Here is a 56,606-nt window from a genome sequence, read left to right as displayed (position 1 = left end):
CGAGGAACGCCGGCAGCACCTTCGCCAGCGGCGGGGCGTCGTACGCCATCGCCTGGGTGATGCCGGTGAGCGCGACCACCTGCGGCGGGATCGGCCCACCGGGGTCGACCAGGGTGGCGAACTCCCCCAGCACCTCGCCGCCGCGCACCTTGACCGCGCCGATCTCGGTGATGCCGTCGCTGCCCGGCGCGGTGCCGGTGGTCTCCAGGTCGAACACCACGAAGGTGGTGTCCCGCAACGGCGTGCCCAGCTCGTCGAACGTCAGCTGCGCGGCCCCCTGCCGGCGTCCTCCGATCATGATCGGCACCCTAGGGAGGCCCTCCGACATTCCGCTGCGAGCGACCCGCGGGCCCCGGGGACTACTCTGGACAGATGCCACCGTCCGCGCACCCGGAACGGCCCGAGGAACCCTTCGGGCCGCGGCCGGCCGCCGCCCCGGAGCCGGCGGCGGGGGAGCGCGGGTCCCCGCCGGAGCCGGTCGACTGGCTGGCGCTGCCCGAGCCGGTCCGGGACCGGATCGCCGAACTCGCGGCCGACGCGCTCGGCCGGTTGCCCACCGTCGACGTACCGCGCCAGCTGCGGCCGGTGGCTCGGTTCGCGCCGGCCAAACGTGCCAAGCTCGGTGCCGTGCCGCTGCTGTCCGCGCTGCGCGAGTCGTCGCGGTTCCGCACCGCGGTGCTGGAGTGGTTGCGTGAGCACCGGCAGCACACGCTCGACCCGAACGCCGCCGACTCGGTGGCCGCCGCGGCCGCGGCGGTGCTGCTCGGTGAGGCCGACGCCTCGTCCAGGGTGCGGCTGGTCGCCAGGAACGCCGAGGAGAACGCGCTGCGCGCCGAGCGGGACGCGGCCGTGGCCAGGGCCCAGCGCCTGGAGGCCGAGCTCGACCGGGTCCGGCGGGAGCTGGCGGAGGCGCGCAGGTCCGCCGAGGAGGCACGCGGGGAGCGGGAGGCCGAGCTCGACCGGCTGCGCGGCCGGCTGCGCGAGCAGGGCATGCGGCTGCGCGAGGCGAAGGACGCCGCCGAGCAGGCCCGCGTCGAGGCCGAGTGGGCGGGTGCCGAGCGGGAGGCCGAGCTGGCCGAGCTGACCGCCCGGTTGGACCGGGAGCGGCAGCGGGTGGCCACCGAGCGCGCACGCGCCGACCGGGCGGCGACCGAGGCCGACGCGGCCAGGGAGTCCGCCCGCGAGGCCCGGCAGGCCGACGAGGTGCGGCTGGCCCTGCTCATCGACACCCTCGACGGCGCGGTCGCCGGGCTGCGCAGGGAGCTGTCGCTCGGCGGCGCCGCGAGCCGGCGGCCGGCCGACGTGGTGCGCGGCGCGAGCACGGCGCCGGGGGCGCCGCGCGGGGTGCGTGACCCGGCCGAGCTGGACCGGCTGCTCGCGCTGCCGAGCGTGCACCTCATGGTCGACGGCTACAACGTCACCAAGACCGGCTATCCCGAGCTGCCGCTGGCCGACCAGCGGGAGCGGTTGGTCCACCAGCTCGCCGCGCTCGCCGCCCGCACCGGCGCCGAGGTCACCGTGGTCTTCGACGGGGCCGGCGTGCTGTCGGTGCCCGCCGCCGCGCCGCGCGGGGTGCGGGTGCTCTTCTCCGACCCTGGCGTGCCCGCCGACGACGTCATCCGCTCGCTGGTCGCCGCCGAGCCCGCGGGGCGACCGATCGTGGTGGCCACGGCCGATCGCGCGGTGGTCGACTCCGTGCGCTCTCGCGGGGCCTACCCGGTGCCGTCCACCGTCCTGCTCAGCCGGCTGCGCCGGGTCTGACCAGCGCTTCATCCCTTCCCGCACGACCTCGGGGTGACCAGTATTCTGCGTGTGTATACACTGCGCGTATACACGAGGGAGAATCCCTCGGGGGAAGGAGTGGCGGATGTCGGTGTCCCACGTCCTGCTGGGGTTGCTGGAGCCGGAGCCACGGCACGGCTACGACCTCAAGCGGGCCTACGACGAGCAGTTCGGGCACGGCCGGCCCCTGGCGTACGGGCAGGTGTACTCGACGCTGTCCCGGCTGCTGCGCAACGGGATGGTCGAGGTGGCCGGGGTCGAGCACGGGGAGGGTCCCGAGCGCAAGCGGTACACCATCACCGAGGCCGGGGTCACCGACATGGAGACCTGGCTGCGCACCCCGGAGAGCCCGGAGCCCTACCTGCAGAACACGCTGTACACGAAGGTCGTGCTCGCGCTGCTCTCCGGCCGCGGTGCCGCCGAGATCCTGGACAGCCAGCGCGCCGAGCACCTGAAGCTGATGCGCACGCTGACCCGGCGCAAGACCGAGGGCGACCTCGCCGACCGCCTCATCTGCGACCACGCCCTGTTCCACCTGGAGGCCGACCTGCGGTGGCTGGAGCTCACCGCGGCCCGGCTCGACGACCTGGCGAAGGAGGTCCGGCGATGACCACCGAGCAGCCCACGGCGCCCGTGCTGGAGGGCCGGGAACTGCACAAGAGTTTCGGCAGGACGACGGCGTTGCGGGGGGCGAGCGTCACCGTCGGGGCGGGTGAGGTGCTCGCCGTGATGGGCCCGTCCGGGTCGGGCAAGTCGACGCTGCTGCACTGCCTCGCCGGCGTCGTGCGGCCGGACGAGGGGGAGATCCGGTACCGGGGCCGGGACATGGTCGCGATGGCCGACCGCGAGCGCAGCGAGCTGCGCCGTACCGAGTTCGGCTTCGTCTTCCAGTTCGGGCAGCTGGTGCCGGAGCTGACCTGCCTGGAGAACGTGGCGCTCCCGCTGCGGCTCTCCGGGGTGCGGCGGCGCCCCGCCGAGGCGCGGGCCCGGGAGTGGCTGGCCCGGCTCGAGGTCGAGGACGTGGCCCGGTCCCGGCCGGGAGACGTCTCCGGCGGGCAGGGGCAGCGGGTCGCGGTGGCCAGGGCACTGGTCGGCGGGCCGAGGGTGGTGTTCGCCGACGAGCCCACCGGCGCACTGGACTCGCTCAACGGCGAGCGGGTGATGCAGCTGCTCACCGACGCCGCGCGGCAGAGCGGCGCGGCGGTCGTGCTGGTCACCCACGAGCCCAGGGTGGCCGCCTACTCGGACCGGGAGATCGTGGTGCGCGACGGCCGCGCCGGTGAGCGGGAGCTGGTGGCATGAGGGTGGTCGAGGACTTCGCGCTGGGGATCCGGCTGGCCGTCGGGGGCGGCCGGATCTCCGGCGCGGCCCTGCTCCGGCTGGCGATGACCACGGTCGGCATCGCGCTGGCGGTCGCGGTGCTGCTGGCCGCCGCGTCGATCGGCAACCTGACCGGCGAGCGCGAGGCCAGGGAGCTCGGCATGGCGCCGATCACCGAGCCGCGGGCCGGGGTCGCGCCGCTGCACACCTACGAGGACTACTGGGACGTGCGCGGCGACGTCGTCACCGTGGAGTGGGTGGCGCCGGCTGGGCCATCGGCGCCGGTGCCGCCCGGGGTGGACCGGCTGCCGGGGTCGGGCGAGCTGGTCGTCTCCCCCGACGTGGCCGACCGGTTGGCCACGGGCGACGAGAGCCTGCGGGCCCGGCTGCCGGGCACGGTCGTCGGGGTGATCGGCAAGCCCGGCCTCGTCGATCCCGACGACCTGCGCGTGCTCGTCGGTGCCGCGCCGGAGGAGCTCGCGGCCGAGCCCGCCGCCCACCAGGTGTACGGGTTCGGCCGGTCCGGCGGTGGCGCGGCGACCGAGATCACCACGTTGTTGATCCTGGCGCCGGTGGCGGTGGCCCTGCTGCTGCCGTTGCTGATCTTCGTGACCACCGCGTCCAGGATGGGTGCCGCGCAGCGCGAGCGGCGGCTGGCCGGGCTGCGGCTGGTCGGCATGTCAGCCGCCCAGGTCCGGCGGGTCGCCGCGGCGGAGACCCTGCCGGGAGCGCTGCTCGGGCTGGTGCTGGGAACGGCGCTGTTCCTGGGGTTGCGCCCGCTGGTCGGCGGGCTGGAGCTGTTCGGTCGCCGCTACTTCCCGGAGGACCTGGTCCCCGCGTGGCCGCTGGCGGTGCTCGTCGTGCTGGCGGTGCCCGCGCTGGCGGTCGGTGCCGCGCTGTTCGGGCTGCGCCGCACGGTGGTCGAGCCACTGGGTGTGGTGCGCACCGGCAAGCCGCCGCGGCGCCGGATGTGGTGGCGCTGGCTGCTCACCGGCGCTGGGGGAGCCATGCTGCTGGGCACTCTGGCGGTGTCCGTGGACGACCGGGACCAGGTGGCGGCGTTCGTGCTCGCGGTCGGGAGCGTGTTGCTGCTGGTCGGGATCGCCGCGGTGCTGCCGTGGGCGGTGGAGCGGATCGTCCACGCGGTCCACGGCGGCCCGCCGTCCTGGCAGCTGGCGATCCGCCGGCTGCAGCTGGATAGCGGGACGGCCAGCCGGGTCGTCTCCGGGCTGGTGGTCGTGCTGGCCGGCACCATCCTCATCCAGGTGCTGCTGGCCTCGATCGGCAGCACCGCTCCGCCGCCGGGACGGCCGGTGGCGCTGAACCCCGCGCCGGTGGCGGTGGCGACCGACGCCGAGCACCTGGCCGAGGTGCGGCGGCGGGTCGAGCGTCTCGACGGGGTCACCGCGACACACGTGGTGCGTACCGGGCTGGTCGAGAGCGCGGACCAGCCGCCCGGGTACGCGGAGCGGGTGGAGGTCGGGGACTGCGCGGCGCTCACCGCGCGGGCGACCCTGCCGTCGTGCGCCGACGGTGACGCGTTCTACGTCCTCTATCCGACGAGGCCCGCCGCGTCGCCGGCCGCGCCGGCGGGGCCGATGCGGTTCGTCAGCTACGACGACGAGGGCGAGCTCCGCCGATCGGACGCGACGTGGCGGCTTCCGGCCGAGGTGACGGAGATCCCGTCCACCGCGGCATCCTCCTACCTGGGTGGCACCCTACTGGTCACCCCTGGTGCGCTGGGCGACGTCGGACCGGTGGACATGACCCCACGCGTCTTCGTGGCCGGCGTGGGCAGCCCGGACCAGCTGGCCGACCGGGTGGCGGCGGCGCTGAGCGGGCTCGCCTGGCACGCGTCGACGTCGGTCGGCGGCGATGACGAGACGGGCCGGATCGAGGAGCGGCTGGCCACCTTCCGCGCGATGCTGCTGACGGCCGCGCTGTTCGTGCTGTCGGTGGCCGCGCTGAGCCTGCTCATGCTCTCCGTCGAGCAGATCACCGAGCGCCGGCGGGCGTTGGCCGCGCTGTCCGCCGCCGGCGTGCCGGTGCGGGTGCTCGCCGGCGCCTCGCTGTGGCAGGCCGGGGTGCCGGTGCTGGTCGGGGTGGCGCTGTCGGTGGCGGCCGGCATCGGGATTACCCTTCCGACGCTGCGGCTGGCCGACGTCCCGTTGGTGGTCGACGCCCCCGCGGTCGGCGGTCTGGTGCTGGCGGCCGTGCTGGCGGTGCTGCTGGTCACCGCGTTGACCCTGCCGTTGCTGCGCCAGGCCACCCGGCTGGACGCCCTGCGTGCCGAATAGCTCGATCGGGGCGTGACGGACCGACGCCGGGGCCGTTGTTATCCATAGGACAACGATGGCCCCGGCGGAGGTGCGGATGCGGAGCGGACTCGCCGTGGTGACGACGCTGGTACTGGTCGGCGCGTTGCTGCTTTCTCCGGGGGCCGGTGCGCAGGACCGGCCCCCGGAGCCCGGAGTGGAGGCCGGGGTCGCGCCCGGCGCCGGCGTGCCCGACCCGCGGCCCGGCACCGCCTTCGCCGACCCCGAGGTGGCGAAGCTGCAGCGCACGGCCGACGAGGTCCAGCGCGAGTTGGGCGAGCTCGCCGGGCGGATCCGGGAGACGCGGGACGAGGTGAACGCCGCGGCCGACCGGCTGCGGCGGGCGCGGGCGGAGCGCGCGGCCGCCGACGCGGCGGTCGCCGAGCAACAGCGCGCGGTGGACGAATTCTCCCGCGCCGTGTTCACCGCCCGCGGCCGGCCCGGTGAGCTGCGGGTGCTGCTGACCGCCGGGAACCCGCGCGACCTGCTGGACGGCACGTCGATGCTCCACCACCTGCGTGCCGAGCAGGACCAGCGGCTCGGCGCGGCGCTGCGCCGGCAACGCGACGCCGTCGCCGCCGAGGAGGCCGCGGCCGGCGCCGAGCGGTCGGCCACCGAGCGGAAGGCCGAGCTGGAGCGGCGCACCGGCGACGCGACCAACCGTGCCGACGCCGTCGCCGCCGAGCTGCGCGGACCGATCGGCGCCGCCGACGCCGCCGTGGTCGCCCAGCAGCGGGCCCAGCAGGAGCGCAACCGCGCCACGGCGGACAACTGGCGCGCCTACCTCGACCGGCTCGCCGACGCCGGGATCACTCCGCCGCCCGCGGCCGCGCTGCGCGACCCGGCCCGGCTGCCGGCCGGGCTGTCGGCGGTGCCCGGCCCGGACGGCGCCCCGCAACCAGGTGTCGCGCAGCGGAGCGTGACCGGGCAGCGGCTGCTGGTGCTGCCGAAGGAGACGATCGCCGCGGTCTCCGCGGCGGTGGAGGCCCTCGGCCGGCCGTTCGTGCCGGACCGCGGTGGCGAGGGGCCGGTGGCCTACTCCTGCGACGGGCTGGTGCGGTCGGTGTTCGGCGGTGCCGGGCTGCCGCTGCCGGCGCCCGCCGGCGAGCAGTTCGCGGTGAGCCGGCCGGTGCCGGCGGGGGCGGCGCGGCCCGGGGACCTGGTGTTCGTGGGGCCGGAACGGTACGGCGTGCAGTCGGTGGGGATCGTGCTCGACGAGCGGACGATGCTGGCCGCCGACGCCCGGCTGGCCGGCGTGGTCGTCACCGACCTGCCGGCGGGCGACACCGTGCTCGGCTTCGCCAGGCCCGCGCTGGGCACCCGACCCGCCGAACCGGTGCCGGAGCGGGCCGAGGGCGAACCGCACTGGCGGTGCGGCGGCGTGCAGCTGCCGCCCCGGCCGGACGCGCCCGAGCGGGCCGTCGGCGCGTGGGGCGGCTACCCGAACGGGCTGATCCCGGCCGCCGCGCTGTGCCCGATCGGGGTGGGGGCGCACCGGCTGCGGTGCGACGCCGCGCAGACGTTCCAGGAGATGTCGCGGGCGTTCGCGGCCACGTTCGGCCGGCCGCTGTGCGTCACCGACTCCTACCGCACCTTCCCGGCGCAGGTGGACCTGTACCGGCGCAAGCCGTCGCTGGCCGCCGTGCCCGGCACCAGCAACCACGGATGGGGGCTCGCGGTGGACCTGTGCGGCGGCGCGGAGTCGTTCGGCACGCCCGAGCACGGCTGGCTGGTCGCCAACGCCGGGGCGTTCGGCTGGACGCACCCCGGGTGGGCGCGCCAGGGCGGCGGCAGGGAGGAGCCATGGCACTGGGAGTTCATCGGCTGACCTCCCGGCGTGTTCGCCGCCCCCGTCACCGTGTTCGCGGTTCGCGTCCGCGTGTTCGCCGTTCCCGTCGCCGTGTTGGCCGCCGGCGTCATCCTCGGTGACCGAGCCGGAACTGTCGGGGGTCGTTCCTACTGTGCGAGTCGAGGACACCGGATGCCGTGACGCCGCGGCCGAGGGAGCTCGAGGAGGAAGACGTGGACGACACCCTGATCATCGACTGCGACCGGTGCGCGGTGCGCGGTGACGCGTGCGCCGACTGCGTCGTCAGCGTGCTGCTGGGCGCGCCGCCGGCGGTGGAGTGGGACGACGACGAGCGGCGCGCGATCGGTGCGCTGGTCGAGGCGGGCATGGTGCCCCGGCTGCGGCTGGTGCCGACCGATCACGCCGGCGGCACCGGCGGGAATGCCGACCCCGCCCCCGCTCGCCAGGCCGGACGACGGCGGCGGGTCCCGCGGGCGGGATGACGCGCGACAGTAGCGGTGTTCCCCCGACCACCCGACGATCGAGTGAAGGTTTTCACCGCCGCCGCAACTCTGTGTTGCCTCGCTCACACTATTGGATGTACCGCCGCTGCGCTGCGACAACGCGGTTCCGCGGCAGGCGTTCTCCGTTCGACCGGTGGACTCCGAGACGACTGTTTCGTAACCTGGCCGAGATCTCGTGGCAGTCGGCCGTCACGGCAAGGAGACGGCGACGCGGGATCGCCGCCGAAACAGCTTGTCGGGGAGCTGTGCCGGCCCGCTGCGCACGTCCAGGCGATCGACCCAGTCGCGGTGTCGCCATGTCTGGAGCGGCGGGACGCCTCGCCACTGGACCGGCTGTTCGACCGCCCGGTCCCGTCGGCCGGGAGGAGGGCCCCCGACCTCTTCCCGTAGGGCGACGCCGGTAGGCGGCCGACAGCGAAGGAGACACGCGCGACGTGCAGTCGCATCCAGTGAAGCGTGTGGTCTCGGGCGCGCTGGCCGCCGCCGCCGTGATCGCGGCGGTGACCGTCACCGAACCGGCCACCGCGAGCCCCATCCCCGCCCCCGCTCCCCAACAACCCCCGAGCAACACCTCCGAGGCGCTGCAGAAGTACCGTGAGCTGGCCGCGCAGGCCGAGAAGCTCAACGAGGACTACCTCAAGGCGAAGGACGACCTGTCCGCCCGGCAGGCCGACCTGGACAAGGCCAGCGCCGACCTCGAGGCCGCCCAGCAGTCACTGGCCGCGGCCAAGGAGGACGAGGAGCACTTCCGTCGCGAGGTCGACAAGTTCGCCGACGCCTCGTTCACCAGCGGTGCCCAGCTCAACAAGCTGTCCGCACTGCTCACCGGCAACTCCGCCCAGGACTTCCTGGACCGCTCGTCGGCACTGGAGGTGCTGGCCGCGGACAAGAACAACGCACTGAGCCGGCTCTCCGGCGCGGTGACGCAGGCCGCGGACGCGCAGCGGCAGGCGGCCGACGCGCAGGCCCGCGCGCAGACCGCCAAGGACGAGGCGGCCAAGCTCACCGCCGACATCGAGGCCAGGAAGAAGGCGCTCGACGACCAGCTCGCCGAGCTGGCCAGGGCCAACGGGCTGCTCACCTCCGCCGACCGCGCCGCGCAGCGGGACACCGGCGGACCGATCCCGAACGTGAAGGCGCCCGGCCCGGCCGCGCAGGCCGCGGTGGACGCCGCGCTCAGCAAGCTGGGCAGCAGCTACGTGTGGGGCGCCGAGGGCCCCAGCACGTTCGACTGCTCGGGGCTGACCTCGTGGGCCTACAAGCAGGCCGGCATCAGCATCCCGCGGTCCAGCCGGGCCCAGTCCGCCTACGGCACCCCGGTCTCCCGCAACCAGCTCCAGCCGGGTGACCTGGTGTTCTTCTACTCGCCGGTCTCGCACGTGGGCATCTACATCGGCGGCGGCAAGATGGTGCACGCGCCCACCTCGGGCGACGTCGTCAAGATCTCGCCGCTGCAGGCGCAGTACAGCGGCGCGCGCCGGGTCGCCTGAGCGAGTTCGACAGCGCCCTCGAATCCACCTCGAACGGGGTGGCACCGATCGCGGTGCCACCCCGTTTCGTGTAGCTACTCGCGCGTAGCGTGATCACTTCTTCGGTTCGACTACTCCGGACGGACCAATCCGGCTACCGTTCAGCGCTTCTCGGTCTCCGTTCACCTACGCACAGTGGATCGCCGGTTGTGCCCTCCATAGCCTGACCGAGGTCTCGTGGCAGGCGAGCCGGCCAGCGGGGCCGGCCGACGCGGGACCGCCGCCCGATCAGCCGTGCGGGGGCGGCGCCGGTCGTGCCGACCGGCGGGCGGCCGAGAGCAGAGGAGACCCGCGCGACGTGCGGTCGCAGCTGACGAAACGAGTACTGTCCGGTGCGCTGGCGGCCTCCGCGGTGATCGCGATCGCGGTCCAGGTGCCGGCCACCGCGACACCCCAGCCTGTTCCCCTGACCCCGCCGGGCACGTCGTCCTCGGACGCGCTGGCGCAGTACCGGGAGTTGGGCGAGCAGGCGGAGAAGCTCAACGAGGAGTACCTGGTCGCCAAGGAGGACCTGGCGGCGAAGCGGGCCGAGTTGGAGAAGGCGACCGCCGACCTCGAGGCGGCCCGGCAGGCGGGCGAGCGGGCGGCGGCCGACGAGGAGGTCTTCCGGGCGGAGGTCGACCGGCTGGCCGGGACGACCTTCACCAGCGGGGCCGCGCAGCTCACCAAGCTGTCCGCACTGCTGTCCGGCAGTTCGGCCAATGACTTCCTGGACCGCTCCGCGGCACTGGACATGCTGGCCGCCGAGCGCAACCAGGTGTTGCGCCGGCTGGCCGGGGCGGTGGACCAGTCCGCCGCGGCCGAGCGGCAGGCGGCCGACGCGCGGGCCCGCGCGCAGGCCGCGAAGGACGAGGCGGCCAAGCTCACCGCGGACATCGAGCAGCGCAAGAGCGCGCTCGACGAGCAGATCCGGCGGCTGGAGCGGGCGCACGGCTTGCTCAGCAGTGCCGACCGGGCCGCACAGCGGGACACCGGCGGGCCGATCCCGAGCGTGAAGGCGCCCGGCCCGGCCGCGCAGACCGCGGTGGACGCCGCGCTGAGCAAGATCGGCAGCAACTACCGGCTCGGTGAGGAGGGTCCGCGCGAGTTCGACTGCTCCGGGTTGACCTTGTGGGCGTACCGGCAGGCCGGGATCACCCTTCCCCGTACCGCCCGATCCCAGCAGGGCTTCGGCACCCCGGTGTCCCGGCAGCAGCTCCAGCCGGGTGACCTGGTGTTCTTCGGCTCGCCGGCCTACCACGTGGGCATCTACCTCGGCGGCGGCAAGATGGTGCACGCCCCGCAGCCGGGCGAGGTCGTGAAGATCTCCTCGGTGCAGAGTGGCTACAGCGGCGCCCGCCGCGTCGCCTGACCCGCCCGCCACGACCCTCACGATGCGCCCCCGCCGGCCGGCGACCGGTGGGGGCGCGTCAGCTCGGTACCGCGTGCCCGCGTGGATGGTGGGGATGGTGACGAAGGAAGCGGCCTTCGTGGCATCGCCGGTGCCGCGTCCGGGCCGGTGGTGGGGCGGTAGCCTGCGGCGTGTGCTGCGGACTCTGCTGGTGACCAACGACTTCCCGCCCCGGCCGGGCGGGATCCAGAACTACCTGAACTCGCTGGCCCACCGGCTGCCCGCCGACGACCTGGTGGTCTACGCGCCGTCGTGGGAGTCGTCCACCGGCTCACACCGGGAGTTCGACGCCGCCGCGCCGTTCGAGGTGGTGCGGCACCCGACCGGGCTGATGCTGCCCACGCCGGACGTGCTGCGGCGGGCTCGGGAGATCCTGCGGGCCCGCGGGTGCCGGGCGGTGTGGTTCGGCGCGGCGGCACCGCTGGCGTTGCTCGGCTCGGCGTTGCGGGCGGCGGGCGCGCAGCGGGTGGTGGCGTGCACTCATGGGCACGAGGTCGGGTGGTCGATGCTGCCCGGTGCCCGGCAGGCGTTGCGCCGGATCGGCGACACGGCCGACGTGGTGACCTACGTCAGCGAGTACACCCGGTCGCGGTTCGCGTCGGCGTTCGGCCCGATGGCCGCGCTGGAGCACCTGCCGTCCGGTGTGGACCCCGAGCTGTTCCGCCCCGACCCCGCCGGAAGGGCGCGGCTGCGCCGCCGGTACGGGCTCGGCGACCGGCCGACCGTGGTGTGCGTGTCCCGGCTGGTGCCGCGCAAGGGGCAGGACATGCTCGTGCGGGCGCTGCCGGAGCTGCGCCGGCGGGTTCCGGACGCGGCGTTGCTGCTGGTCGGCGGCGGCCCGTACCGGAAGCGGCTGGTGCGGCTCGCGGCCGAGGTGGGGGTCACCGAGCACGTGGTGTTCGCCGGGTCGGTGCCGTGGGCGGAGCTGCCGGCGCACTACGCCGCCGGTGACGTGTTCGCGATGCCGGCGCGCACCCGCGGGAAGGGGCTCGACGTCGAGGGGTTGGGGATCGTCTACCTCGAGGCGTCGGCGACCGGGTTGCCGGTCGTGGCCGGCCGGTCCGGCGGCGCCCCCGAGACCGTGCTGGACGAGGTGACCGGACACGTCGTCGACGGCCGCCGGCTCGACCAGCTCGTGGACACCATCGTCCCGCTGCTCGCCGATCCGGCCCGCGCGCGGCGGATGGGTCACGCCGGCCGCGAGTGGGTGCGCAGGCACTGGCGCTGGGACGTCCTCGCCAACCGCCTGTCCACCCTCCTCGACCCCGACCCCACCCCCACCCCCGTCACCACCTGACGTGTCCGCGCTCCCCGCACGTGTGTCCGCGGTCCGTGTACGTGTGTCCGCGGTCCGTGTACGTGTGTCCGCGGTCCGTGTACGCGTGTCCGCGCCCTGCGGCGCGGTCACGTGATCGCAGGACGCGGACACACCCTCTCCGGGTCACCGGTCCAGGCCGCGGACCGCGGGGTGGTCCGGGTGGTCCATCCGCACCACGACGTCCGCGGTACGCACCGGGTCGACCTCCCGCGCGTAGCGCCGGTACGCGGGCAGCGTCCAGCGCTCCTCCTCGGGCAGGCGCCGCTCCAGCCCGGCCGGGGACAGGTGCAGGTGCACGGCCAGGTCGACGTCGAGGCCGCGGCCGAGCAGCAGATCGCCGTCGAGCAGCAGCACCCCGCCGGCCGGCAGCACCGTGCGCGGCAGCCGGTACGCGCGGTCCCTTGCCGCGTCCCACAGCGCGGGCAGCACCTCGCCGCTGCCACCCGGCCGCAGCGGGTCCAGCACCTCCCGGCGCAGCGCCCCGACGTCGAGCCAACCGTCCAGCCGGGCGTCCGGGTCGGTCCGGCCCCGCTCGAACCGCAGCGACGCCGCGCGCAGGAAGTCGCCCGCCGAGACCCGCAGCACGGCCCGCCCGCGCACCCGGAGCGGGTCGACCAGCGCGTCGGCCAGCTCACCGGCGCCGCGCGGCCCGTCGACGGCCACTCGCACCCGCTCGTCCGGCGGCGACGAGCCGGCCACGCGGTCGGCCAGCTCCTCCACGAGCCGCTCCGGACTGATCGGGCGAAAGCGCACCCCCCGATCGTGGCGCATCGGTCGACGGCCGACATTCCGGGACCGGCGGGCACGATCTTGCCGGCCCGACCGTTGGACGAGCAGACGACGAGAGGAGAACCAGGTGCGGCTGGGGGAGCAGGAGATTCGACTCGACGAGAGCTTCACCGGGGACCCGCATCCGCTGCTCCGGCGGCTACGCGTCGAGCACCCGGTGCGCCGGGCGGTCACCGCGCGCGGAGTGCCGGTCTGGCTGGTGACCCGATACGCCGACGCCAGGGCCCTGCTGGCCGATTCGCGGCTGAGCAAGGACCACCGCATCGCGGGCGACCTCTTCACCAAGTACGTCACCGCCACCGGGGGCACCGCGGGGAGCTTCACCCAGGCGCTGGCCGCGCACATGCTCAACAGTGACCCGCCCGACCACACCCGGCTGCGCCGGCTGGTCAACAAGGCCTTCACCGCGCGCACCGTCGCCCGGCTGCGGCCACGGATCGAGGAGATCACCGGTGAGCTGCTCGACGCGATGGCCGGCCGGGACACGGTCGACCTGCTGGCGTCGTTCGCCTTCCCGCTGCCGATCACCGTGATCTGCGAGCTGCTCGGCGTGCCCGGCGACCGGCACGACGACTTCCAGCAGTGGTCGAACGTCCTGGTGTCCAGCGCCACTGCCGACCCGGTGGAGTGGGCCTCCCTCGCGATGAGTGAGTACCTCGCCGGGCTGGTGGCCGCCAAGCGGGCCGAGCCGACCGAGGACCTGCTCTCCGACCTCGTGCACGCCTCCGACGAGGGCGACCGGCTCTCCCCGACCGAGCTGGTCTCGATGGCCTTCCTGCTGCTGGTCGCCGGGCACGAGACCACGGTCAACCTCATCGGCAACGCCGTGCTCGCCCTGCTGCGCCACCCCGAGCAGCTCGCCGCGCTGCGCGCCGACCCGGGGTTGATGCCGAACGCGGTGGAGGAGTTCCTCCGCTACGAGAGCCCGGTGAACATCGCCACGCTGCGGTTCACCACCGAGCCCGTTCCGGTCGGCGAGGTCACCATCCCGCCCGGCGAGTTCGTGATGATCTCGCTGCTGTCCGCCAACCGCGACACCACCCGCTTCCCCGGCCCGGATCGGTTGGACGTCACCCGGCAGCCCGGCGGGCACCTCGCGTTCGGGCACGGCATCCACTACTGCGTCGGTGCCCCGCTGGCCCGGCTGGAGGCGGAGATCGCGCTCACCCGGCTGCTCGCCCGGTTCCCCGACCTGGCGTTGGCCGCCGAGCCGGAGACGCTGCGCTGGCGGGACAGCACGCTGGTGCGCGGGCTGGCGACCCTGCCGGTACGGCCGGGGGAGGCGGCCGCCTCTCGAGGAGCCGCACCGTAAGGTGCCGGCATGACCCCTGAGGAGCTGCTGGCGCTCGACGCCGAACACGTCTGGCACCCGTACGCCCCGATGCCGGGCAGGGTGCCGCCGCTGCTGGTGAGCGAGGCCGAGGGCGTTCGGCTCCGGCTGGCCGACGGGCGGGAGCTGGTCGACGGCATGTCGTCGTGGTGGTCGGCGATCCACGGCTACCGGCACCCCGTGCTGGACGCCGCGCTGGCCGAGCAGGCCGGCCGGATGAGCCACGTCATGTTTGGCGGGCTCACCCACGAGCCGGCGATCACCCTGGCGAAGACCCTCGTCGACCTCACCCCGGAGGGGCTGCGGCACGTGTTCCTGTGTGACTCGGGATCGGTGTCGGTCGAGGTCGCCGTGAAGATGTGCCTGCAGTACTGGCGTTCGCAGGGGCGCCCTGGCAAGCGCCGGCTGCTCACGTGGTGTGGCGGCTACCACGGTGACACCTTCCATCCGATGAGCGTGTGCGACCCGGACGGCGGCATGCACGCGCTGTGGCGGGGCGTGCTGCCGGACCAGGTGTTCGTCCCCGCGCCGCCGGCCGGGTTCGACGCGCCCGCAGATCCGTCCTATGTGGATGAGATCGAGGAGGCGGTCGCGCGGCACGCGGACGAGCTGGCCGCGGTGATCGTGGAGCCGGTGGTGCAGGGCACCGGCGGGATGCGCTTCCACTCCCCGGCCTACCTACGGGTGCTGCGCGAGGTCACCGAGCGCCACGGCGTGCTGTTGGTGTTCGACGAGATCGCCACCGGCTTCGGCCGCACCGGGGCGCTGTTCGCCGCCGAGCACGCCGGGGTGACGCCGGACGTGCTGTGCCTCGGCAAGGCGCTCACCGGCGGCTACCTGACCATGGCGGCCGCGCTGTGCACCGCGGAGGTGGCCCACGGCATCTCCGCCGGCGACCTGCCGGTGCTCGCGCACGGCCCGACGTTCATGGGCAACCCGCTCGCCGCCGCGGTGGCCAACGCGTCGATCGGCCTGCTCCGGGAGGGGGACTGGGCGGCCGACGTGCGCCGGATCGAGCGCGGGCTGCGCGAGGGGCTCGCCCCTGCCGCCCGGCTGCCCGGTGTCGTCGACGTGCGGGTGCTCGGGGCGATCGGCGTCGTGCAACTCGACCACGAGGTGGACATGGCCAAGGCGACCCGAGTGGTCACCGAGCACGGCGTGTGGCTTCGGCCGTTCCGCGACATGATCTACTGCATGCCGCCGTACGTCACTCGTAACACCGACGTTGCGGCGATCACCGCGGCGATGGTGGCCGCGGCCACCGTCAGCTGACACCGATCCCGGCCTTTACCGCGTTCGCGTGGTCCGCGCCACCGGACTGTCGAGTGACGGTCCAAAGTTCACTCAGTCCGGTTACTGAATCTGAGACTTCGTGGCATAGTCGCTAATTTTGCTACTCTGCGCGACCGCGTTGCCCGGATCCTTTCTGGATCGGGTGAGACGTGGCACACTCCTTGTCGATCTTGCTCACGGTCCGATGCCGAATCCGTGACGAACTCTGTGTGAAGAGAACATGAGAAGGTTTGCCCATAGCGGACAGTTCACGCGTTTTTCGGTTATCTGGTGGGCAACGGGTCGTCACAGCCGCCGGCCCGACATCCGGCGGAACCGCCGGGTGCCGGATCCACTAGCGGGAGGTTTTCCATGACGGGAGGGGTCGTGCCCGAGGCGCGACGGGAGGAACATCCCAAACCGAGGCTCGTCCTGCGCACTGTTCTCCGCCACGATGTTCCCGCCTCGCTCGTGGTGTTCCTCGTGGCCGTGCCGCTGTCCCTGGGCATCGCGCTGGCCTCGGGTGCGCCGATCGTCGCCGGGCTCATCGCCGCGATCGTCGGCGGCATCGTCGCCGGCCTGCTCGGCGGGGCGCCGTTGCAGGTCAGCGGCCCCGCCGCCGGGCTCACCGTCGTGATGGCCGAGACGATCAACCACTTCGGCTGGGCCGTCACCTGCGCGATCACCGTGGCCGCGGGGGCGCTGCAGGTGCTGCTGGGGATGAGCCGGATCGCCAGGGCGGCGCTGGCCATCTCCCCGGCGATCGTGCACGGCATGCTCGCCGGCATCGGCGTGACGATCGTCCTCGGCCAGCTGCACGTCGTGCTCGGTGGCTCCCCGCAGAGCTCGGCGATCGACAACGTCCTCGAGCTGCCGGGCCAGATCGTCGGCCACCACGACGCGGCCGCGGTGATCGGCCTGCTGACCATCGCGATCCTGCTGGTGTGGGGCAGGCTGCCGGCCGCGGTGCGGCAGGTGCCGGGGCCGCTGGCGGCGGTGGGACTGGTGACCGTCCTCGCCACGGTCACCGGGATGACGCTGGACCGGGTGAGCCTGCCCGACGACGTCCTCGCGATCTCCCTCGCGCCCCGGCTGCCCGACGGCGGCTGGTGGGACGTCGCGGTCGCCGTGGTCACCATCGCGCTGATCGCCAGTGTGGAGAGCCTGCTCTGCGCGGTGGCCACCGACCGGATGCACACCGGGCGGCGGGCCAACCTCAACCGCGAGCTGGTGGGGCAGGGGCTGGCCAACATGACCTCGGGTGCCGTCGGCGGCCTCCCGGTCACCGGCGTGATCGTCCGCAGCTCCACCAACATCGCCGCCGGTGCCCGCACCCGCGCCTCCGGTGTGCTGCACGGGGTGTGGGTGCTGGTGTTCACCGTGCTGCTCGCCGGGCTGATCGAGAGCATCCCGCTGGCGGCGCTGGCCGGGTTGCTGGTGCACGTCGGCGCCCGGCTGGTGAACCCGCAGCACATCCGGGAGGTGCGCGAGCACGGCGACCTGTCGGTGTACCTGGTGACGCTGACCGGCGTGGTGGTGCTCGACCTGCTGACCGGCGTGCTGATCGGCATCGCCCTGTCGCTCGCGGTGATGCTGCACCGGACGATGTGGTCGGGAATCCACGCGGAGGGCGAGGGCGAGCACCGGCGGGTGGTCGTCGAGGGGGCGCTGACCTTCCTCTCCGTCCCCAGGCTCTCCAAGGTGCTCGGGGCGCAGCCGGCGGGCAGCACGGTCACCTTGGAGCTGGTGGTGGACTACCTCGACCACGCCGCGTTCGACTGCATCTCCGGGTGGCAGCAGAACCACGAGCGCTCCGGCGGCGCGGTGATCGTCGACGAGGTCGGGCACCCGTGGCTGGCCCGCGGCCGGTCCGGCCGGCCTACGGTGCGCAAGGACGCGGTGCAGAAGGTGGCGCCGCGTTGGCTGGCCCCGTGGTCGGAGTGGCAGGCCAACCACTCCGGGCTGACCGTGCCGGGGCAGCGCACCGAGCCGCCGGCCACCAGCGCGCTCAGCAGGGGCACGTCGGAGTTCCAGCGCCGGACGGCGCCGCTGGTGCAGGACACGCTGAGCCGGCTCGCGCACGGGCAGCAGCCGCACACCCTGTTCATCACCTGCGGTGACGCGCGGATCGTGCCGAACCTGATCACCACCAGCGGGCCGGGTGACCTGTTCACGGTGCGCAACATCGGCAATCTGGTGCCGCCCGCGGGCGCCGCCGGCGACGGCTCGGTGGGTGCGGCCGTCGAGTACGCGGTCGGCGTTCTCGGCGTGCGGGAGGTCGTTGTCTGCGGCCACTCCAGTTGCGGCGCGATGAAGGTGCTGCACGGCGGCGCGACCGCCACCCCGGTGGACCTGCCGAACCTGGGCCGGTGGCTGCGGCACGGCGAGCCGACGGTGCGGCGCCGCGCCGCCGAGGGCCCGGTGCTGCTCGGTGACGGGCTGCCGGTCGCCGAGGAGGACGCGCTGGCGCTGCACAACGTGCTGCAGCAGCTGGAGCACCTGCGGGAGTACCCGGTGGTCGCCCGCGCGGAGGCCCGCGGGGACCTGCACCTCACCGGGATGTACTTCGACATCGGTGGCGCCCAGGTGTACCTGTTCGACCCGGTCCGCGGCGGGTTCCGGCCGGCCGGGGTCGCCCCGGACGCGCCAGCGGTGGCCGTGTCCGAGCCGGAGGGGTGAGGCACTACTCTGGCCTGCCGTGAGCGTGCTGGTGGTGTCCGGAACGGGTACCGGGGTCGGCAAGACCGTGGTCACGGCGGCCATCGCGGTGCTGGCCAGGGAGGCTGGCCGGCGGGTCGCCGTGCTCAAGCCCGCGCAGACGGGCGTGCCGATGGACGAGCCCGGCGACCTGGCCGAGGTGCGGCGGCTCGCCGGTGAGCTGCCGACCCGGGAGCTGCGCCGGTACCCGGACCCGCTCTCGCCCGAGGCGGCCGCGCGGCGCAGCGGGCTTCCCCCGGTCACCCCGGTGGAGGCCGCGCAGGCGGCGGTTGAGCTGCACGCGAAGCACGACCTGGTGCTGGTCGAGGGTGCCGGCGGGTTGCTGGTGCGGTTCGACCCGGACGGCGGCACGCTGGCCGACGTCGCCTGGTCGCTCGGCGCGCTGGTGCTGATCGTCGCCGAGGCGGGTTTGGGCACGCTCAACGCGACGGCGCTCACCGCCGAGGTCGCCACTCGGCGCGGGCTCAACGTGGCCGGTGTGATCGTCGGGTCGTGGCCGGCCGAGCCGGACCTGGCGTCGCGCAGCAACCTCGTGGACCTGCCGGTGGCCGCCGGTGCCCCGCTGCTCGGCGTGCTGCGCGCCGGGTTGGGCCGGGCGAGCCGGGAGGAGTTCCTCGAGGAGGCGCGGCGCGGGCTGTCGCCGTGGTTCGGCGGGCAGTTCGACCCGGAGTGCTTCACCGGCAGCGCCGCGGCCCAGCGGTAGCGCCGGACGTGACGGGGGTCGCTGTGGCCGGCGGCACCCGTCAGGCACACTGCTGCAGACCAGCCGCCCGGTCATTTTGTTCGTCCGGGTGACCTGTCGTGTCAAACCGTCTCGAAGAGGAGCAGTCGTGACCGCAGCACCCGACCAGGACGTCACCGAGCAGGAGCCGGCGGCCGACATCCTTGCCGTCGCCAGGGAGCGGGTGCTCGAGCGCGGCGAGGGGCTGACCGAGGAGCAGGTGCTCGCCGTGCTCCGGCTCGACCTCGACCGGCTGCCCGAGCTGCTCGGGCTGGCGCACGAGGTGCGGATGCGGTGGTGCGGGCCGGAGGTCGAGGTCGAGGGCATCGTCAGTGTGAAGACCGGTGGCTGCCCCGAGGACTGCCACTTCTGCTCGCAGTCCGGCCGTTTCCCGACCCCGGTGCGCTCGGCGTGGCTGGACATCCCGGGGCTGGTGCGGGCCGCGCGGGAGACCGCGGCGACCGGGGCCACGGAGTTCTGCGTCGTGGCCGCGGTGCGCGGGCCGGACGCGCGGCTGCTGTCCCAGGTGCGCGAGGGCATCCGGGCGATCCGGGAGTCGGGCAACGACATCCAGATCGCGTGCTCGCTGGGGATGTTGACGCAGGCCCAGGTCGACGAGCTGGTGGAGATGGGGGTGCACCGGTACAACCACAACCTGGAGACCGCGCGCTCGCACTTCCCCAACGTGGTGACCACCCACACGTGGGAGGAGCGGTGGGAGACGCTGCGGATGGTGCGCGACGCCGGGATGGAGGTGTGCTCGGGCGGCATCGTCGGGATGGGGGAGAGCGACGCGCAGCGCGCGGAGTTCGCCGTCCAGCTCGCCGAGTTGGACCCGCACGAGGTACCGATGAACTTCCTGATCCCGCAGCAGGGGACGCCGTACGAGGACTACCCGGTGATCGAGGGCAAGGAGGCGCTGCGGATCGTGGCGGCGTTCCGGCTGGCGCTGCCCCGGACGATGCTGCGGTTCGCCGGCGGGCGCGAGCTGACGCTCGGTGACCTCGGCGCGGAGCAGGGCATGCTGGGCGGGATCAACGCGATCATCGTGGGCAACTACCTGACCAACCTGGGCCGGCCGGCCGAGCAGGACCTGGCGATGCTGGCCGACCTGAAGATGCCGATCAAGGCGCTGAGCGAGACGTTGTGACCGGTTCCGGGTTCTGCGTGCGGTGCGGGCAGCCGGTCGCCGCGGAGGAGGCACCCGAGCACGTGGCGTGCCGCAACCCCCGCACGGCCCTGGAGCCGCCGCGGTTCTGCCACCACTGCGCCCGCCGCATGGTGGTCCAGATCACCCCGTCCGGCTGGTCAGCCCGCTGCAGCCGCCACGGCGAAACCACCGCCCCCGGCTGAGACCTCGTGCGGATCCCCCACGTGCGCGGGGAAGACTACGTCGACGAGGCCACGCTCGTGCCCGAGGCGGCACCCCCACCTGCGGGGGGAAGACCGGCTCCCGACGTGCTCATCGCGTTGTAGTGGGACCGTCCCCGCGTGTGCGGGGAAGACGAGACCAAGTACTGCGCTCGCGGCGAGATGGAGGGACCACCCCCGCGTGTGCGGGGAAGACATCCGTCCATGCGTCTCCGCGTCAAACACGCACTGGACCACCCCCGCGTGTGCGGGGAAGACACTCCTTGACCTGCGGGTTTGGGCGGCTCTGGGGCGAATTTCATTTACTTTGTGCCGCAGAGTCTAACGCGTCGCGGCGCCGGCGTCGGCCGGTTCGGCAGCCGCCCTTCGGCGTTGGTTCCAGTTCCCTGGCGGAATGCCGGTCAACCGGGCGCTACCTCGCCAGCCCGTCGGGCCGGTCAACCGCCACTCGCTTGGGTGAGTGGCCGTGTGTGGGGGTGTGGGGCGGCCATCGAGCAGCGGTTAGGCTCGCGGGACGGGGAGTTCGCGTGCAGGGAGGTCGCTGTGACGGGGTCGCCGGTCCGGTCCCGCCGGGTCGCCGCCGAGCCGGGCCGGGCGTTGCCCGGGGTGCCGCGCGAGCGCCCGCGGGTCGTCGTCAAGGCGGACCTGCTCCCGGCGATCATCGTGCTCTCCATGGTCAGCCTGGTCGGCATGCCGCTCGGCTGGCTGTGGGCGCGCCTGGCACCGCCCCAGCGGAAGCGGGTGATGCCCGAAGGCGAGCCGGTCCCGCTGCAGTTGGAGAGCTGGCACCGCTTCGACGACCTGGCCATCTTCCTGCTGCTCGGCCTCGGCGCGGGTGTGCTCGCCGGCGTGGTGTTGTGGCTGCTGCGGGAGCGGCGCGGCCCGGTGCTGCTGGTCGCCGCGGTGGCCGGGTCGCTGGTGGCCGGCTGGGTGGGCACCCAACTGGGCCCTTCACTCGCCAAGGACCGCTACCCGGTCGCCGGGGCGCCCAACGTCGGCGACGTGCTGACGCTGGCGCCGGTACTGGAGTCCGGCTGGGTGCTGCTGGCCATGCCGATGGGCCTGTCCCTGGCCTACGGCGTCCTCGCCGCCTGGAACGGCCACGACGACCTGGGCCGCCGCCTGGGCTGATCACTGCCTGGTCGATGGCTGCCCGGGCTGCTCGCGCCCCCCGGCTGCTCGCGGTCCGGGCTGATCGTTGCCTCGGCAGTCCGCCGCCTCGGCTGATCAGCCACCCGACCACGGCCTCCGGGCCGGCGCTCAGCCCGACGGCTGCCGGCGAGACCGACTCGTGCCGCGGGCCTGGCTCACCGCTCGCGAGCTGCGTCGTTGGCCTGGTTCGCCGCTTGCGACCGGTGCCGTGGGCCTGGCTCGCTGCTCGCGAGCTGTGTCGTGGACCTGCCTCGCCGCTCGCGAGCTGCGTCGTTGGCCTGGTTCACCGCTTGCGACCGGTGCCGTGGGCCTGCCTCGCCGCTCGTGAGCCGTGCCAGTGGACCGTCCCGCCGCTCCCGTTCACCCACACAGGGATTAGTTCAGGCTCGCCGGGGTGGTCGGCTCCGGAAGGCAGCCCGGTGGCGCCGGCACCGCGCGCAGCGCCGACAGCAACCCGGCCTCCCGGTGCAGCAGCCCGAGGACGGTGCTCAGCCGGTACAGGGGGTGGTCCTCCTCGAGCAGCCGCTGCTGATCGGCCAGCGACAGCACGCAGTCCGCGGCCAGCGCGTAGGGCAGCCGGCCCAGCGGGGTGTCCGCTGGCGGCTCCGTCCAGTCCTCCCGCCGCCACGCCGCGGCACAGTAATGCCGGTGCGCGGCCCGCGCGGCGGCGGCCAGCCCGGCCGCGGCATCGTCGGCGACGCCGGGCACCGGCCGGTCGTCCAGCCATTCCACCGTGCCCATCAGGTACGGCGCGGCGCCCGCGTCCACCTCGTGCAACCGGAACCGCCGGTGCCCGGCCACCACGATGTCGAACCGGCCGTCGGGCAGCCGGGTCGCCTCCCGCAGCCGTGCCACGCACCCCACCGCGTGCACGTGCTCGACACTGTCCACCTCGGCCATCGGGGTGGTGCGGGTGGCGACCACGCCGAACTCCCGGTCGGGCACGGTGCCGGCGATCAGGTCGACGGTGAGCTGCCGGTACCGTGGCTCGAAGATGTGCAGCGGCAGCAACGCGCCCGGCATGAGCACCGCCTGGAGCGGGAACAGCGGCAGCGTCGCCCGCTGCCGTTTCTCCGTCTCCGTATCGCCCACGCCTTCACGTTACGACGGTGCGGCACGGCGCGCTGGCCGGCGCGGCGGCCGGGCCGGCGGGCGGAACACCGCGAACGGGTCGGTCACCTGGATGCCCTTCCCGGTGAACGAGTACAGCGCCGCGGGCCGGCCGCCGGCGCGCCCCGGCACTGCCGTGCCACCGGTGGGCGCCAGCAGCCCCCGCCGGGACAGCACGCGTTGCAGGTTGGTCGCCGACACGCGGTAGCCCAGCGCCGCCGAGTACAGGTCGCGCAGCGTGGAGACCGTGAACTCCTTCGGCGCGAGCGCGAAGCCGAGGTTGGTGTAGCACAGCTTGGCCCGCAGCCGGTCCCGCGCGCGCAGGGCGATGGCGCCGTGGTCGAACGCCGTGCGCGGCAGCGCGTCGAGCTCGTGCCAGGCGGTGTCCTCCGGCACCTCGGGGTCCACCCCGGTCGGCACGAGCCCCAGGAACGCCGTGGCCACCACCCGCGGCCCCGGCACTCGGTCGGGCGCGCTGAACACGGCCAGCTGCTCCACGTGGCTGAGCTGCTTGACGTCGACCTTCTCGGCGAGCTGCCGGCGGATCGACGCCTCCACGTCCTCGTCCGGGCGCAGCCGCCCGCCGGGCAACGACCAGCGGCCGATGTGCGGGTCGAGCGCCCGCCGCCAGAGGAGCACCCGCAGCGTGGGCGGGCCCGATGTGGCGTATCGCACCTGGAGAACGGCCGCCAGCACCTCGTGGACCATGGGGGCGCTGCTGTTAAGATGGCTACGCACGGTTTTCGATTGTAAGGCGAAAACCAGCCGTCGGCCGAGGAGGCAGGACATGGCTTTGCGGAACGCGCCCGTGTGGGACGCGCCGATGGTGGAGGCGGACGACCTCACCCCGTACGACGGCGTCGTGGCCGACGCGAACTGGGCCGACGAGGTGCGCCGGCTGGCCAGGGCCAGGGACGCCGTGCTGCTCGCGCACAACTACCAGATCCCGGAGATCCAGGAGATCGCCGACCACACCGGTGACTCGCTGGCACTCAGCCGCATCGCCGCGGCCAGCGACGCCAGCACCATCGTCTTCTGCGGCGTGCACTTCATGGCCGAGACGGCGAAGATCCTCGCTCCGGACAAGACCGTGCTCATCCCGGACGCCCGCGCCGGCTGCTCGCTGGCCGACTCCATCACCGGGGCGCAGCTGCGGGAGTGGAAGGCCGAGCACCCCGGCGCGGTGGTGGTGTCCTACGTGAACACCACGGCCGAGGTGAAGGCCGAGACGGACATCTGCTGCACCTCGTCCAACGCGGTCGATGTCGTGGCGTCGATCCCGGCGGACCGGGAGGTGCTGTTCTGTCCCGACCAGTTCCTCGGCGCGCACGTCAAGCGCGAGACCGGGCGGGAGAACCTGCACATCTGGGCCGGGGAGTGTCACGTGCACGCCGGCATCAACGGGCCGGAGCTGGCCGAGCGGGCCGCCGCCGACCCCGACGCCGACCTGTTCATCCACCCGGAGTGCGGTTGCGCCACGTCCGCGCTGTACCTGGCCGGTGAGGGCGCCGTCCCCGCGGAGAAGGTGAGGATCCTGTCCACCGGGGCCATGGTGGACGCCGCCAGGGACACGAAGGCGCGCTCGGTGCTGGTCGCCACCGAGGTCGGCATGCTGCACCAGCTGCGCAAGGCCGCACCGGAGATCGACTTCCGCGCGGTGAACGATCGGGCCTCGTGCCGCTACATGAAGATGATCACGCCGGCGGCGTTGCTGCGGGCGCTGCGGGACGGCGTGGACGAGGTGCACGTGGCCCCGGACGTCGCCGCCAGGGCCCGCGCCTCCGTGCGGCGGATGATCGAGATCGGCCGTCCCGGCGGCGGGGAATGAGCCACCGGGCCGCGACCCAGGTTATCGACGCCGAGGCGAAAACCTCCGTTGATCGAGAGATCGAGCCAAAGCGGCGAGTGACGCGGACGCCGAACACGGCGACGCGAGCGGCGAACACGGCGACGGGAACGGCGAACATGGTGATGGTGGCTCGGTGGGAGGCCAGGGCGGACCTGGTGGTGCTGGGCAGTGGGGTCGCCGGGTTGACCGCGGCGCTGCGCGCCCAGCGGCTCGGCCTGCGGGTCCTGGTGGTCACCAAGGCCGCGGTGGGCGACGGGAACACCCGCTGGGCCCAGGGCGGGGTGGCCGTGGTCCTGGAGGGCGAGCACGACGCCGGTGACTCCGTCGACCGGCACATCGCCGACACCCTCACCGCCGGCGTCGGGCTGTGCGACGAGGACGCCGTCGCCGCGATCATCGCCGGCGGGCCGGCCGCCGTGGCGCGGTTGCGTGGTCTCGGTGCCCGGTTCGACGCCCGTGACGGCCTGCTGGCCCGCACCAGGGAGGGCGGGCACAGCGCGTTCCGGGTGATCCACGCCGGCGGGGACGCCACCGGCGCCGAGGTCGAGCGCGCCCTGGTCGACACCGCCGGCGCGCGCGGCCTGCCGGTGCTGGAACGGCACATCGCGGTGGACACCCTGCGCACCCCGCTGGGTGCCGTGGCCGGGGTGACCGTCCTCGACCCCGACGGCGTTCCCGGCGTGCTGCGGGCACCCGCCGTGCTCATCGCCACCGGCGGGCTCGGCCAGCTCTACCAGGCCACCTCGAACCCCGAGGTCGCCACCGGCGACGGGCTGGCGCTGGCGCTGCGCGCCGGTGCCCTCGCCGCGGACGTGGAGTTCGTGCAGTTCCACCCCACGGTGCTCTACGTACCCGGCGCGCGCGGCCGCTGCCCGCTGGTCACCGAGGCGGTGCGCGGCGAGGGCGCGGTGCTGGTCGACGGCGCCGGCGCGCCGGTGATGCGCGGCGTGCACCCGCTCGGCGACCTCGCCCCGCGGGACGTGGTGTCGGCGGCGATCACCCGCCGGATGGCGGCGGCGCCGGGAGGCGTGGACGACCACGTGTTCCTCGACGCCACCGGGATCGCCGGCTTCGCCACCAGGTTCCCCACCGTGCACGCCGCCTGCCGGGCGGCCGGTGTCGACCCCGTGCGTGACCCCATCCCGGTGGCGCCGGCCGCGCACTTCGCCTGCGGCGGGGTGGCCACCGACACCGCTGGCCGGACCGAGGTGCGCGGGTTGTACGCGGCGGGCGAGGTGGCCCGCACGGGGCTGCACGGCGCCAACCGGTTGGCGTCCAACAGCCTGCTGGAGGGTCTGGTGGTCGGTGAGCGGGCGGCCGAGGCCGTCGCCGCCGACCTCGCCACGGGGCTGCTCGCCGACCCGCGGCACGGCCGGGCCCCGGAACGCGGCCTCGCCGGAGTCGTCGAGCGGGACGCCCTGCAGCGGGTGATGATTCGCTACGCCGCGATCGGCCGGGATGCCGAGGGGCTCGCGGTGGCCGGTTCCGTCCTCGCGCTGTCCACAGTGGACACTCCGCTGTGGACGCACGAGGCGATCGAGGACGCCGCGCTCACCCTGGTGGCCGGCGCGCTGCTGACCGCCGCGGCCCGGCGCACCGAGTCCCGGGGCTGCCACGTCCGCACCGACTTCCCCGAGCGGGACGACCCGGGGTGGCGGCGCAGCCAACTGGTCCGGCTGAGCCCCTCCGGCCACCCCGTGCTGGCCGACCCGGTGCTGCTGGAGGGTGCGGCATGACCGGCCCGATGACCTGCCAGGGCCCGCCGGCGGAGGACGTGCGGCGGATCGTGACGACCGCGCTCGCCGAGGACCTGCGGCACGGGCCGGACGCCACCACCGAGGCCACCGTGCCGGCGGGGGCGATCGCCACGGCCGAGCTCACCCCGCGGGCGGCGGGGGTGGTCGCCGGCCTCCCGCTCGCGCTCGCGGTGTTCGAGGAGGTCCTGTCCGGTGACGTGACCGTGGTGCACCGGGGCACGGACGGTGATCCCGCGGTCCCGGGAGAGCCGGTGCTGGTGCTGCGCGGACCGGTCCGCGGGCTGCTCGTCGCCGAGCGCACCGCGTTGAACCTGCTCTGCCACCTCTCCGGCGTGGCCACCGCGACCGCCGCGTGGGTGTCGGCGGTGGCCGGAACCGGCTGCCGGATCCGGGACTCCCGCAAGACCCTGCCCGGCCTGCGGTCGGCACAGAAGTACGCGGTGCGCTGCGGCGGCGGGGTCAACCACCGGATGGCGCTGGGCGACGCGGTGCTGATCAAGGACAACCACGTGGTGGCCGCGGGGTCGGTCGGGGCGGCGCTGCGGTCGGTCCGCGAGTGGCTGGGCCGCGCCGGTACCCCGGACCTGCCGTGCGAGGTCGAGGTCGACGACCTCGACCAGTTCGACGAGGCCCTCGCCGCCGGCGCCGACGAGATCCTGCTGGACAACTTCACCCCGGAGCAGTGCGCCGAGGCGGTGCACCGGCGGGCCGAGCGTGGCGCCGGCGCGCGGCTGGAGGCCTCCGGCGGGCTGCGGCTGGCCACCGCGCGAGCGTACGCCGAGTCCGGCGTGGACTATCTGGCGGTAGGCGCGCTCACCCACTCGGCGCCGGCCCTCGACCTCGGAATGGACCTGCGCTGAGCGCCACCCGGGTGCCTGCCGTCCAGCGGCTCCCAACGCGCGCGGGATGGGGAAGGATTAATCGCGTGATGGAGAAATCGGGTGCTCGCGATTATCCGGTCCGGGCGGCGGTGATCGACGACCACCCGCTGTACCGCGGGGCCGTGGTCCGCGTGCTGGGCGCGGCCAGGATCGAGGTGTGCGCGGAAGCCGAGTCGGTGGACCGGTTCGCCGGGTATCGCGTGCCGCCGGGCGCCGTCGTCGTGCTCGACCTCAAGCTGCCGGGCCGCAGCGGCGGCGCGGCGGTGGCCGAGGTGGTGGCGATGGGGCACGACGTGCTGGTGGTGTCGGCCTACAGCGCGCACGTCGACGTGCTCGGCGCGATCGCCGCCGGCGCGAAGGGCTACCTGGCGAAGACGGCCGACGGCGACGACATCGTCCGGGCGGTGTGCACGGTCGCCGCGGGCGGGTCGTACTTCTCGCCGGCGCTGGCGTCGCTGATGCTGGACTCGGAGCGCGACCGCGCCGGCGGTGCCCGGCTCGAGCTGTCCGTGCGGGAACGGCAGGTGCTCTCGCTGGTCGCGGCCGGCGAGCGGGACCAGGACATCGCCGAGGCCATGTCGATCAGCGTGCGGACGGTGCGCTCCTACCTCGACCGCATCCGGGACAAGACCGGCTACCGCCGCCGCCCCGAGCTCACCCGCCTCGCCATAGAAGAAGGCCTCACCACCCACCCCTGACCCACGTGTGTCCGCGCCCTGTGCACGTGTGTCCGCGTTCTGTGCACCGGTGTCCGCGTCGTGCGGCGCCGACGCGCGGTCACAGCGCGCGGACACGACAGCCACTGCCGTGTCCGCGCTCCGGCCCGGTTACCGGCCGAGGCGGCGGTTGGCCAGCACGCCGGTCGCCGCGCGGGACTTCTCGGCGAGCTCGGGGTCGATGTCGACCACGAGCCGGTCGGGTGCCGCGCCGAGTTGCGCGCGCACCTGCCCGAACGGATCCGCCACGGTCGAGTACCCGATCCCGGTCGGCGCCTTCGGGTGCACCGCGACGCCGGTGGCCACCGGGTCGGCCTGGCCGCAGCCGAGCACCCAGGTGCCGGAGTCCAGCGCCCGCGCTCGCACCAACAGCTCCCACTGCTCCCGCTTGCCCTCCCCGGCGCCCCACGACGCGGGCACCAGCATCGCCGCGGCGCCGCGCTCGGCCAGCGCCTGGAACAGCGCGGGGAACCGCAGGTCGTAGCAGGTCGCCACGCCCAGCCGCACGCCGTCCACGTCCACGGTCACCGGCTCCGCGCCGCCGGCGACGGTGTCGGACTCGCGGAACCCGAATGCGTCGTAGAGGTGGATCTTGTCGTAGCCGATGTGCACGCCGAGCCCGGTGAGCAGCAGCGTGTTGCGCACCCGCTCACCGGCCGGGGTGAACATGCCGGCCACGACCAGCACGTCGTGCTCGGCGGCGACGTCGGCCACGGCGCGCGCCCACGGCCCGTCGAGCGGCTCGGCCAGTGGCGCCAGCGGCACCCCGAACCGGGCCATCATGGCCTCCGGGAACACCACGACCCTGGCGCCCTCCCGCGCCGCCGCGGCGACCTCGACCCGGATCAGCGCGAGGTTGGCCGACGGCTCCGGCTCCGCCGTGCGCTGGCACAGGGCGATGCGCAGCACGCTCACCTCCGAAAGCTACCCTTGACCCATGCTCAACCGTACCGACCTGCGGGGTCGCGTCCCGGCACCGGCCGAACTGCGCGCCACGCTGCCGCGCGCCGAGGTGGACGTGGACGCGGCGCTGCGTGCGGTGCGGCCGGTGGTCGACGCGGTGCGCGAGCGCGGCGTCGACGCGGTGCTGGAGTACACCGAGCGGTTCGACAAGGTGCGCCCGCGCGCCGTCCGGGTGCCCGCGGCGGAGCTCGACCGCGCGCTCGCCGAGCTGGATCCGGCCGTGCGGGCCGCGCTCACCGAGGCCATCGCCAGGGCCCGTCGGGTGCACGCCGACCAGCGGCGCCCCGACGTCACCACCGAGGTGGTGCCCGGCGGCACGGTCACCGAGCGCTGGGTCCCGGTGGCCCGCGTCGGGCTCTACGCGCCGGGCGGGCTGGCCGTCTACCCGTCCAGCGTCGTGATGAACGTCGTGCCCGCGCAGGCCGCCGGCGTGTCGTCGCTGGTGCTCTGCTCGCCGCCGCAGGCCGAGTTCGGCGGGCTGCCACACCCCACCACGCTGGCCGCCGCCGCGCTGCTCGGGGTGGACGAGGTGTGGGCGGTCGGCGGCGCGCAGGCCGTCGCGCTGCTCGCCCACGGCGGCACCGACACCGACGGCACCCGGCTCGACCCCGTCGACATGGTGACCGGTCCCGGCAACGTCTACCTCACCGCGGCCAAGCGGTTGCTGCGCGGCGTCGTCGGGATCGACTCCGAGGCGGGACCCACCGAGATCGCCGTGCTGGCCGACGGCACGGCCGACCCCGCGCACGTCGCCGCCGACCTGGTCAGCCAGGCCGAGCACGACCCGCTCGCCGCGAGCGTGCTGGTCACCACGTCGGAGGCGCTGGCCGACGCGGTGGACGCCGAGCTGGCTCGGCGGGTGCCGGCCACCAAGCACGCCGATCGGGTGCGCGAGGCGTTGACCGGCACGCAGTCCGGCACCGTGCTGGTGTCCAGTGTGGACGACGGGGTCCTGGTGGTGGATGCCTACGCCGCCGAGCACCTGGAGATCCAGACCGCCGACGCGCGCGCCGTCGCGGCCAAGGTGCGCAACGCCGGGGCGATCTTCGTCGGGCCGTACGCGCCGGTGTCGCTGGGCGACTACTGCGCCGGCTCCAATCACGTGCTGCCCACCGGCGGCTCCGCCCGACACTCGTCCGGCCTGTCGGTGCAGACGTTCCTGCGCGGCATCCACGTCGTGGACTACAGCGCGGACGCGCTGCGCGACGTCGCCGGCAAGGTGGTGGCGCTGGCCGACGCCGAGGACCTGCCGGCACACGGCGAGGCGGTCACCGCGCGGTTCCCGGGGGATGCCCGGTGAGTCTCGACGACGTCACGCTGGACCAGCTCCCGCTGCGCGAGGACCTGCGCGGGCGCAGCCCGTACGGGGCGCCGCAGCTGGACGTGCCGGTGCGGCTCAACACCAACGAGAACCCCTACCCGCCGCCGCCCGGGCTGGTGGACGACGTGACCGTCGCCGTCCGCGCGGCCGCCGCCGACCTGCACCGCTACCCGGACCGGGACGCCGTCGAGCTGCGCCGCGACCTCGCCGCGTACCTGTCCGGCGCCACCGGTGTCGCGCTCACCGAGCGGAACCTGTGGGCGGCCAACGGCTCCAACGAGGTGCTGCAGCAGATCCTGCAGGCCTTCGGCGGGCCGGGACGCACCGCGCTGGGGTTCGAGCCGTCGTACTCGATGCACCCGATCATCGCGGCCGGCACCCGCACCGACTGGGTGCCCACCCCGCGGCGGCCGGACTTCACCGTGGACACCGATCGGGCCGCGGAGATCGTCGCCGAGCGCCGGCCGGACGTCGTGTTCGTCACCAGCCCGAACAACCCCACCGGCGGCTCGATCCCCCTGTCCGGGCTCGGGTCCCTGCTGCGGGCCGCGCCGGGGATCGTGGTGGTGGACGAGGCCTACGCCGAGTTCTCCGCCCGGCCCAGCGCGGTGCGGCTGCTGGCCGACCACCCGGCGACGCTGATCGTGTCGCGCACGATGAGCAAGGCGTTCGCGTTCGCCGGCGGCCGGCTCGGCTACCTGGCCGCGACGCCGGCGGTGGTCGACGCGCTGCAGCTGGTCCGGCTGCCCTACCACCTGTCCGTGCTCACCCAGGCGGCGGCCCGCGCGGCGCTGCGGCACGCCGGCGAGACGCTGGCCTCGGTGGCGACGCTGGCAGCCGAGCGCGACCGGGTGGTCGAGGCGTTGCGCGGGTTGGGCTTCGAGCCGGTGCCCAGCGACGCCAACTTCATCCTGTTCGGACGGTTCGCCGACGCGCCGGCCGCGTGGCGGGCCTATGTGGATGCCGGGGTGCTGGTCCGCGACGTCGGCATCGAGGGCCACCTGCGGGTGAGCGTGGGCACCCCGGAGGAGAACGACGCCTTCCTGGCGGCGAGCAAGGAGGTGCCGCGGTGAGCCGCGTCGGCAAGGTGGAGCGCACCACGAAGGAGGCTTGCGTCCGGGTCGAGGTGGACCTCGACGGCACCGGGCAGGTCGAGGTCGCCACCGGCGTGCCGTTCTACGACCACATGCTGCACTCCTTCGGCGTGCACGGCTCGCTGGACCTGCGGATCGAGGCCGAGGGCGACGTGCACGTCGACGCCCACCACACGGTCGAGGACACCGCGATCGTGCTGGGCCAGGCCATCCGCGAGGCGCTCGGCGACAAGAGTGGCATCCGCCGCTTCGGCGACGCCTGGATCCCGATGGACGAGACGCTCGCGCACGCCGCGATCGACGTGTCCGGCCGGCCGTACTGTGTGCACGTCGGCGAGCCGGAGCACTTCACCACCTTCACCATCGGTGGAAACTATCCGTTCGTGTTGACCCGGCACGTGTTCGACTCGCTGAGCTTCCACGCGCAGATCGCGCTGCACGTCCGCGTGCTGCACGGTCGCGACCCGCACCACATCGCCGAGGCGCAGTACAAGGCGGTGGCCAGGGCACTGCGCGCGGCCACCGAGCCGGACCCGCGGGCCGGCGGCGTCCCGTCGACGAAGGGAGTGCTGTAGATGGTGGGGCCCGGGCAGCTCGTGCCGCTGCTGCTGTTCGCCCTCGCCGGGTTCCTGCTCGGCGGGGTCTACAGCACGTGGAAGCGGTCCCGCCCGCTCGCGGTCACCCTCGGTGTCGCCGCGGCACTGGCCGTCGGCGGCGCGGTGGCCTGGCTGTCGGGTTGACGGGCTGACGGGCTGACGGGCTGACGTGGTGTGCCACCCCCGACGTGGGGGTGGCGCACCGACGGCTCAGTGCTCGGCCGGCTCCGGCAGCGGCTCGCCGGTCTCCAGCAGCGTCTTGAGGCTGGCCAGCAGCTCCGGCCACCCGCCGGTGGTCTCGCCGCGCACCGCGCGGAGCATCTCGCTGCCCGGCTCGAAGCCGTCGTGGATCACGGTCAGCTTGACGTTCGGCCCGGCCGGCTCGATCTCGAAGGTCACCGTCGAGACGCGCTCCTTGCAGCGCTCGGCGAACTCCTCGGCGGACCAGCCGAACAGCTCGGCGTGCTCGGGCTGGTAGTTGTGCCACCGGTAGGACAGTCGCCGGTACGGTTCGGACTCCAGCACCACCTGGCCCAGGTCGCGGAACTCCTCGCCCGGCGCGTTCTGCCACTTCACCGGTGAGCCCACCCGCCAGTCCGACTCCAGCGCCACGCCACCCCAGTAGCGCCGGGTGAACTCGGGCTCGGTCAGTGCCCGCCACAGCCGCTCGGATGTGGTGCGGATGTAGGTGGTGTAGACGAAGTCGGTCCTGCTCACGGTGCTCTCCAATGCGGTCCTCAGGTCGGTGAGCGCGCGTGCCCGCTCCCGGCCGTACTGGTCGATCCAGCGTTCGGCGATGGCGTTGATGGGCGCGGCGTTGAGGTAGTGCAGCTTCTGCCGTCCGCGGCGGACCGTGCTCACCAGCATGGCCGCCTCCAGCACGGCGAGGTGCTTGCTCACCGACTGGCGCGCCATGTCCAGCTCGGCGCACAGCTCGGTCAGGCTCTGGCCGTTCCGCGCGTTCAGGCTGTCGAGCAGCCGCCGCCGCCCGGGGTCGGCCAGTGCCTTGAAGACCGCATCCATGGATGTCGCCGCCATCGCCCCATTATGCAGCCGTTCGGCTGCCTATGGAGGATAGGCAGCCGAACGGCTGCACGTCAACGCTCGAGCCGGATCAACGCGCGGGCTCGAGGACCCGGTCGGCGTCGCCCGCCTCCCGGCCGAGCCGCTCGCCCTCGACGTCCACCGTCGGCAGCACCCGGTCCAGCCACGTCGGCAGCCACCAGGCCCGCCGGCCGAGCAGGGACATCACCGCCGGCACGATCGTCATCCGCACCACGAACGCGTCCACCGCCACGCCGAAGGCGAGCGCGAACCCGATCGACTGGATCAGCGTGTCCCGTGCCAGCACGAACCCGGCGAACACGCTGATCATGATCAGCGCGGCGGCGACCACCACCCGCGCGCCGTGCCGGAAGCCGATGATCATCGCCTGGTCCGGCTCGGCGCCGTGCACGTGTTCCTCGCGCATCCGGGTCACCAGGAACACCTGGTAGTCCATCGCGAGTCCGAACAGGACACCGATCAGCAGGATCGGCAGCATGCTCATGATCGGCCCCGCCGACGCGACGCCGAGCAGGTCGTTCAGCCAGCCCCACTGGAACACCGCCACCACGGCACCGAACGTGGCGGCGACCGAGCCGAGGAAGCCCAGCGCGGCCTTCAGCGGCACCACCACGGACCGGAACACCAGCATCAGCAGCACGAACGCCAGGCCGACGATCAGCCCGAGGTAGGGCAGCAGCGCGTCGGAGAGCGTGCGCGAGACGTCGATGTTCATCGCGGTGTGCCCGGTGACCGCCAGGTCGGCGCCGGTGCTGGCGCCCAGGTCCGCCGCCTGGTCGCGGATGGCGGTGACCAGCTCCTCGGTGGCGGCGCTGCTCGGCCCACTGCGCGGGATCACCGTGAGCAGCGCGGTGTCGCCGTCCGGGTTGAGCCGCGGCGGGGTCACCGCGGCGACGTCAGGGAGGCCGGCGACGCGCTGGGTGGCCAGCTGCGTCGCGCCCTGCCGGTTCTGCGCGTCGCGCAGGTCGAGCACCACGGTCAGCGGCCCGTTGGCACCCTCGCCGAAGCCGGCGGTCACCAGGTCGTACGCCTTGCGCTGGGTCGAGCCGGGCGCGGCGGTGCTGCCGTCGGGAAGGCCGAGCTGCATCGACGCGGCCGGCACGGCCACCACCAGCAGCCCGAGCACGGCGGTGGCGAGCACGGCGATCCGGCGGCGGGCGACGAACCGGGCCCAGCGCGTGCCCAGGCTCGTCCGGTCCTGGCGTGGCCCGCGCAGCCCGGGGATTCGGCCGCCGCGCACGCGGTCGCCGGCGAAGCCGAGCACGGCGGGCAGCAGGGACACCGCGATCACCACGGCGACGGCGACGGTGACCGACGCGGCGAGGCCCATCTCGCCGAGGAACGGGATGCCCACCACGGTGAGCCCGGCGAGCGCGACGATGACCGTGAGCCCGGCGAAGACCACCGCGGAGCCGGCGGTGCCGACCGCGCGACCGGCCGCCTCCTCGGGTGCGCGGCCGGCGTCCAGCTCGTGCCGGTAGCGGGAGACGATGAACAGGGCGTAGTCGATGCCCACCGCGAGCCCGATCATCAGCGCGAGCACCGGGGTGTTGGAGTTGAGCTCGAGGAAGCCGGACGCGGTGGTGATGCCGGCCATCCCGATGCCGACCCCGATCAGCGCGGTGAGCAGCGGCAGGCCGGCGGCGACTAGCGAGCCGAAGGTGATTACCAGCACCACCGCGGCCACCGCGACGCCGACGATCTCGGTCGGCTCGGTGGTCGGCACGGCCTGCACGGCGTCGCCGCCGAACTCCACCTGGAGTCCGGCGTCCCGGCCCGGCTCGGTGGCGGCGAGCAGCGCGGCGCGGTCGGCGTCGGTCAGCTCGAAGCCCTGGACCCGGTAGCTGACCTGGGCCAGCGCGACGCGGCCGTCGGGGGAGACGGCCTGGGTCGAGAACGGGTCGGCCACCTGGACCACCCGGGGCGCGGCGCGCAGCGCGGCGACGACCTCCTCGGCGGCGGCGCGGTTCGCCGGCTCGGCGAGGGTCTCGCCCTCCGGCGCGGCGATGGCCACCCGCGCGGTGGCGCCGCCGGCGGCGGCCTGCGGGAACCGCTCGGCGAGCCGGTCGATCGCCTGCTGCGACTCGGTGCCGGGGATCGACACCGAGGTGCTCAGCGGGCCGGACAGCGTCAGCGCGCCGATGCCGAGCGCCACGAGCAGGGTCGCCCAGACCCCGGCGACCAGGGTGCGTCGCCGGAAGGAGAACCGGCCGAGCCGGTAGAGGAGTGAGGCCACGCCGAAGCTCCGTTTCGTCCGCTGTCCTTCGATCGGGTTACGGCCGAAGCTAGCCGAACGGCAAGGAGGCCGCCAAGCCGATCGGCAAGTATGTGACTAGCCGCACGGCTAGGCGTTCCCTAGCCGATCGACAGGTGGCCCGTTTGCCGTTCGGCTAGCCCGCGGCGTAGGGTCGCGGAGGTTTGACGAGGAGGTTCGGCCATGACCGCCGACGTGCGGGACGCGGAGGGCACACGGGCCCGGCTGCTGGCCACCGCGCTGCGGCTGTTCACCGAGCACGGGGTCGAGGGCACGTCGCTGCAGATGATCGCCGACGCGCTCGGGGTCACGAAGGCCGCGGTGTACTACCACTTCAAGGCGAAGGACGAGATCACCGCGGCGGTGACCGAGCCGGCGTTGCGGGAGCTGGAGACGATCGTCGCCGACGCGGAGGCGCAGCGCCGGCGGGGCGCCCAGGTCGACCACCTGCTGGCCGGGTTCGTCGACCTGATCGTGCGGCACCGGGCGCTGGTGGCGTTGTTCAGCAGTGACCCCGGGGTGGCGCGGGCGATCGAGCACGCGGCGGGCGACTTCGAGGGACTCAAGGAGCGGCTGGTGTCGGTGCTGGTCGGGCCCGAGCCGGAGTTGCGCACCACGGTCGCGGCGCACGTGGCGCTGGCCGGGCTGGCGCTGGCCGGTGGGGCGCCCTACCTGGCCCACCTCGACGACGACACGTTGCGCGCGGAACTGCTCGACATCGGCCGCCGGCTGCTTGGCCGGCCACGGCGGGCGGCCCGCTGAGGCCACAGACCCTACGCACTCCTTGTCCGACGGCGGTGACGCGCGGTACGTTTGACCAATTACACGAAATTGGTCAAGAAGTTCGATCATGACAGCACACGTACTGGAGCGCGCGGGTTCGCGGCTGCACTACTGGCTGGCCGGTCCCGAGCGGGCACCGTTGGTGGTGTTCACCCATGGGGCGTCGATGGATCACGGCATGTTCGACGAGCAGGTGCCGGCGGTCGTCGGCGCCGGATATCGGGTGCTGACCTGGGATGTCCGCGGTCATGGGCGCTCCAAGCCGCTGGGCGACCGGCCCGTCTCGGTGCGCGCGTTGGCCGCGGACCTGCTCGCCGTGCTGGACGAGATCGACCGCGGGGAGCCGGTCTGCCTGGTGGGCCAGTCCCTCGGCGGCTACCTGGCACAGGACATCGTGTTCACGCACCCGCATCGGGTGGCCGTCCTCGGCATCATCGGGTCCACCTGCGCGACACTGCCGATCCCGTGGTGGCAGCGGTGGTCGCTGGCGGCCAGCCCGCTGATGCTCCGATTGTGGCCGGACGGTGACCTGCGGCGCCGGATCGCGCAGCGCACGGCGGAGACATCACGGGCACGCGAGTACGCGCTCGCCGCCACCCAGCGGCTCACCAAGGACGAGTTCGTGGCGGTGTGGGGCGCGGTCGCGAAGGCCATCCATCCCGAACCGGGCTACCGCATCGAGCACCCGCTGCTGCTCTGCCACGGCGACCGGGACCGCGTGGGTGACGTGGCCGAGACCGCGCCGCGGTGGGCCGCTCGGGATCCGCGGTGCCGGTACGAGGTCGTGCCGAACGCGGGCCACAACGCCAACCAGGACAACCCGGAGTGGTTCAACCAGATCCTGATGGACTTCCTCGCGGCGCACTTCCCGCCGGGCGGCGCCGGATGAGCGAGCGGGCGGGGCGGATTCTGACCGCCGCCGCGGAGTTGTTCCTGCGGTTCGGCGTCGCGAAGACCACTGTCGACGACATCGCCCGTGCGGCCGGGGTGTCCAAGGGCTCGGTGTATCTGGAGTTCCGGGGCAAGGACGAGCTGTTCGAGGCGCTGGTGAAGGCGGAGGTCCGCGGCTATCTCGATGCCGTGCTCGGCAGGGTGGAGGGCGACCCCGAGGGTGGCAGGCTGGGGCGCATCTACCGGCACGCGATCGACGAACTGCTGGCGCGACCGCTGCTGATGGCGCTCTACACCCGTGACGCCGACCTGCTGGGCGCGATGGTCCGCCGGCACGGCGCGGCCCGCTACGCGCCGCGGTTCCCGCTGGGCCGTGAGTTCGTCGAGCGGTTGCAGGCGGCCGGGCTGGTGCGGCCCGACGTCGACCCCGGTGCGCTCAGCGACGCGATGGCCGTGGTGTCCGTCGGGCTGGTGATGGCGCCCCCACTGCACGGCGACGGCCGGAACTGGCCGTTGCCCGGCACCGTCGACCTGCTCGCCACCATGGTGACCGAGGTGGCCGAGCCACCGGATGCCGGCGGGGCCGACCAGGCCGCCGTGGCCGCCGGCAAGGCGGCGTTCGCCGCGCTGTGCCGGCGGCTGGCCGAGGAGATCGCGAGCTAGCGGCGCGACGTGTCCGGGGGTTGGTCGAGAAGGACGTGCGACTCGGCGCGCAGAAATCGCGGCGGCACGTGGGGGACGAGCCAGACGCCGTTGGCGCTGACCCGGAACCGGTGGCCGGCGGCGTGCATGGCGTGGGCGTCGACGGTGAGCACGACGGGCCGGCCGCGCCGCGCGCCGACCGCGGTGGCGGTGTCGGGGCTGGTGGAGAGGTGGACGTCGTGCCGCCGCATGGGTCGCAGCCCCTCCCGGCGGATGGCGTCGAGGACGTGCTCGACGGTGCCGTGGTAGAGCACGTCGGGCGGGGTGGCGACGGGAAGGTCCAGCTCCACCCGCACGGTGTGCCCTTGGTTGGCCCGGATCCGCCGGCCGGTCTCGTCGTAGCCGAAGCGCCGCTTGTCGTTGCCGGCGACGACCTCGTCGAGCTCCGCCCTGGTGAGCCGCACCCCGTGCCGGGCCAGCGCGGCCAGCAGGTCGTCCACCGCGACCCACCCGCCGGGCTCCAGTTCGAGCCCGATCTCGTGCGGCGCGTGCCGCAGGTGCCGCGAGATCCGCTTGGACGCGCGAACGAGCGCGGAGTGCTTCATCTCGACGACATTCTGCCAGGGCGAACGCCTGGGGGCACCCCGTTTCGGCGATCGGTGGTCACCGCGCCGCGACACCGTGGGCCACCTCGGCCAGCGTCTCACCCAGCGCTCCGACGAACGCGCCCACCGACCGCTCTGCCTCGGGCGTCGCGGGGTACCGCGAGCGCAGGAACAGCCCGTCATGCGTGCGGGACACCCAGAACTGCGCGTCGTCGGTGGCGGTGACGTTGCTGATGTGCCACGCCCGCCGCGGCCCGTGCCACTCCGCGCCCGGCAGCCTCTGGTAATCCACATAGGACAACATGAAGACGTCGTCGCCGTCTCGACGGAAGGCGTCGCCCAGCGCGTCGAGCACCCTGGCCACCGGCACGTCCACGTGCTCCCGCGCGGCCCGGAACTCCGCGCCCGCCGCCGCCACCGCGTCCGCGAACCGACCCGCCCGCGCGTCCACGGTCAGCGGCGCCACCGTCGTCAGCCACCCCACCGTGTGCCGCCACCGCGGCGCGGTCCGGGTGTGCAGTGGGGTGAGCAACCGCAACACCGGGCCCCCGCCGAGCCGTCGCGCGGCCAGCCCCGCCGCGGCCAGCACCCCGGTGACGCTGCTGCCGTCGGCCGCCCGGCACGCCGCCGCGAACGCCTCAGCGCCCGCGCCGTCCAGCAGCCGCGACATCCCCGTCGCCTGCGGGAGGGCCCGCCCTGGCCGCGCGCCCAGGTCGAGTGGGAACCTCGGCGTCGTGCCGCCCCCGGCGGCGAGGAAGTCCCGCCACCGCCGCACCGCGCCGGCCGGCAGGTCGACCGCGGCCTGCTCCCGCGCGCAGAACTCCAGGAAGCTCGCCGCCGGTGGCAGCCGCACCGGAACGCCCGCCCGCACCGCGGCGTAGATTTCCGGCAGCTCGTGCGCCGCGACCGCCAGCGAGTACCCGTCGACGTCCCGGTGGTCGAACCCGCAGAACAGAGTGGACAGTCCTGGCCGGACGATCGTGGCGAGCAGGTACGACGGCCAGCCCAGCGGCCGGCACACCGCGTCCAGCCGGGCCCGCAGGTGCTCGCGCAACGTCACCGGGTCGTCGAACTCCCGGCCACCGGACTCGCCGACCGTCACCTCCGCGGCCGGCACCACGAACCGCTCGAGCCGGTCGCCGCGGCGACGGAACCCGCTGCGCAACGTCTCGTGCCGGCGCAGCCACGACGTCAGCGCGGCCCGCAACGCCCCGGGGTCGAGCGGGCCGGGCAGGTCGACCGCGACCGCCAGCCACGTGCTCGGCCCGTCCCTGCGGTCGGCGGTGGCCAGGTGGAACCGCTGGTTGAACGACGGCGGCGCCGGCACGGCCGGCGGGTCGGCCACCGCCGTGCCGGCCGGCCACTCGACCACCGTGCCGGCCTCCGGCAGGTAGCGGTCGATCGTGCTGACCCGCACCGCTAGGTCCCGGCGGCGGCCGGCGTCCGAACCGCGTAGTCCCCGGTCCGCGCGACGGTCCGCAGGATCTCCCGCACGTGCTCCAGGTAGCGTGGCACGTTGGCGCGCGCCTGCGGCGTGTCCGGGTGGCTGGCCTTGAGGTAGGTGCGCCGGGGCAGGCGGTTCACCCAGATCGGCACGTCATGGCTGTCGCCCGGCCCGCCGAGCACCTGGCAGTCGGACCGCTCCCAGTCCTCGGCACCGGGCGTGGGGCGGGTGTCGATGTAGGACACCATCGGCAGCACGGCCCGCGGGTCGGCCTGCACGTTCAGCGCCTCGGTCACCACCTCGGCCACCCGGTGCACCGACACCCCGGCGAGCCCGCGGGCCGCGGCGAACGCCTCCTGCGCCGGGCGGAGCACGTCGCCGAACCCGGCCGCCCCGGCCACCGGGAACCGCACCGGCACCAGGTTGATGAACCAGCCCTGGGTGGTGGCCCAGCGTGGCTCGTCGCGGGTGTGCACCACGGCCAGCCCCCGATAGCCGTCGAGCCCGGCCAGCTCGTGGTTGGCGATGCCGAGCGCGGCGAGCAGCCCGGCGGAGAACCCGCCGCCGAGCCGCTTGCAGGCCGCGGCGAACGCGTCGGCCTCGGCGGCGTCGAACAGGTCGAGGTCCACCGGCACCGCCGGGTAGGTGCCGTCCGGTGCGACGCCGAGGTCCAGCGGGAACCGCGGGGGCTGCCCGCCGCCGGAGATCCAGAAGTCCAGCCACTGCCGCACGGCCGGGGAGTCGGCGGTCACCTCGGCGGCCCTGGCACGCTCCAGGGCGCAGAAGTCGACATAGCTACCGGTTTCCGGCAAATCGGCCGGCGTGCCGTCGACCTCGGCCCGGTACAACCGGCGCAACTCATCGAAGACGAGGATGATCGAATAGCCGTCGGAATGCGCGTGGTCGACCGCGAAGTAAACGGTGGACGAATCGTCGCGAACGATCGCGCCGGCCACGAACGACGGCCACGTCAACGGGCTGGTGCCCTCGTCGAAACGATCGTGCAACCGTTCCCGGATCCGCTCCGCGGAATCGAATCGCCCGATCTCCTCGGTGCGGAGGGAGAACTCCGCGGCGGGCACCGCGTGCCGCCGCAGCCGGTCGGCGTCGAGCCGGAAGAAGGTGAGCAGCGTCGGGTGCCGGCGCACCCACTTCTCCAGCGCGGTCGCCATCGCGGTGGTGTCCAGCCGGCCGGGCAGGTCGAACACCGTCGCCAGCCACGGAGACTGGATCTTGCCTGACTCCTGGTTGGCCAGTGCCCGCCGGATGTGCCGCTCCTGTACGTACGACGGCGGCGCGGGGTGCGGTTCGGCGTGCTCGGCCGCGGCCGCGGTGTCCTGGCCGACCACCCACTCGACGAGCAGCCCCGGCCGGGGCCGGTAGTCCAGGATCGGTGTCATCAGCATGGTGTGCGTCCTTTCGGTGTCACCGGGTCGGAGCGATGTCCCCGGCCGGCAGCGTGGGCCGTTCCGGGATCGCGTAGGTGCCCTGCGCGGCGATCTCGTCGATGACCCGGCGCAGGTGCCCCAGGTAGCGGGTGACGTTGCGGCGGCCAGCGCCGGTGTCCGGGTGCCGGCAGGTCAGGTACACGCCCTCGGGCCCGCGGTGGATCCAGAGGTAGACCTCGTCGGCGGCGGCCGCCCTGCTGTGGAACGCGCAGGTGCGCCACTCCCGCCAACCCTGCGCGCCCGGGGTGTGCCGCATGTCCATGTAGGACACCACGAACCGCGGGCGCAGCGGCGCTCCCAGCAGCTCACCGACCCTGGCGACCGGTACCCGCGCCACCGGCCTCGCCTCCCTGGCCGCGGCCCGCGCGGTACGGGCGAGCTGGTGGAAGTTGCCCGCCCCGCCGATCGGGAACTCCACCGGCGCCAGCCCGATGTACCAGCCGAGCGAGTCCACCCACTCGGCCCCGTCGCGGGTGGAGAACGGGGCGAGCGCGCGGAACTCGCCGGCGCCGCTCACCTCGTGACCGGCGATGCCGAGACAGGCCAGCACGCCGGCGAGGAAGCTGCCGCCCGCCTTGGTGCACGCCGCGCCGAACGACTCGGCCTGCGCGGCGTCGAGCAGCCAGGTGCAGGTGCCGCGCTGGGGCACCAGCGCCGCGGGGCCGGCGCCGACGTCGAGCGGGAAGCCGGGCAGTTGCCCGCCGGCGTCGAGTACCCGCCGCCAGCGGGCCACCACCGGGGAGTCGGGTCCGACCGACTCCGTCTCGGCCCGCTCGCGGTGGGCGAACTCGAGGTAGCTGCCGACCTCCCGCAGGCACGGGGCGGCGCCGTCGCGGGCGGCGAGGTAGAGCGCGCGGATCTCGTTGGGGATCAGTAGGATGGAGTAACCATCCACATTGGCGTGGTCGAGTCCGAGGTAGATGGTGGTCGAGTCGGTGCGGTCCACGGTGACGACGGCGTACGACGGCCAGCCAAGGGGGTCGGTCACCCGGTCGAACAGGTCCGCGACGTGCGCGGCCACCGCGTCGCCGCGGCCGAGCTCGCCACGGTCGGTGTGGTGCAGGGCCACGCCGCCGGCGGGCAGCGTGGACCGGCACAGCCGGCCGTTCCGGTCGAACGAGAGCGCGCTCCGCAGCGTCTCGTGCCGGTCGATCCAGCGCAGCAGGGCCGCCCGCAGCGCGGTCGGGTCCAGCGGGCCGGGCAGCTCGAACGCGGTCGCCAGCCAGGTGGGGACCGGCCGGCCGGCGGTGTGTCGGACCAGCGCGTCGCGCACGTGGGCTTCCTGGACGTGCGAGGGCGGGCGGGGATCGGAGGCCCACCCGACCTCGGGCGAGGCCACCGTGGCGGTCCACTCGGTCAGCCTGCCCGGGCGCACGTCGTAGTTGGAGATCTCGGTGAACTTCATCCGCATGTCCTTTGCGAACAATTCGGACATCGGCGTCCGGGGGTAACCCGAGAGGGGGAGTCTGCGGGGGCGTTTCTTACGCTTTCCTTGCGCCGGAAGGGATTGTTCCTCTTCCCGTCGAGGCAACCCCGGGTCCGCGTCGACCGTGGTGGGCGGAGTTCTTCGAGGCGCACCCGCAGACTATTCACCGAGCGCCAAGAAAGGCAACGGGTCCACATTGTGAACCGCGGCACCGGACCATCCGAAAGTATTGTCCGGTGCGCTCGGGTGACGGGACCGTCAGATGCCGCCCTCGGTGGCGGGCTTGAGCCCACCGGCGCCGGGGCCGAACCGGGCGAGCTGGTCGTCCGGGTTGTTCAGGGTGCAGGTGCGCAGCGAGAGGCAGCCGCAGCCGATGCAGCCGGTCAGCCGGTCGCGCAGCCGCTGCAGCGCGTCGATCCGGGCGTCCAGCTCGGTCTGCCAGCCCTTGGACAGCCGGGCCCAGTCGGCCTTCGTGGGGGCGTGGTCCCTGGGCAGCGTCGACAGTCCCTGGCTGATCTCCTCCAGCGACAGGCCCACCCGCTGGGCGGCGCGGATGAACGCGATCCGGCGGAGCACCGCGCGCGGGTACCGCCGCTGGTTGCCCGCGGTGCGCTCGGCGAAGATCAACCCCTTGTCCTCGTAGAAGCGCAACGTCGTGTGCGGCACGCCGCTGCGCTCGGCGACCTGGCCGATGGTGAGGTGGTCGGCTAGCCTCGTCACGCTTCCACCATACCTTGACTTCGACTTTGGTCGAGGTTGCAGCGTGGGGGCATGACGAATGCAACGCTGACACCCGGCATGGCGTCCGGGCACTGGGACTACGACGACCTTCCCGCCCTCATCGCGCGGATGACCGGGGACGAGAAGCACGCCGCCGCCGCGGAGTCGACGCTGGACGCGCTGTGGGTGCTCTACGACCGGGTGCTGAACGTCGCGCCGGACACGGTCGACGACCCGGACCGCGACCGCTTCCTGCTGTCCAAGGGGCACGGTCCGATGGCCTACTACGCGGTGCTGACCGCCAAGGGATTCCTCGATCCGGACGAGCTGGCCGGCTGGGCCAGCGCGCGCTCCCGGCTGGGCCAGCATCCGGACCGGGTGCTGGTGCCCGGGGTGGAGATCAGCAGCGGCTCGCTCGGGCACGGGCTGCCGATCGCCGTGGGCGTCGCGCTCGGCCTGCGTGCCCAGCACCGCGGCACGCCGCGGGTGGTGGTGCTGGTCGGCGACGCCGAGCTGGACGAGGGCTCGAACTCCGAGGCCATCGTGCTCGCCGGGCGGGCCGGGCTGGACCGGCTCACCACGGTGGCGATCGACAACTCCTCCGCCACGCACGGCTGGCCGGGCGGCCTCGCCCGGCGGTTCGAGGTGGAGGGCTGGGCCACCCACACCGTGGACGGGCGCGACCACGACGGGCTGTACGCGGCGTTCACCGAACCCCATCCCGGGCGGCCGCTGGCAGTGGTGGCCGTCGTCGAGCCGGAGGAGGACCTGTCATGAGCATGCGGGAGACCTTCGTGTCCACCATCGCCGAGGCGTTGGACGACCACCCGAGGCTGGCGGTGGTGCTGGCCGACGTCTCGGCCGCCCGGCTGGACGAGGCCGCGCTCCGGCACCCCGGGCGGGTGATCAACGTCGGCATCCGTGAGCAGTTGCTGATCGGGGTGACCGCCGGGCTCGCGCTGTCCGGGCTGCGGCCGGTGGCGCACACGTTCCCGTCGTTCCTCGTCGAGCGGCCGTACGAGCAGGTCAAGCTCGACCTGACGCATCAGGGCGCCGGGGCTGTGCTGGTGTCCTCCGGCGGGTCCTACGACATGTCGACGGCCGGGCGGACCCACCAGTCGCCGGCGGACGTGGCGCTGCTCGACGCCATTCCCGGGTGGACGGTGCACGTGCCGGGGCATCCGGAGGAGGCGCGCCGGCTGCTGCTCGACGCGCTGCCCGGGGACGGCACCGTCTATCTGAGGCTGTCCGAGGCGGAGAACGCGACGCCGCGGCTCGGTGCCGGGACGCAGCTGGTCCGGCGCGGGCGCCGGGGTGTGGTGCTCGCGGTGGGGCCGATGCTGGACCGGGTGCTGGAGGCGACCCGCGGGGTGGACGTGACGGTGCTGTACGCGATGACCGTGCGCCCGTTCGACGCGCGGCTGCTGCGCTCGGCCGTGGCCGACGCGACCCCTGAGGTGGTGCTCGTGGAGCCCTACCTGGCCGGAACGTCGGCCCACCAGGTGGCCGAGGCGCTGGCCGACGTGCCGCACCGGCTGCGGTCGCTGGGCGTGCGGCGGGACACCGAGGTGCGGATGTACGGCGACATGGCCAACCACGACCTGGCGCACGGCCTGGACGAGGCGTCGATCGCCGCGGCGGTGAAGGACTTCCTGGCCTAGCGGGACGGCCCCCGCTCGCGCCGAGGCCGGCTGCCCCGCTCGCGCCGTCAGCGGCGGCGGTCGTCGTCCTGGCCGGGGGCGTGGCGCCGGCCAGGACGACGCTCCCCGTGCCGGCGCGGCCCGGTGGACACCTGGTCGGTGCGCGCCCGGCGCCGGGTCTGTCGGGGGATCAACGCGCGTGGACTCAGGAGGTCGGAGAACACCGGGAAGGGCTCGCTGTCGATGTCGCGCCGCCACGCGCGGAGCAACCGGTTCAGCTTGTCGTCGGCGGCCATGCGTCGCCTCCCGATAGGGCTCACCCCCAGAGTACCCGCGCGTCCCCCAACCCAAACGTGTCCGCGCTCTGTGTACGCGTGTTCGCCGCCCACGTCGCCGTGTTGGCCGCCCGCGTCGCCGTGTTGGCCGGTCACGAACGGCGGGTGTGGCCGGGGCCACCGCGCGTGGGACTCGTCCGGTGAGCAGGTGCGCACGTGTCGTGCCGAGCGAGAGCCCCGTCCCGACCGACACCGGTCACCGGCTAGAAAGGCGCGGTGTCCCCACTGCGTGATCGCGACTTCCGGCTGCTCCTGAGCGTCACGGTGACCGTGATCGCCGGCTTCGCCCTGCTGTTGCCGGTGGTGCCCATGTGGGTGACGCACCAGGGCGCGGGGGAGCTCGCCGCGGGCGGGTCCACCGGGGTGTTCATGGCCAGCACGGTGCTCGCCCAGTTCGCGGTGCCCACGCTCGTCCGGGCCCGCGGCTACCGGATGGCCTTGCTGCTCGGCGCGCTGCTGCTCGGACCACCCACGGCGCTGCTCGTCCTCGCCACCGACGCGCCGGGCATCCTGGCCATCTCCTTCGTCCGCGGCCTCGGCTTCGGCCTGGTGACGGTGTGCGGCAGCGCATTGGTCGCCGAGCTGCTGCCCCGTGAGGTGCTGGCCCGCGGCGCCGGGCTGCACGGGCTGGCCACCGGCGTGCCCCAACTGGTCGGCATGCCGGCCGGCCCGTGGCTGGCGACGCACCTCGGGTTCCCCGCGGTGTTCCTGCTCGCGGCCGCGTTGCCGGCGGTCGGCGTCGTGCTGACCGCGCTGCTGCGCGACGTCACCCCGGCCGCCGCCGACGACCGCTATCGGCTCGCGTTGCTGACCGCGACGTGGCGGCCGTGGCTGGTGATGCTCGCCGGCTCCACCGGGTACGGCGCGCTGGCGACCTTCCTGCCGATCGTGCTCGGCGGCTCGGGCACGGTCGCGCTGCTGGTGGTGGCCGGAACGGCGCTGCTGGCCCGGTGGACCGCCGGGCGGATCGCCGGCGGGGTCGCCGGAGCGGGGCGGATGCTGCCGTTCGCACTGGCTGGGGTGGGCCTGGGCCTGCTGGGATTCGCCGCGACCACCGGCACGCCGGCGCTGGCGGTGGCGGCGGTCGCCCTGTTCGGCGTCGGGTTCGGGGTGGTGCAGAACGACGCGCTGGTGCTGATGTTCAGCAGGGCCGCCGCCGGGCCGGCGAGTGTGGCGTGGAACGTGGCCTTCGACGCCGGGCAGGGGCTCGGCGCGGTGGCGGTCGGCGCGATGGTCGGGGCCACCGGCTTCCCCGTCGCGTTCGGACTGCTCGGCGTCGCGGCGCTGGTGTTGCTGCCCGTCGCGATAACCGGTCGCGGGCGCGGCTAACCTGGACGGGTGCCTCGCGTCGTGATCCTGGACTACGGTTCCGGCAACCTCCGCTCCGCCGAGCGCGCCGTGCGCCGTGTCGGCGCCGACGTCGAGGTCACCGCCGACCCGCACGCCGCGCTCGACGCCGACGGGCTGGTCGTGCCGGGCGTCGGCGCGTTCGCCGCGTGCATGGAGGGCCTGCTCGCCGTCGGCGGCGAGAAGATCATCGGCACCCGGCTCGCCGGCGGCCGCCCCGTGCTCGGCATCTGCGTGGGCATGCAGATCCTCTTCGAGCGTGGTGTGGAGCACGACGTGGCGGCCGACGGCGTGGGCGAGTGGCCGGGCACCGTGGAGCGCCTGCACGCCGACGTCCTGCCGCACATGGGGTGGAACACGGTCCGCGCGCCGGAGGACTCCGGGTTGTTCGCCGGGCTGCCGGCCGATACCCGGTTCTACTTCGTGCACTCCTACGCGGTGCGCCGGTGGGAGCTGGAGTCGGGGCTGCCCGGGCGGCAGCCCAGGGTCACCTGGGCGCACCACGGCGAGGACTTCGTCGCCGCCGCGGAGAACGGGCCGCTCTGGGCGACGCAGTTCCACCCGGAGAAGTCCGGCGACGCCGGGGCGCACCTGCTGGAGAACTGGCTGCGCACGCTGTAGGGAACGGGGGCTGGGGGCCTGCGCACGGGTGTGTGGGCCCTCGTCACGCTGCTGGCCGTCGTGATCACGGTGAACGGCGCGCGGGTGGAGCTGACGCTCGACCAGGTGGTGCCCGACCGCGCCCGGCTCTACCTCGGCCGGTACGCGAGCGACCCCGGACGGATCAGCACGGCTGATGACCTGCGGGTGGGGCGGCTGGACTCGGCCGCGCTGCGCCGCCCGGCCGGCTCGGCGCTGCGGTACGTCGGCTACTACGCCGCGCGGCTGCACCCGGCCGGTGGCGACCACCTGCCGGAGGTGACCGGCCGGAGCAACCTCAACTGGGTGAACATCAGCGACTACGACCGCTACCGGCCGGAGACGCTGGCCGACTGTGCGCCCCGGTCGTGCGTGGTCTACGCCGGCCACGAGTTCTTCGACTGCGCGTCCGGCGCCTGTCGGCTGCACGCCGAGGCCGAGCGGCGCTGGGGTGTGCTCGCCGCGCAGGTGCGCCCGTACCTGGACCGGGTCGGCGCGTTCTACCTGCTGGACGAGCCGTTCCACCGGGGTGCGACGTTCGCCGACGTGCGGCGGTCGGCGCGGCTGATCGAGGGCACCTACCCGGACGTGCCGGTGATGATGGAGGCCGGGCCGAAGGTCGACGCGAACCTGCGGGTGCCCGACGAGGTGGACTGGGTGGGCTTCGACTGGTACTGCCGGCCGATGGCCGAGATCGAGCGGCTGGCGGCGACGTTGGAGCGGCAGGCGCCGGGGCGGCCGGTGTTCCTGCTCCCGGAGGCCGCTCCACGGTGTCCGGGGCAGACCGACGCCGTGGTGGCGCAACGCCTCCGGGAGTACCCGCGGATCGCCGAGGCACGCCCGCGGGTGGCGGGGCTGATGCTGTTCGGGCCATGGACGGGCGTCGGACCGGGCGACCCGCCGGCGGGGCGGCCGACGCCGTCGAAGCACCCACGCTCGGGCGACGCCGTGGAGCGGATCGCCGCGCGCATCCTCGGGGCCACCAGGTAGCCGAGCCCAGCCGGTCGTCGTCGGCCCGTGACACCGTTGCCGCGCGGGCCGCCGTCGATCGACACGGTGACGAGTTCGGACGCGACCCCCGCGACAACTGGAGGTGGACGTGGGCCCGCCGGAGGCGATCACCCGGCAGTGCCGGCGTGGTTCGTTCCCTTCGTCACTGCCGGTCGGGGCCGCCCGGTCGGTGGCCCGCCGGTGGCTCTTATAGTGGCCGCGTGACCTTCACCCTGCTTCCCGCCGTGGACGTGGCCGACGGCCGGGCCGTGCGCCTGGTGCGCGGCGAGGCCGGCACCGAGACCGCGTACGGCGACCCGCTGGAGGCGGCCCTCACCTGGCAGCGCGATGGTGCCGAGTGGATCCACCTGGTGGACCTGGACGCGGCCTTCGGCAAGGGCAGCAACCGCGAGCTGCTGGCCGAGGTGGTCGGGAAGCTGGACGTGCACGTGGAGCTCTCCGGCGGGATCCGCGACGACGAGTCGCTCGCCGCGGCGCTGGGCACCGGGGCGCGGCGGGTCAACCTCGGCACCGCGGCGCTGGAGGACCCGGAGTGGAGCGCCAGGGTGGTGTCCGAGCACGGCGACCGGGTGGCGATCGGGCTGGACGTGTGGATCACCGGGGCTGGCCACCGGCTCGCCGCGCGCGGCTGGACCCAGGACGGCGGCGACCTGTGGGAGGTGCTGGACCGGCTCGACCGGGACGGTGCCCAGCGGTACGTGGTGACCGACGTCAGCAAGGACGGGACGCTCAAGGGGCCGAACCTTGACCTGCTGCGCGAGGTGACCGCCCGCACCGACGCGGCGGTGATCGCCTCCGGCGGAGTGTCCAGTGTGGACGACCTGCGCGCACTGGCGGCGCTGTCCCGGGACGGCGTGGAGGGCGCGATCGTCGGCAAGGCCCTGTACGCCGGCGCGTTCACCCTCCCCGAGGCCCTCGCCGCGGTCGCCGGCTAGTCGCTCTGCTTGCCCAGCCCGAACCGCCGGGCGAACGCGAACATCTCGGCGCGCTGCTCGGCCGGCTCCGTGGCTGGGCTGGACACGACGACGCGGGTCACCCCCTGGGCGGTCAACTCCTCGGCCCGAGCGACGGTGAGGTCGATCGACGCCGACCGGGTGTACTCCAGCGCGTTCGGGTCGCGGCCCGCCTCCGCGGCCGCCGCGCGCGCGATCTCCAGTTGGACGGCACGCTCGTCCGGATGCACGATCCCGCCGGGGAAGTACCCGTCGCCGAGGCGTCCGGCTCGCCGGGCGGCCGCGCGAGTCGAACCACCGACATGGATGGGCAGGCCGGTGGAGCCGTGGGGCCTCGGGACGCTGAACAGGTCGTCGAAGGCGAAGAACTCGCCGTGGAAGCTGACGCCGTCCTCGCCGCCGGCCCAGAGCAGGCGTAACACGTCGATCGCCTCGTCGGCTCGGCGGCCGCGGGTGCGGAAGTCGACACCCACCGCCTGTGCCTCACCTGGCAGCGCGCCGATGCCGACGGTGAGCAGCCGCATACGTCCGCGGGACAGGACGTCGATGGTCGCGAGCCGCTTGGCGAGAATCACCGGATGGTGATACGGCAGCACCAGCACAGCCGTGCCGAGCAGGAGCCGACACGTGGCCGCGGCGACGAAGCTCAGGCAGTCGAGCGGGTCCAGATAGGGCAGTGACGATGGCAGCTCCAGCGCTCCGATCGCCGCGCCGCGGTACAGCGCCACGTGTTCGGGAAGGTAGAGCGCCTCGAACCCGCAGTCCTCGGCGTGCCGTGCGTAGGCGATGATCGTGTCGGGGTCGGTGCCGTGGTAGGGCGGGCTGTAGCTGATCGCGAACTTCATCCGGGTCAGATCGGCACTCACGCGGCCGAATTCAGCCGCACCGCGATGCCGACCGTGCGCCGTGTGCCGCCGCGCAACCGGCTGAACAGCATCGTCACCCGCCCGATCACGCCGTACTTGCGAGCGATCGCGTCCCGCACCCGCGCCGAGCCCGCGGCGTCGAGCAGCCGAGCCCGGCCGGGCACGGTCGGACCGTGCGTACGCCGCCCGCGCACGTCACACGCCGTGACCTCCACCCGGTCGTCCCGCCGCAGCCGCTTGACCTTGCCGGCGTCCCGCGCGCTCCACACCACCAGCTCACCGTCCAGCGGCGCCGCCCACACCGGCGTCGACACCGGCTCGCCGCTCTTCCGGAACGTCGTCAGCAACACGTACTTCTCGGCACTCAACCGCTCCACGCTCACGACGATGACCCTACCTTCCTGGTTGGCTGAGCGGATTTCTGCTCGCACGAGCAGATGTCGGTGCACATGCCGGTCACGGAGCGGGCCCGGCGGGCGCGGATCGTCGACGCCGCCATCGTCACGATCCGAGCCGAGGGAGCTGCCCGAGCCCGACGACAGTCTGTCGACAGTGGACCGCCGAGCCCGCGCCGGTCACCGACCCGTGGTGCGTGAGGGCGCCGGCGCGGCACCTTCCGGCGGCGCACCCGGCGCGGGATATTCAGGAGCGGCCTGCTCGCCGGCCTATCGTCGGAGGCGGCGGGTCGCACCCCAGCTCACCCGGATGGGGGCGATCGAGGTAACGCTCCGGCACCGTTCGGTGGCCTGGCGTACCAGCGGGCGGAAGAATGGGTGGGTGAACTCCTCCGCCCTCGTGTCGCCGTCGCCGGCCGACCGGCCGCGCCGGCGCCCGCGCAACCGCAAGGTGCTGATCCTGCGCGCCGCGGGGGAGCTGTTCCTGCGCGACGGGTACCACGCCACCTCGCTGTGGGACGTCGCCGACGCGGTGGGGATCACCTCGACCGCCATCTACCGGCACTTCCGTAGCAAGGAGGACCTGCTCGCCCGCACCCTGTTCGCCCACCTAGAACAGATCGAGACACGCCTCGCCGGCCTGGACGGCGTGAGGTCGGATCCGGACGCGGTGCTGCGCGAGCTGGCCGGGCTCGCCCTCGAGATGCGGGGCGTGCCCGCGCTGTGGCAGCGCGAGGCCCGCAACCTCGCCCGGCCGGTGCGCCGCGAGCTGCTCCACCGGGTCGGCCGGCTGGCCGGCACGCTCGCCGGCATCGCCCGCGCCTGGCGGCCCGAGCTGGACCCGGCCGACGCCGACTTCCTCGGCTGGTGCGCGCTGTCGGTGCTGGGCAGCCCGTCCTACCACGCGGTGCGGATGCCACGGCCGGAGTTCGAGTGGCTGCTGCGCCGGCTGATCCACGCCGCGTTCGCCGCGCCGCTGCACCCGGCCGGCGACGGCACCGCCCCGCGCCCGCACCGCCGGCTCGACCTCGGGTCCCGGCGGGAACGCGTGCTCGCCGCGGCCACCCGGCTCTTCCACGAGCGCGGCTACACGGCGGTGGGCATCGAGGAGATCGCCGAGGCCGCCGGCATCACCGGCCCGACCATCTACCACCACTTCACCGGCAAGGCGGAGATCCTGGCCGCGGTGCTCGGCCGCGGCGTGGAGTGGATGCGGCTGTACACCTCGCGCGCGTTCGCCGAGGGGCGCACCCCGCGCGAGGTGCTGGACCTGCTGCTGACCTCGTACGTGGACGTCACCCTCGACCACCCCGACCTGATCGGCATCCTGGTCAGCGAGGTGATCCACCTGCCGCCTGAGGAGGCGCGGAAGTACCGGCGGATCCAGCGGGACGGCATCGACGAGTGGGTGCGGCTGCTGCGGGAGGACCGGCCCCCTGCCGAGAGAGCAGCGTGGAGTCCGGCGGCGGCTCGGGTCGTGGCCCAGGCGGTGATCATGATGGTCAACGACCTCACCCGGCTGCCGCCGATGCGCCGGCGCGCGCACCTGGCCGCGGACATCGTGTCGGTGGGCCGCGCGGTGTTGTTCGTTCGGTGAACCGGGGGCCGGTTCCCCGCTCGTGTGTGTGGACAAACCGGATAGTCGGATTTGCGGCACTGACACACGGTGCGCCCCTTCGGTGAATTCGTCGCGCCACTCCCCGGAAACGTCGCCACTTCGGTCTATTTTCACCTCATGACAGACCGAGACACGACCGTGCGCAGCCGCGAGCTCGGTGAGGCGCTGCGCAGGGGAATGGAACGCAGGGGAATGACCGGCCGGGACGTCGCCAGGATGCTCGGCTGGTCCGACAGCCGCGTCTCCCGGCTGCTGAGCGGGAAGCGCGGGGGAAGGGAGGTGGACATCTCGGCGGTGTGCGCCACCACCCGGATCATCGGCCCGGAGCGGGAGCGGCTGCTCAAGCTGTGCCGCGACGTCAACACCCCGGGCTGGCTGCAGCGCCACGGCGCCCGCCTGCCGAAGCAGCTGCGCACGTTGGTGGACCACGAGAACAAGGCCACGAAGATCACCGACTTCCAGCCGATGGTGGTGCCCGGCTTGCTACAGACCGAGGACTACGCGCGAGGGCTACTGTCCGGCCTCGGCACCCTGCCGGAGGAGGAGCTCGACGATCGGGTGACGGCACGGATGGAGCGACAGAAGATGCTCGGCAACTGTCGCTGCGAGCACTTCACCTTCTTCATCCACGAGTTCGCGTTGCGGTTGCCGGTGGGTAGTAACGAGGTGATGTCCGACCAGCTTCATCACTTGCTGCGTATGTCGGTGCGCCCGTATATCACCATTCGGGTGATTTCCGCTGCTGCGGGTGTACACGCCGGAATCGCCGGTGCCTTCAAGCTCATGGAGTTCGCGGACATTACTCCGGTCGTGTATCTCGACAGCCAGACCGCCTGCCTGTTCCTGGAGGAGCACGATGAGATCGGGGCATATCGGCGAGTGCTGGACGTGCTCGCGGACATCGCCCTGGATGAGGGAGAATCGAGGGAGGTGATTGCCAGGCTGGCAACCGAGCTCTACCCGTAGCCGGAGGACCGCATGGAGTGGCGCACGAGCAGCTACAGCACCCAGAACGGCGACTGCGTCGAGGTCGCCTGGCGCAAGAGCAGCTACAGCGCCACCAAGGACGGTTGTGTGGAAGTGGGCTGGCAGAAGAGCACGCACAGCACCGGCAGCGGTGACTGTGTCGAGGTCGGCTGGCAGAAGAGCAGCCACAGCGCCACCCAGAACGGCTGTGTCGAGGTGGGGTGGCGGGCGCCGGTGGCACTGGTGCGCGACTCCAAGAACCCGGCCGCCGGCGCCCTCGCCGTCGGACCGGCCCAGTGGTGGGCCTTCCTGGCCACCCTGCGCTGACCCGCACCCGCGCACCCCGGCCCACCCACGCGGGCCCGCGTCCCGAGTCGGCCCGTACGCTGGACGTATGTCCGTCGCGGTGAGGGTGATCCCGTGTCTCGACGTGGACGCGGGACGGGTGGTCAAGGGCGTGAACTTCGCCGGCCTGCGGGACGCGGGCGATCCCGTGGAGCTGGCGCGCGCCTACGACGCCGAGGGCGCCGACGAGCTGACCTTCCTCGACGTCACCGCCTCCTCCGGCAACCGGGAGACCACCTTCGACGTGGTGCGCCGCACCGCCGAGCAGGTGTTCATCCCGCTCACCGTCGGCGGCGGGGTGCGCGGCACCGACGACGTCGACCGGCTGCTGCGCGCCGGCGCGGACAAGGTGAGCGTCAACACCGCCGCCATCGCCCGCCCCGAGCTGCTGCGCGAGGCGTCCCGCCGGTTCGGCGCCCAGTGCGTCGTGCTGTCCGTCGACGCCCGCCGGGTGCCCGAGGGCGGCCCAACCACCCCGTCCGGCTTCGAGGTCACCACGCACGGCGGCCGGCGCGGCACCGGCATCGACGCGGTGGAGTGGGCGGCCCGCGGCGAGGAGCTGGGCGTCGGCGAGATCCTGCTCAACTCGATGGACGCCGACGGCACCAAGGCCGGCTTCGACCTGGAGCTGATCGAGCTGGTGCGCGAGGCCGTGCGGGTCCCGGTGATCGCCAGCGGCGGCGCGGGCCGGCCCGAGCACTTCCCCCCGGCGGTGCGCGCCGGTGCCGACGCCGTGCTGGCCGCGAGCGTGTTCCACTTCGGCGAGCTGAAGATCGGCGACGTCAAGCGGGCGTTGCGCACCGAGGGGATCGAGGTCCGGTGAGCGTCGAGGTGCGGCGGGTGCCGGTGGAGGTCAAGGTCGTCGTCGCGCTGCTGGTCGGCGTGGCGCTGGTGTACCTCGCGCTCGCCGGGGTGATGGTGGCCTCTACCGCCGCCGACGCGCGGACGTTGCTGATGCCGGCCACCGGGTTGCTGCTCGGCGGGCTGGTCGCCGGCGGGATCATGCTGCGCAACGCGTTCGCCCGGATGGCCGGGTTCGTGGTGGTGGTGCTGTTCGCGGTGCTGCACGCGTTCTTCCTGCTGGCCGCGGCGCTGCTCTGGGTGAAGCTGTTCTCCCTGCTCGCGGCGGCCGGCTACGTCTACGCCGGGGTGCTGCTCAACTCGCGCCCGCTGCGCCGGTACGTGCTCGGGGACCGCGCGTGACCACGCCTCTCGATCCGGCGGACCCGGCGGACCCGGCACGGTCCGCTGGGCCGGCCGGGACCCTCGACCCGGCGGTGGCCGCCCGGCTCAAGCGCACTCCGGACGGCCTCGTCTGCGCCGTGGTGGTGGAGCACGACACGTCCGACGTGCTGATGGTGGCGTGGATGAACGACGAGGCGCTCGCCCGCACCCTGGCCACCCGCCGGGCCACGTACTGGTCCCGCAGCCGACAGCGGCTCTGGGTGAAGGGTGAGACGTCCGGCCACACCCAGCACGTCCGTGAGGTGCGCCTCGACTGCGACGGCGACACCCTGCTGGTGCGCGTCGACCAGACCGGCCCGGCCTGCCACACCGGCACCCACACCTGCTTCGACACGGAAGCCCGCCTCCTCCTCCCCGACACCTGACCCACGTGTCCGCGCCCCCTGCACACGTGTCCGCGCTCCCTGCACGCGTGTCCGCGCTCCCTGCACGCGTGTTTGCGCCGCACGGCGCGGACACCTGATCACAGACCGCGGACACCTGATCACAGACCGCGGACACCTGATCACAGGTCGCGGACACACGCGTTAATCGAGGGGGCCGGTGAGGTAGCGCTGCAGGGTGGGGGCGATGGTGGCCACCAGGGTTTCCACGTCGGCCGACGCGATCGGCTCGAACTCGGCGACGTAGCGGGCCATCCCGAGCCCGATCATCTGCGTCGCGCACAGCCCGGCCCGCAGCTCGGGCTGGTCGCAGCCGGCCGCCTCGGTGACCCCGGCGAAGATGTGCCTGATCAGCACCTCCCTGAGCACCCGCAGCGCCTCCGGTCGGGTGGTGACGCTGCGGATCAGCGCCGTGAACACCGCGCCGCCGGCCCCGTCCCAGCGGGTGACGAACGCGCGGATGATGCGCTCGCCCAGCCTCGCGGGGTCGCCGGGCACCACCGTGTCCAGCACGTCCCGCGGGTCGAACGGCACCTGCAGCACGGCCTGCGCGAACAGGCCCTCCTTGCCGCGGAACCAGTGGTTCACCATGGCCGCGTCCACCCCGGCGCGAGCCGCGATCGCGCGCACCGTCGCGCCGTCGTAGCCGGACTCGGCGAACACCTCGCGCGCGGCGGCGAGCAGCGCCTCCCGCGTATCCTGGCCGGCGGGTCGGCGACCCCGCCGGCGGCCGGACGGTGACTTGGCCGACGTCATGGGCCCATCATGCCCGACCAGCGCAATGCTTTCAACGAGCGTTGAATTATGCCCCGTTCCGGCGTCGTCGGAGGGTAGCGGCACAATGTCCGCATGGTCGAAGCCCTCAGCTCCAGCGCCACCGGGCTCGGCGCGGTGAGCCCGGACCGCCTGGAGTTCCGCGCGCTGGCCGAGGGGCGCCGGGTCATCCCGGTGGTCCGCCGGCTGCTCGCCGACGCGGACACCCCCGTCTCGCTCTACCGCAAGCTCGCCGGTGGCCGCCCCGGCACGTTCCTGTTCGAGTCGGCGGAGAACGGGCAGTCCTGGTCGCGCTGGTCGTTCGTGGGGGTGCACAGCCCGGCCGCGCTCACCGTCCGGGACGGCAGGGCGGTGTGGACCGGCACCCCGATCGCCGGCCTTCCCGAGGCGGAGAACCCGCTGGTCGCGCTGCGCGAGACGATCGAACTGCTGCACACCGAGCCACTGCCCGGCATGCCCCCGCTGACCGGCGGGATGGTCGGCTACATCGGCTACGACGCCGTGCGCTGGCTGGAACGGCTGCCCGAGCTGGCCGAGCGGGACATCGACATCCCCGAGCTGACCATGCTGCTGGCCACCGACCTGGCCGCCTTCGACCACCACGAGGGCACGGTCACGCTCATCGCGAACGCGGTGAACTGGGACGACTCGCCGGAACGGGTCGACGCCGCCTACGACGACGCGGTGCGCCGGCTGGACCGGATGACCGCCCAGCTCGCCGCGCCCGCCCCGGCCACCAACGCCGTGTTCGACCGGCCCGTGCCCGAGTTCACCCGGCGCCGCGACAAGGCCGACTTCCACGCCGCCGTGCGCGCGGCCGTGGAGGCCATCCACGCCGGTGAGGCGTTCCAGATCGTGCCCTCGCAACGGTTCGAGATGGCCACCGACGCCGACCCGCTGGACATCTACCGCGTCCTGCGCACCTCCAACCCCAGCCCGTACATGTACCTGCTCCGGCTGGACGGCTTCGACATCGTCGGCTCCAGCCCGGAGTCCCTGGTCACCGTGCGCGACGGCCGGGCCAGCACCCACCCGATCGCCGGCACCCGCTGGCGCGGGGCCGACCCGGACGAGGACGCCCAGCTCGCCAAGGACCTGCTCGCCGACGACAAGGAGCGCGCCGAGCACCTGATGCTGGTCGACCTGGGCCGCAACGACCTCGGCAAGGTGTGCGCGCCGGGCTCGGTGCACGTCGTGGACTTCT

General features: G+C 73.9%; 56 protein-coding genes (2 of these 56 running past the window's edge). 40 read left to right on the top strand and 16 right to left on the bottom strand.

Translation table 11 applies throughout. The annotated features are described in order from the left end of the window. A protein-coding gene (locus BM051_RS19165; protein ID WP_092532208.1) for a DEDD exonuclease domain-containing protein crosses the window boundary here: on the bottom strand, positions 1-298 show its beginning. It extends 1,439 nt beyond the left edge of the window; 298 of the gene's 1,737 nt are visible here — the first part of the coding sequence; it begins with the start codon at positions 296-298; the stop codon falls past the left edge of the window. Between the two features lie 74 nt (positions 299-372). Here BM051_RS19165 and BM051_RS19160 point away from each other — a divergent pair, with 74 nt between their 5' ends. From BM051_RS19160 to BM051_RS19120, 9 genes are all read left to right on the top strand, one after another. Beyond that, entirely contained in the window at positions 373-1,761 is a 1,389-nt protein-coding gene (locus tag BM051_RS19160) for an NYN domain-containing protein (protein ID WP_092531953.1), read from the top strand. 106 nt (positions 1,762-1,867) lie between these two features. Further along, the gene (locus BM051_RS19155; protein WP_092531950.1) at positions 1,868-2,392 is read left to right on the top strand and encodes a PadR family transcriptional regulator; all 525 of its coding nucleotides are present in this window, start codon (positions 1,868-1,870) and stop codon (positions 2,390-2,392) included. Then, on the top strand, positions 2,389-3,084 hold the full coding sequence (locus BM051_RS19150) for an ABC transporter ATP-binding protein (protein WP_092531948.1): 696 nt from the start codon (positions 2,389-2,391) through the stop codon (positions 3,082-3,084). Before BM051_RS19155 ends, BM051_RS19150 begins: the two co-directional genes overlap by 4 nt. Beyond that, entirely contained in the window at positions 3,081-5,399 is a 2,319-nt protein-coding gene (locus BM051_RS19145; protein WP_243859289.1) for an FtsX-like permease family protein, read from the top strand. Before BM051_RS19150 ends, BM051_RS19145 begins: the two co-directional genes overlap by 4 nt. A gap of 76 nt (positions 5,400-5,475) precedes the next feature. After that, the gene (locus tag BM051_RS19140; RefSeq protein ID WP_092532205.1) at positions 5,476-7,245 is read left to right on the top strand and encodes a D-alanyl-D-alanine carboxypeptidase family protein; all 1,770 of its coding nucleotides are present in this window, start codon (positions 5,476-5,478) and stop codon (positions 7,243-7,245) included. A gap of 158 nt (positions 7,246-7,403) precedes the next feature. Then, positions 7,404-7,709 (top strand): hypothetical protein, encoded by a 306-nt coding sequence (locus BM051_RS19135; protein WP_424923254.1) that lies wholly within the window; start codon positions 7,404-7,406, stop codon positions 7,707-7,709. Positions 7,710-8,164: 455 nt separating this feature from the next. Further along, complete coding sequence (locus tag BM051_RS19130) at positions 8,165-9,220, top strand: C40 family peptidase (protein ID WP_092531942.1); 1,056 nt, start codon at positions 8,165-8,167, stop codon at positions 9,218-9,220. 337 nt (positions 9,221-9,557) lie between these two features. Then, positions 9,558-10,610, top strand: a complete 1,053-nt coding sequence (locus BM051_RS19125; RefSeq protein ID WP_092531940.1) for a C40 family peptidase — start codon at positions 9,558-9,560, stop codon at positions 10,608-10,610. A gap of 172 nt (positions 10,611-10,782) precedes the next feature. Next, the gene (locus tag BM051_RS19120) at positions 10,783-11,946 is read left to right on the top strand and encodes a glycosyltransferase family 4 protein (protein WP_177216966.1); all 1,164 of its coding nucleotides are present in this window, start codon (positions 10,783-10,785) and stop codon (positions 11,944-11,946) included. 144 nt (positions 11,947-12,090) lie between these two features. On the opposite strand, the gene BM051_RS19115 is transcribed toward BM051_RS19120, so the two are convergent. Then, positions 12,091-12,720, bottom strand: a complete 630-nt coding sequence (locus tag BM051_RS19115) for a nucleoside/nucleotide kinase family protein (RefSeq protein WP_166677607.1) — start codon at positions 12,718-12,720, stop codon at positions 12,091-12,093. A 103-nt stretch (positions 12,721-12,823) separates the two neighbouring features. Between BM051_RS19115 and BM051_RS19110 the strand changes: the two genes are divergently transcribed. The 7 genes from BM051_RS19110 (at position 12,824) to BM051_RS19080 (ending at position 21,299) form a co-directional block, all read left to right on the top strand. After that, complete coding sequence (locus BM051_RS19110) at positions 12,824-14,068, top strand: cytochrome P450 family protein (RefSeq protein ID WP_092531931.1); 1,245 nt, start codon at positions 12,824-12,826, stop codon at positions 14,066-14,068. Between the two features lie 9 nt (positions 14,069-14,077). Then, a complete protein-coding gene (locus BM051_RS19105) occupies positions 14,078-15,358 on the top strand; it encodes an adenosylmethionine--8-amino-7-oxononanoate transaminase (RefSeq protein ID WP_092531928.1) in 1,281 nt (426 codons plus the stop codon). A 372-nt stretch (positions 15,359-15,730) separates the two neighbouring features. Then, a complete protein-coding gene (locus BM051_RS19100; protein ID WP_092531925.1) occupies positions 15,731-18,037 on the top strand; it encodes a SulP family inorganic anion transporter in 2,307 nt (768 codons plus the stop codon). A 19-nt stretch (positions 18,038-18,056) separates the two neighbouring features. Further along, complete coding sequence (gene bioD / locus BM051_RS19095; protein ID WP_092531922.1) at positions 18,057-18,779, top strand: dethiobiotin synthase; 723 nt, start codon at positions 18,057-18,059, stop codon at positions 18,777-18,779. Positions 18,780-18,906: 127 nt separating this feature from the next. Then, positions 18,907-19,947 carry a biotin synthase BioB gene (bioB, locus tag BM051_RS19090; protein WP_092531919.1) on the top strand — a complete coding sequence of 347 codons (1,041 nt, stop codon included), beginning with the start codon at positions 18,907-18,909 and terminating at the stop codon, positions 19,945-19,947. Next, on the top strand, positions 19,944-20,150 hold the full coding sequence (gene bsaP / locus BM051_RS19085; RefSeq protein ID WP_243859290.1) for a biotin synthase auxiliary protein BsaP: 207 nt from the start codon (positions 19,944-19,946) through the stop codon (positions 20,148-20,150). The genes bioB and bsaP overlap by 4 nt, the downstream gene beginning before the upstream one ends. A gap of 561 nt (positions 20,151-20,711) precedes the next feature. Continuing rightward, complete coding sequence (locus BM051_RS19080; RefSeq protein ID WP_424923255.1) at positions 20,712-21,299, top strand: DUF2567 domain-containing protein; 588 nt, start codon at positions 20,712-20,714, stop codon at positions 21,297-21,299. A gap of 396 nt (positions 21,300-21,695) precedes the next feature. Here the strand turns inward: BM051_RS19080 and BM051_RS19075 are convergent, their stop codons facing one another. After that, positions 21,696-22,412 (bottom strand): LON peptidase substrate-binding domain-containing protein, encoded by a 717-nt coding sequence (locus BM051_RS19075; protein ID WP_279587024.1) that lies wholly within the window; start codon positions 22,410-22,412, stop codon positions 21,696-21,698. A gap of 9 nt (positions 22,413-22,421) precedes the next feature. After that, positions 22,422-23,138 (bottom strand): NUDIX hydrolase, encoded by a 717-nt coding sequence (locus tag BM051_RS19070; RefSeq protein WP_092531916.1) that lies wholly within the window; start codon positions 23,136-23,138, stop codon positions 22,422-22,424. Between the two features lie 115 nt (positions 23,139-23,253). Here BM051_RS19070 and nadA point away from each other — a divergent pair, with 115 nt between their 5' ends. From nadA to BM051_RS19050, 4 genes are all read left to right on the top strand, one after another. Then, positions 23,254-24,258: a quinolinate synthase NadA gene (gene nadA / locus BM051_RS19065; protein ID WP_092532190.1), complete on the top strand. Its 1,005-nt coding sequence runs from the start codon at positions 23,254-23,256 to the stop codon at positions 24,256-24,258. Between the two features lie 137 nt (positions 24,259-24,395). Next, positions 24,396-26,015, top strand: a complete 1,620-nt coding sequence (locus BM051_RS19060; RefSeq protein ID WP_092531913.1) for an L-aspartate oxidase — start codon at positions 24,396-24,398, stop codon at positions 26,013-26,015. After that, entirely contained in the window at positions 26,012-26,896 is an 885-nt protein-coding gene (gene nadC, locus BM051_RS19055) for a carboxylating nicotinate-nucleotide diphosphorylase (RefSeq protein WP_166677608.1), read from the top strand. The genes BM051_RS19060 and nadC overlap by 4 nt, the downstream gene beginning before the upstream one ends. A gap of 68 nt (positions 26,897-26,964) precedes the next feature. Further along, a complete protein-coding gene (locus BM051_RS19050; protein WP_092531910.1) occupies positions 26,965-27,615 on the top strand; it encodes a LuxR C-terminal-related transcriptional regulator in 651 nt (216 codons plus the stop codon). Positions 27,616-27,744: 129 nt separating this feature from the next. Here BM051_RS19050 and BM051_RS19045 read toward each other — a convergent pair whose 3' ends face one another. Continuing rightward, on the bottom strand, positions 27,745-28,542 hold the full coding sequence (locus BM051_RS19045; RefSeq protein WP_092532184.1) for a carbon-nitrogen hydrolase family protein: 798 nt from the start codon (positions 28,540-28,542) through the stop codon (positions 27,745-27,747). Between the two features lie 28 nt (positions 28,543-28,570). Between BM051_RS19045 and hisD the strand changes: the two genes are divergently transcribed. From hisD to BM051_RS29130, 4 genes are read left to right on the top strand one after another with little or no spacing between them, the layout of a single operon-like run. Further along, complete coding sequence (gene hisD, locus BM051_RS19040) at positions 28,571-29,896, top strand: histidinol dehydrogenase (RefSeq protein WP_092531907.1); 1,326 nt, start codon at positions 28,571-28,573, stop codon at positions 29,894-29,896. Further along, positions 29,893-30,990, top strand: coding sequence for a histidinol-phosphate transaminase (locus BM051_RS19035; RefSeq protein ID WP_092531904.1), 1,098 nt, complete (start codon positions 29,893-29,895; stop codon positions 30,988-30,990). Before hisD ends, BM051_RS19035 begins: the two co-directional genes overlap by 4 nt. Continuing rightward, positions 30,987-31,586: an imidazoleglycerol-phosphate dehydratase HisB gene (gene hisB, locus BM051_RS19030; RefSeq protein WP_092531901.1), complete on the top strand. Its 600-nt coding sequence runs from the start codon at positions 30,987-30,989 to the stop codon at positions 31,584-31,586. The genes BM051_RS19035 and hisB overlap by 4 nt, the downstream gene beginning before the upstream one ends. After that, positions 31,587-31,751 carry a hypothetical protein gene (locus tag BM051_RS29130; RefSeq protein ID WP_166677609.1) on the top strand — a complete coding sequence of 55 codons (165 nt, stop codon included), beginning with the start codon at positions 31,587-31,589 and terminating at the stop codon, positions 31,749-31,751. It begins immediately after the preceding gene. Between the two features lie 66 nt (positions 31,752-31,817). On the opposite strand, the gene BM051_RS19025 is transcribed toward BM051_RS29130, so the two are convergent. Beyond that, positions 31,818-32,630, bottom strand: a complete 813-nt coding sequence (locus BM051_RS19025; RefSeq protein WP_092531898.1) for an ArsR/SmtB family transcription factor — start codon at positions 32,628-32,630, stop codon at positions 31,818-31,820. Positions 32,631-32,721: 91 nt separating this feature from the next. Next, a complete protein-coding gene (locus BM051_RS19020; RefSeq protein WP_092531895.1) occupies positions 32,722-34,908 on the bottom strand; it encodes an MMPL family transporter in 2,187 nt (728 codons plus the stop codon). A 201-nt stretch (positions 34,909-35,109) separates the two neighbouring features. Here BM051_RS19020 and BM051_RS19015 point away from each other — a divergent pair, with 201 nt between their 5' ends. From BM051_RS19015 to BM051_RS19005, 3 genes are all read left to right on the top strand, one after another. Beyond that, entirely contained in the window at positions 35,110-35,688 is a 579-nt protein-coding gene (locus tag BM051_RS19015; RefSeq protein ID WP_092531892.1) for a TetR/AcrR family transcriptional regulator, read from the top strand. An 88-nt stretch (positions 35,689-35,776) separates the two neighbouring features. Next, positions 35,777-36,598, top strand: a complete 822-nt coding sequence (locus BM051_RS19010; RefSeq protein ID WP_092531889.1) for an alpha/beta fold hydrolase — start codon at positions 35,777-35,779, stop codon at positions 36,596-36,598. Further along, a complete protein-coding gene (locus tag BM051_RS19005; protein WP_092531886.1) occupies positions 36,595-37,263 on the top strand; it encodes a TetR/AcrR family transcriptional regulator in 669 nt (222 codons plus the stop codon). Before BM051_RS19010 ends, BM051_RS19005 begins: the two co-directional genes overlap by 4 nt. Here BM051_RS19005 and BM051_RS19000 read toward each other — a convergent pair. The 5 genes from BM051_RS19000 to soxR form a co-directional block, all read right to left on the bottom strand. Further along, a complete protein-coding gene (locus BM051_RS19000; RefSeq protein ID WP_092531883.1) occupies positions 37,260-37,847 on the bottom strand; it encodes an RNA 2'-phosphotransferase in 588 nt (195 codons plus the stop codon). The two genes, BM051_RS19005 and BM051_RS19000, sit on opposite strands and share 4 nt — an antisense overlap. Positions 37,848-37,905: 58 nt before the next feature. Next, positions 37,906-39,264, bottom strand: a complete 1,359-nt coding sequence (locus BM051_RS18995; RefSeq protein WP_166677610.1) for a condensation domain-containing protein — start codon at positions 39,262-39,264, stop codon at positions 37,906-37,908. A 2-nt stretch (positions 39,265-39,266) separates the two neighbouring features. Beyond that, positions 39,267-40,697 (bottom strand): condensation domain-containing protein, encoded by a 1,431-nt coding sequence (locus BM051_RS18990; RefSeq protein ID WP_092531877.1) that lies wholly within the window; start codon positions 40,695-40,697, stop codon positions 39,267-39,269. A 19-nt stretch (positions 40,698-40,716) separates the two neighbouring features. Further along, positions 40,717-42,144, bottom strand: a complete 1,428-nt coding sequence (locus tag BM051_RS18985) for a condensation domain-containing protein (RefSeq protein ID WP_166677611.1) — start codon at positions 42,142-42,144, stop codon at positions 40,717-40,719. 279 nt (positions 42,145-42,423) lie between these two features. Then, the gene (soxR, locus tag BM051_RS18980) at positions 42,424-42,885 is read right to left on the bottom strand and encodes a redox-sensitive transcriptional activator SoxR (RefSeq protein ID WP_092531870.1); all 462 of its coding nucleotides are present in this window, start codon (positions 42,883-42,885) and stop codon (positions 42,424-42,426) included. Positions 42,886-42,936: 51 nt separating this feature from the next. On the opposite strand from soxR, the gene BM051_RS18975 reads away from it, so the two are divergent. Both BM051_RS18975 and BM051_RS18970 read left to right on the top strand, forming a co-directional pair. Then, positions 42,937-43,662 carry a thiamine pyrophosphate-dependent enzyme gene (locus tag BM051_RS18975; protein ID WP_243859291.1) on the top strand — a complete coding sequence of 242 codons (726 nt, stop codon included), beginning with the start codon at positions 42,937-42,939 and terminating at the stop codon, positions 43,660-43,662. Then, on the top strand, positions 43,659-44,546 hold the full coding sequence (locus tag BM051_RS18970; RefSeq protein WP_092531864.1) for a transketolase family protein: 888 nt from the start codon (positions 43,659-43,661) through the stop codon (positions 44,544-44,546). The genes BM051_RS18975 and BM051_RS18970 overlap by 4 nt, the downstream gene beginning before the upstream one ends. 47 nt (positions 44,547-44,593) lie before the next feature. Here the strand turns inward: BM051_RS18970 and BM051_RS18965 are convergent, their stop codons facing one another. Then, positions 44,594-44,821, bottom strand: a complete 228-nt coding sequence (locus BM051_RS18965) for a hypothetical protein (RefSeq protein ID WP_092531862.1) — start codon at positions 44,819-44,821, stop codon at positions 44,594-44,596. A gap of 255 nt (positions 44,822-45,076) precedes the next feature. Between BM051_RS18965 and BM051_RS18960 the strand changes: the two genes are divergently transcribed. The 4 genes from BM051_RS18960 to priA all read left to right on the top strand — a co-directional run bounded on the left by BM051_RS18960 (position 45,077) and on the right by priA (position 48,792). After that, entirely contained in the window at positions 45,077-46,189 is a 1,113-nt protein-coding gene (locus BM051_RS18960) for an MFS transporter (RefSeq protein WP_243859292.1), read from the top strand. A 9-nt stretch (positions 46,190-46,198) separates the two neighbouring features. Next, the gene (gene hisH, locus BM051_RS18955; RefSeq protein ID WP_092531859.1) at positions 46,199-46,828 is read left to right on the top strand and encodes an imidazole glycerol phosphate synthase subunit HisH; all 630 of its coding nucleotides are present in this window, start codon (positions 46,199-46,201) and stop codon (positions 46,826-46,828) included. Positions 46,829-46,888: 60 nt separating this feature from the next. Then, positions 46,889-47,836, top strand: a complete 948-nt coding sequence (locus BM051_RS18950) for a hypothetical protein (RefSeq protein ID WP_134045964.1) — start codon at positions 46,889-46,891, stop codon at positions 47,834-47,836. 221 nt (positions 47,837-48,057) lie between these two features. Further along, positions 48,058-48,792 carry a bifunctional 1-(5-phosphoribosyl)-5-((5-phosphoribosylamino)methylideneamino)imidazole-4-carboxamide isomerase/phosphoribosylanthranilate isomerase PriA gene (gene priA / locus BM051_RS18945; protein WP_092531853.1) on the top strand — a complete coding sequence of 245 codons (735 nt, stop codon included), beginning with the start codon at positions 48,058-48,060 and terminating at the stop codon, positions 48,790-48,792. Here the strand turns inward: priA and BM051_RS18940 are convergent. Both BM051_RS18940 and BM051_RS28575 read right to left on the bottom strand, forming a co-directional pair. After that, positions 48,789-49,676 (bottom strand): TIGR03619 family F420-dependent LLM class oxidoreductase, encoded by an 888-nt coding sequence (locus tag BM051_RS18940; RefSeq protein ID WP_243859293.1) that lies wholly within the window; start codon positions 49,674-49,676, stop codon positions 48,789-48,791. The genes priA and BM051_RS18940 overlap by 4 nt on opposite strands. Continuing rightward, a complete protein-coding gene (locus BM051_RS28575) occupies positions 49,673-50,059 on the bottom strand; it encodes a PPOX class F420-dependent oxidoreductase (protein WP_243859294.1) in 387 nt (128 codons plus the stop codon). The genes BM051_RS18940 and BM051_RS28575 overlap by 4 nt, the downstream gene beginning before the upstream one ends. Positions 50,060-50,453: 394 nt before the next feature. On the opposite strand from BM051_RS28575, the gene BM051_RS18935 reads away from it, so the two are divergent. The 6 genes from BM051_RS18935 to hisI all read left to right on the top strand — a co-directional run bounded on the left by BM051_RS18935 (position 50,454) and on the right by hisI (position 54,610). Beyond that, positions 50,454-51,668 carry a TetR/AcrR family transcriptional regulator gene (locus BM051_RS18935; RefSeq protein WP_166677612.1) on the top strand — a complete coding sequence of 405 codons (1,215 nt, stop codon included), beginning with the start codon at positions 50,454-50,456 and terminating at the stop codon, positions 51,666-51,668. Positions 51,669-51,737: 69 nt separating this feature from the next. After that, positions 51,738-52,655: a helix-turn-helix domain-containing protein gene (locus BM051_RS18930; protein ID WP_243859295.1), complete on the top strand. Its 918-nt coding sequence runs from the start codon at positions 51,738-51,740 to the stop codon at positions 52,653-52,655. A 12-nt stretch (positions 52,656-52,667) separates the two neighbouring features. Beyond that, positions 52,668-52,982, top strand: a complete 315-nt coding sequence (locus BM051_RS18925) for a DUF397 domain-containing protein (RefSeq protein WP_092531841.1) — start codon at positions 52,668-52,670, stop codon at positions 52,980-52,982. A gap of 67 nt (positions 52,983-53,049) precedes the next feature. Continuing rightward, positions 53,050-53,823 carry an imidazole glycerol phosphate synthase subunit HisF gene (gene hisF, locus BM051_RS18920; RefSeq protein WP_092531838.1) on the top strand — a complete coding sequence of 258 codons (774 nt, stop codon included), beginning with the start codon at positions 53,050-53,052 and terminating at the stop codon, positions 53,821-53,823. Continuing rightward, on the top strand, positions 53,820-54,203 hold the full coding sequence (locus BM051_RS18915; protein WP_092531835.1) for a hypothetical protein: 384 nt from the start codon (positions 53,820-53,822) through the stop codon (positions 54,201-54,203). Before hisF ends, BM051_RS18915 begins: the two co-directional genes overlap by 4 nt. Then, positions 54,200-54,610 carry a phosphoribosyl-AMP cyclohydrolase gene (gene hisI, locus BM051_RS18910; RefSeq protein ID WP_092531832.1) on the top strand — a complete coding sequence of 137 codons (411 nt, stop codon included), beginning with the start codon at positions 54,200-54,202 and terminating at the stop codon, positions 54,608-54,610. The genes BM051_RS18915 and hisI overlap by 4 nt, the downstream gene beginning before the upstream one ends. Positions 54,611-54,772: 162 nt before the next feature. Here the strand turns inward: hisI and BM051_RS18905 are convergent, their stop codons facing one another. Next, positions 54,773-55,384 (bottom strand): TetR/AcrR family transcriptional regulator, encoded by a 612-nt coding sequence (locus BM051_RS18905; protein ID WP_092531829.1) that lies wholly within the window; start codon positions 55,382-55,384, stop codon positions 54,773-54,775. Between the two features lie 93 nt (positions 55,385-55,477). Between BM051_RS18905 and BM051_RS18900 the strand changes: the two genes are divergently transcribed. Continuing rightward, positions 55,478-56,606 carry the 5' portion of an anthranilate synthase component I gene (locus tag BM051_RS18900; RefSeq protein WP_092531826.1) on the top strand. Its footprint extends 434 nt past the window's final position, so only the first 1,129 of its 1,563 coding nucleotides appear in the window; its start codon is at positions 55,478-55,480; its stop codon lies off the right edge, out of view.

It is taken from the genome of Amycolatopsis arida (assembly GCF_900115565.1).
Classification (GTDB): Bacteria; Actinomycetota; Actinomycetes; order Mycobacteriales; family Pseudonocardiaceae; genus Yuhushiella; species Yuhushiella arida.
Note: the sequence above shows the minus strand (reverse complement) of the source record. Positions and strands in the feature narration are given on the sequence as shown.

Bases quoted from the DNA above. Each gene is read 5' to 3' on its own strand.
- BM051_RS18990 (WP_092531877.1), bottom strand. From the start codon at position 40,697: ATGCTGATGACACCGATCCTGGACTACCGGCCCCGGCCGGGGCTGCTC.
- BM051_RS19150 (WP_092531948.1), top strand. From the start codon at position 2,389: ATGACCACCGAGCAGCCCACGGCGCCCGTGCTGGAGGGCCGGGAACTG.
- BM051_RS18965 (WP_092531862.1), bottom strand. From the start codon at position 44,821: ATGGCCGCCGACGACAAGCTGAACCGGTTGCTCCGCGCGTGGCGGCGC.
- BM051_RS19025 (WP_092531898.1), bottom strand. From the start codon at position 32,630: ATGGATGCGGTCTTCAAGGCACTGGCCGACCCCGGGCGGCGGCGGCTG.
- BM051_RS18985 (WP_166677611.1), bottom strand. From the start codon at position 42,144: ATGAAGTTCACCGAGATCTCCAACTACGACGTGCGCCCGGGCAGGCTG.
- hisD (WP_092531907.1), top strand. From the start codon at position 28,571: ATGCTCAACCGTACCGACCTGCGGGGTCGCGTCCCGGCACCGGCCGAA.
- nadC (WP_166677608.1), top strand. From the start codon at position 26,012: ATGACCGGCCCGATGACCTGCCAGGGCCCGCCGGCGGAGGACGTGCGG.
- BM051_RS19050 (WP_092531910.1), top strand. From the start codon at position 26,965: ATGGAGAAATCGGGTGCTCGCGATTATCCGGTCCGGGCGGCGGTGATC.
- BM051_RS18970 (WP_092531864.1), top strand. From the start codon at position 43,659: ATGAGCATGCGGGAGACCTTCGTGTCCACCATCGCCGAGGCGTTGGAC.
- nadA (WP_092532190.1), top strand. From the start codon at position 23,254: ATGGTGGAGGCGGACGACCTCACCCCGTACGACGGCGTCGTGGCCGAC.
- BM051_RS19015 (WP_092531892.1), top strand. From the start codon at position 35,110: ATGACCGCCGACGTGCGGGACGCGGAGGGCACACGGGCCCGGCTGCTG.
- BM051_RS19145 (WP_243859289.1), top strand. From the start codon at position 3,081: ATGAGGGTGGTCGAGGACTTCGCGCTGGGGATCCGGCTGGCCGTCGGG.
- hisF (WP_092531838.1), top strand. From the start codon at position 53,050: ATGTCCGTCGCGGTGAGGGTGATCCCGTGTCTCGACGTGGACGCGGGA.
- BM051_RS29130 (WP_166677609.1), top strand. From the start codon at position 31,587: ATGGTGGGGCCCGGGCAGCTCGTGCCGCTGCTGCTGTTCGCCCTCGCC.
- BM051_RS18905 (WP_092531829.1), bottom strand. From the start codon at position 55,384: ATGACGTCGGCCAAGTCACCGTCCGGCCGCCGGCGGGGTCGCCGACCC.
- BM051_RS19010 (WP_092531889.1), top strand. From the start codon at position 35,777: ATGACAGCACACGTACTGGAGCGCGCGGGTTCGCGGCTGCACTACTGG.
- BM051_RS19140 (WP_092532205.1), top strand. From the start codon at position 5,476: ATGCGGAGCGGACTCGCCGTGGTGACGACGCTGGTACTGGTCGGCGCG.
- BM051_RS19060 (WP_092531913.1), top strand. From the start codon at position 24,396: ATGGTGATGGTGGCTCGGTGGGAGGCCAGGGCGGACCTGGTGGTGCTG.
- BM051_RS19100 (WP_092531925.1), top strand. From the start codon at position 15,731: ATGACGGGAGGGGTCGTGCCCGAGGCGCGACGGGAGGAACATCCCAAA.
- BM051_RS18925 (WP_092531841.1), top strand. From the start codon at position 52,668: ATGGAGTGGCGCACGAGCAGCTACAGCACCCAGAACGGCGACTGCGTC.
- BM051_RS19000 (WP_092531883.1), bottom strand. From the start codon at position 37,847: ATGAAGCACTCCGCGCTCGTTCGCGCGTCCAAGCGGATCTCGCGGCAC.
- BM051_RS19105 (WP_092531928.1), top strand. From the start codon at position 14,078: ATGACCCCTGAGGAGCTGCTGGCGCTCGACGCCGAACACGTCTGGCAC.
- BM051_RS19155 (WP_092531950.1), top strand. From the start codon at position 1,868: ATGTCGGTGTCCCACGTCCTGCTGGGGTTGCTGGAGCCGGAGCCACGG.
- BM051_RS19005 (WP_092531886.1), top strand. From the start codon at position 36,595: ATGAGCGAGCGGGCGGGGCGGATTCTGACCGCCGCCGCGGAGTTGTTC.
- BM051_RS19160 (WP_092531953.1), top strand. From the start codon at position 373: ATGCCACCGTCCGCGCACCCGGAACGGCCCGAGGAACCCTTCGGGCCG.
- BM051_RS18975 (WP_243859291.1), top strand. From the start codon at position 42,937: ATGACGAATGCAACGCTGACACCCGGCATGGCGTCCGGGCACTGGGAC.
- BM051_RS19070 (WP_092531916.1), bottom strand. From the start codon at position 23,138: ATGGTCCACGAGGTGCTGGCGGCCGTTCTCCAGGTGCGATACGCCACA.